Source organism: Massilia sp. 01N410, assembly GCF_056399665.1.
On record NZ_JBFTRV010000008.1, the window covers coordinates 168,481 to 222,803 of the forward strand.

Sequence of the window (54,323 nt, forward strand, 5' to 3'; positions counted from 1 at the left end):
GATCAGCAGGCCCTTGCCGCGCGGCTTGCCGAACAGTTGCGGGAAGTCGGCCGACAGTTTTTCCAGCTGGGCGAACAGCTTGGCGCTGGCTTCGTTCACGCGGGCCAGGAAGGCCGGCTGGTTGATCTGCTCGAGCACGTTCAGGGCGACGGTCGCGGCCAGCGGGTTGCCGCCGTAGGTGGTGCCGTGCGAGCCGACGTTGAAGTGCTGGGCGATCTCCTCCAGGGTCAGCATGGCGCCGATCGGGTAGCCGTTGCCCAGGGCCTTGGCCGAGGTCAGGATGTCCGGGGTCACGCCCACGTTCATGTAGTCGTACAGGGCGCCGGTGCGGCCCACGCCCGACTGCACTTCGTCGAACACCAGCAGGGCGCCGGTCTTGTCGCACAGCTCGCGCAGGACTTTCAGGAATTCGATATCGCCCGGGATCACGCCGCCCTCGCCCTGGATCGGCTCGACGATCACGGCGGCGACGTCGTCAAGGATCGCGGCGCGCGCGGACTCGATGTCGTTGTAGGCGATGTGGTTGATTTCCTGCGGCAGCGGCTCGAAGCCTTCGGTGTACTTCGGTTGGCCGCCGACCGAGACGGTGAACAGGGTGCGGCCGTGGAAGGACGACAGGCAGGACACGATGCGCGACTTGTGCGGACCGAACTTGGTGTGCGCGTACTTGCGGGCCAGCTTCAGCGCGGCTTCATTGGCTTCGGCGCCGGAGTTGCAGAAGAAGGCGCGGTCGGCGAAGGTTGCTTCGGTCAGGGCCGAGGCCAGGCGCAGCACCGGCTCGTTGGTGTAGCCGTTACCGAGGTGCCACAGGGTATTGATCTGGCGCGTCACGGCGTCGACCAGCAGCGGGTTGCAGTGGCCGAGGCTGGAGACGGCGATGCCGGAGGTGAAGTCGAGGTAATGCTTGCCCTCCTGGTCCCAGACATCCAGGCCGGAAGCGCGCACCGGGACCATCGCAGCCGGAGCGTAGGTCGGGACGAGGACCTCGTCGAAAGTCTGGCGTGTAACTGGCCGCGTGGTGACACCCGATTCGAGCTTAGCATTCATGACGTTCTTCCTCATCCAGATAAGAGTCGCGCGAACTCCAGCAGCCGCGCCGAGCGACCCATTATAGAAACACGACCCTTGCAGTTCTTTCCAAACTGCGACAGGCATTTTCATTTTTGGACGAGCAACTTTTGCGCTATCTCAAGCAAAATTCGGGGTCAGAGCACTTTATTTTGTCAAATTCTTCAATTTTGCAGGCATGCTCCGGCAATATCTGCCATCCTCGCCCATCTCGCCTAGGAAAATGGACCTGACCCCGAAGTTGGGAAATTACTCGGCGAGTTTGCGCTGGCGTTCTTCGCGCGGGGTGTTGCCGAACAGGGCGCCGAAGGCGGTGGAGAAGTGGGAGCCGGAGGAGAAGCCGCACATCAGGCCCACCTGCACGATCGAGTGGTTGGTGTCGCGCAGCAGCTGGCGGGCGCGTTTCAGGCGCAGTTCGAGGTAGTAGCGCGACGGCAGGCTGCCCAGGTATTGCTTGAACAGGCGCTCCAGCTGGCGCCGCGAGATGCCGGCCAGCTGGGCGATCTCGTCGGTCGAGAGCGGCTCTTCGATGTTGGCTTCCATCAGGGTCACGGCCTCGGTCAGCTTGGGCTGCAGCACGCCGAAGCGGGCCTGCAGGGCGACCCGCTGGCGCTCTTCCTGGCCGCGCACGCGGTCCACGCACAGAATTTCCTTGACCTGGGCCTGGACCGTGGCGCCAAACAGGATGTCGACCAGGGTCAGGGCGAAGTCGATGCTGGCGCCGCCGCCGCAGCAAGTCAGGCGCGCGCCGTCGATCTCGAACAGGTGAGGGCTGAACAGGGCCTGGTCGGCAAAGGTCTCGGCATCCGGGTACAGCGACCACGGCAGCGCGGTGCGCACGCCGTTGAAGGCGCCCGCCTCGGCCAGCCACAGCACGCCGGCGCCCACGCCTCCCCAGCAGGGCGCGGCGCGGCAGCGCTGGGCCAGCAGACGCATATTGGCGGGGCGCAGGCCGGCCTCGGCCTCGTCGGCGACCAGCAGCACCAGGTGCCACTGGCGCTGGCCGTCGCCGCCGAATTTATCGGGGGTGCGCACGTCGACGATCAGGCGCTGCGGCCCCACCATCTTGGCCGCCAGGCGCAAGGGCTGCACGATCCCGGCCCAGGTCAGGGAATCCGGCTCGCCGGCATTTACCAGCAGCACGCGCAAGGGCGCTTCCTGCGCGAGGCTGGACAGTTCAGCGTGCGACATCGAAACGATGCGGAACAGGGGTCGGGATCATCACTCGGGGGCGAGCGCGCCCGCCGGGCGGCTCTCGGTATTCCATTGACTGACAATCATACCGGATATCAACAGGGCGGCGCCGAGCCAGCCGCGGGCCGTCATCGCCTCGCCTAGCCAGAAATAGCCGAAGAAGGCCGCCGCTCCCGGCTCGAAGGCATAGATCACGGCCGCCTCGTTGGCGCTGGTGCGCGACTGGCCCCAGGTCTGCAGCGAGATGATGGCGGCGGTGCAGACCACGCCCAGGTAGGCGAAGTTCGGCCAGTAGGCCAGCAGGCTGGCGCCGATGTAGCGCCAGTAATTGTTCGCGTCCTCCAGCACGCCGACGCCGCGTGGCACTTCGCGCAGCAGCAGCCACACGGCCGCGCACACGGCCACGGTGCCGATCTGGGCCGCCGTCACGCTCAGCAGTTGTTTCGCGGTGCGGGTGCGGATCTCCATGATCTTGACGTAGGCACCGAAGCAGAAGGCGCCCAGCAGCGCCAGCGTGTCGCCCGTACCCCAGGCGCCGCCGTCCCAGCACAGGGCCGCCAGGCCGGCAACCGCCAGCACCAGCGCGAACACGATGCGGCGCTCCGGCAGGCGTCCGCCGAGGATGCCCAGCAGCGGCACCACCAGCACGTTCAGGCCGGTGATGAAAGCGTTGCGGTTCGAACTGGTCAGCGCCAGGCCCTCGACCTGGAACAGGTAGCAGAAGAACAGGACCAGGCCCAGCAGCACGCCCGCGCGCAGGTCGCTCCAATGCGCGCGCCACAGGAAGGGCGACAGGATGACGAGCGCCAGCGCAAAGCGCGTCAAAATGATCCACACCGGAGAAAAGGTCACGGTGAGGTCTTTCATGGCCGGGAAGGTCGTGCCCCACACGAGGACGACGAGGATGAGGGCGGCAATGCCGCGCAGCTGCTGGGTCATGGCGATATGGTAACTGTCGCGGCCGCAAAACGCGAATCCCGGGCGGCGACCCTCCGGGCGCGCCGACCGCTATAATCCGATCCAGCACACAAGAAAGGAAGACCCACCCGTGAAAACCGCCCTGCTCGAAGGTAAAAAGCCCGCCCATTTCGACAAGCACATCATCGGCAACCTGCTGCTCGACGTCGCCCCGCCCGACGAGGTGAAGCAGGAAAAGATGCTGATCGGCGTGCGCAACGAAGCCGGCGAAATCTATCGCCTGATCGGCGCCACCAAAATCAACAGCTTCATGAACGCGGTCGAGGAATTGTTCGACCTGGGCCTGGTCGACGAACTGCAAGACACGGAAGAGCCGAAAGATGGCTGCGACGCCATTTTCAGCGAGCCCTAAGCCGTATAATATTTCCCCATGGACAGACTCGACGCCCTCAAGAGCATCGCCGCGCAAGCCGGGCGCGGCGAGCTGGCCTTTCCGACCCACGTCAACGCGACGCTGAAATTGCAGCGCGCGCTGAGCGATCCCGACTGCCACGTCGAGGAAGCCGCACGCCTGGTGCAGACCGAGCCGCTGCTGGCCGCGCGCACCGTCGCCATCGCCAACTCGGCCGCCTATAACCGCGCCGGCAACGACGTCACCAACGTCCGCGCGGCCGTGCAGCGGGTCGGTTTTCGCACGCTGGGGGCGCTGGCCGCCTCCGTCATCGTGCGCCAGCTGGCCAGCGGCGTCAGCGACCCGCTGCTGCGCGCCAAGGCCGACCAGCTGTGGCAGCACTCGGCCAACGTCGCCGCGCTGGCGCTGGTGATCGCGCGGCGCGTTTCCTTCGTCGATCCGGACACGGCGATGTTCGCCGGCATCGTGCACGAGGTCGGCGGCTTCTATCTGCTGTCGAGAGCAGGCGAGTTCCCCGGCCTGCTGGACGGCGGCGCCGACGAATGGATCGAGCACGGCCAGATCGAGATCGGCCGCGGCGTCCTGCTCAAGCTGGGCGTCCCGGGCCCGGTGATGGATGCGATCGAAGCCCTGTGGAACGGCATGCGCGCCCTGCCGCCGGAAACCCTGGGCGACACCCTGATGCTGGCCAAGGACCTGGCGCCGGTTCCCTCCCCCCTGCTCGAACGCCCGGGCTTCAGCCCGACCCAGGCCAGCGCCACCATCGACTTCGCGGTCGGCGACGGCACCCTGGCGCTGGTCCTGCAGGAATCGGAAGACGAAGTGCGCAGCCTGGTGGCGGCGCTGGACTGAGGCCGGCCCTCAGCCGAAGCCCGGCAGCGCCTTGTCCGCGCCAGGCCGGCATGCGCGAGCGCGCTGCGTTTGCCGGCAAGCCGATTGATGCAGGCGCCGGCGGCGACGGTATCGGCGATGCTGTGGAGATTTTCGGCGGGCGGACCGAATACCGTATAGATGAGAAAAGTATGACGCCCCCATCCATCCTGCAGGCAAACGAGCAGGCAAAAAAAAACCCGCTCCAGGGAGCGGGTAAAGTCCAAAACTAGGGATGTCCTGAAAGAGACGAGTCCATCTTAGTTCCCTGAACCTGAGCACTCTGTGCGCGAACTCACATTTTTTAACATTTCGCGCGAACTTTGTAAAAAAATGCGCCACCGCAAGATGGCGCAAAACGGGCAACGGTTAAACACCGGAGAGAACGTCGCCGCGAGTGAACGCTGAGCCTGCATCCTTGTATCGCTAGGGAGCGGGCAGGATCACTTTGTCGATCACGTGCACGACGCCATTCGACGCCAGGATGTCGGCGGCGGTGATGTTCGCCATGCGGCTACGGCGGTCGGTGACGACGAGCGTCGAACTCACCTGGAAGGTCTCGCCTTCCACGGTCGTGATCGGCGTATTGAGCGGCACTTGCGCCTTCAGTACCAGTCCCGGCACCACGTGGTAGGTCAGCACCTTGGTCAACAGCGCTTTATTGCCCAGCAGTTGTTCCTTGGTGAGGCCCAACTCTGCCAGCAAGGAGGCGAACGCCGCATTGGTCGGCGCAAAGACCGTGAATGGGCCGGGCGCGCTCAAGGTGTCGGCCAGTCCCGCGGCTGTGACTGCTTCAACCAGGATACTGAAATCCGGGTTGGCTGCCGCCACCTGCACCACTGTCTTATCAGCTGGCAAGAGCACCTTGTCGATGGCGTGGATGACGCCATTCGATGCGGGAATATCCGCCTGCACGATCTTGCTGGTCCGGTTGCGTCCGTCGGAGATGACCAGATCGGCTCCCACCTTGTCCGCTTTGAAGAAGCCACCCGCCGCCGGCATGATCGGCTTGCCGATCGGCACCTGGGTACTGGTTACGCTGCCGGAGACGACGTGATACTTCAATACCGCGGTCAACAAGGCCTTATTGCTCAGCAATTGATCCTTGCTCAGCCCTAGCTCGGTAAGGAGGGCCGCAAAGGCATCGTTGGTCGGGGCAAACACCGTCAGCGGCCCCGGTGCGGACAGCGTGTCGGCCAGGCCCGCAGCCTGGACTGCTTCCACCAGGGTGCTGAAACGGCTGTCCTTTTGGGCCACCTGCACGATGTTGCCGGGATGATTGCCACCGTCGCCGCCGCCCCCGCCGCACGCCGCCATCGAAGCGACCAGTAACAGGCCGGCGATTCCTTTTATCCAACGAAACATGATGGACCTCCCTTCAGAGTGACGCCGCGATGGGATTGGGGATCACTTCGGCATCAGCACCGTATCGATGGCGTGGATGACGCCGTTATCGGCGGCGACATCGGCAGCGACCACGGTCGCCTTGTCGACATGGACCTTGCCACCTTTCATGCTGAAGTGCAGGGGACTGCCCTCCACCGACTTCACCATTCCCGGCTTGACGTCGGCAGCCATCACCTTGCCAGGCACCACGTGGTAGGTCAGCACCTTGGTCAACGCAGCCTTATCCTTCAGCAAGGCATCCAGTTTCGCTTTGGGCACTTTCGCAAATGCCTCGTCCGTCGGTGCGAACACGGTGTAAGGCCCCGGCCCCTTCAAGGTATCGACCAGGCCGGCGGCTTCCACCGCCTTGACCAGCGTCGTGAAATTGCCTGCGGATTTCGCGGTGTCGACGATGTCGGCTGCCTGGGCCACGGCGCAGGACAACATGAGAGACGTAACGAGCCAGAACTTTTTCATTATCGATTCCTTCTTCAAGCGTTGAACTGGTAAGAGAAGCTGGACGAGCCAGCGATGCGTGTATGCCACGTTCTGAAATATAGGTTGGACAATTACACATGTCCAGACTTTGTATCTATATAATTCGAATATTACGGTTCAAATACGGTTCATCATGACAAAGCAAACTGAACATGCACAGGACGGCCGGTCGACCGCTCCCGGCGAGGTCACGTATCGCAGTGGCGTAGCGGCACGCCTGGCGGGCTTGCCGGTGGAGACCTTGCGCGTGTGGGAACGCCGTTACGACCTGTCCGAGACACGCCGCTCGGCCCATGGCCAACGGCTGTACACGGCGTCGCAGGTACAGCGCCTGGGCTTGCTCAAGCAACTGGTCGACCAGGGCCATCCGATCGGCCAGCTGGCCCATCTTTCGATCGATGAGTTGCGTACCCTCGGGGGCGCCGACCAGGCCGGCGACAGCGCGCCGCCAGGGCCGATCGATGTGGTGGTGATCGGCCCCGGCCTGGCGCGCCGGATCGGCGCCAGCCCGCGCGACACGGCGCTGCTGAACGTCCTGGACAGCTGTCCACGCCTCGACATGTCCGCGTTTCCACGCCCCGGCCTGCACGCGGACGTGCTGCTGGTCGAGTTGGCGGAGCTGGACGAAGGCGCCATCCCGATGATCGCTGCGACCAGCAAGGCCTTGCAGGCGGCGGCAACCGTGGTCCTGTACCGCTTCTGCTCGAATGCGACCATTCGCGCGTTGCGGTCGCAAGGATGGCTGGTGGCGCGCGTGCCGTCCGAGATGGGCGAGCTCATCCCTTTGTGCCGCCAGGCGCTGGAGGGCCAGCGCCTGCCCGCTCGGCACGCCGAGCAACTCCCGCCGGCGCAGCGCTTCGACGAAGAATCGCTGGCCAACCTGACCGCGGCAAGCAGCAAGCTGGCCTGCGAGTGCCCGCGGCATATGGCGGAGCTGTTGCTGATGATCGGCAGCTTCGAGCGCTATAGCCAGCAATGTGCTTCGCGCAACACCATGGACGCGCAGTTGCACCTGGATCTCGGCCATGCGGCGGGACGCGCGCGGGCGATCCTGGAAACGGCGCTGGAACGGCTGGCGCGCGCCGAAGGCCTGCCACTTCCATTAAAAGGCGCAAATGCATCATGAACCGATATTGCACCGATTAATGAACCATAATCGACCATGATATTGCGGACGAGCGCTATACTTGTCCCATACTCGAGGTATTCCTTCCGGCCATAGCTTATGCCCAACGATCTCTTGCCCCCGTTCGACGCCGGCGCCCTGCTGCCGGACACGCAATCCGTATCGCAGCGCATCCGCGCACGCCTGAAAGCGCGGGGAGTACGGTTTTTTTCTAACGACAACATCGCTGACTTCATCGCTCCGGGAGAACTCGACGAGCTGCTCGATGAGGTGAGCGCCAGGATGCATGACGTGCTCGACAGCCTCGTCATCGATACGGCGGCCGACCACAATAGCCGCGATACGGGACGACGTGTCGCCAAGATGTTCCTCAGGGAAGTCTTCAAGGGCCGATATGAAACCATGCCTTCGGTAACGGCATTTCCGAACGTGTCGCAGGCGGGCGAACTGATGGTGATCGGTCCGCTCACCGTCCGCAGCGCCTGCTCGCACCACTTGTGCCCGGTGATCGGCAAGATCTGGATCGGTGTCCTGCCCAGCCCGGACACGGAATTGATCGGCCTCTCGAAGTACGCACGCCTTGCCGACTGGATCATGAGCAGGCCGCAAATTCAGGAAGAAGCACTGATCCAGTTGGCCGATACGCTCGAAGCGGTGATGGCGCCGCGAGGCCTCGCCCTGGCGATGGAAGCCGACCATTTCTGCATGCAATGGCGAGGTGTCAAAGACATGGATGCGCGGATGACCAGCAGCGTCACGCGGGGCGCATTCCGCCAGGATGCGGCCATGCGCGCCGAATTCCTGGCCTTCCTGCAGCGCTCAAAAGCAGGCTGATCCGGAACTTCGTTCCCGGACCCGGCTACCAGGGCAGGCGGCTGCCATCGTATGCGAAAAAAGCCCCGCTATCGGAAGGAACGAGACGATCGAGGACGCGTAGCATATCGACGACCGCATCGTGCGCCGGGCGTGCCGAGGCAACACCGCGGAATGGACGGGAAAGCGGCGATTCGACTGTGCCCGGATGCAGGGAGACCAGCACGGTATTGGGCTGGGTACGCGCAAGCTCGATCGCAGCAGTCCTGACCAGCATGTTCAGCGCCGCCTTGGATGCCCGGTAGCTGTACCACCCTCCCAGCCGGTTATCGCCGATGCTGCCGACCTTGGCCGACAGCATCGCCATCAAGCCTCGCCCGGGGGCCAGCAAGGGCGCGACGTGGCGCAAAAGCAGGGCCGGGCCGAAGGTGTTCGCCTGGAAGGCCGCGAGCAGGTGCGCGTAGTCCAGATCGGCCAAGCGCTTTTCCGGCATCAGTTCCGGAGCATGCAACATACCTGTCGCGTTGACCACGAGGTTCAGACGCGGCCCGCGCGCCAATTCGCTGGAGGCCGCGGCAACACCAGCTTCATCGGCGAAGTCGAGGGGCGGATGGGAATGCCTGTGCAAACCCCGTACCGAACCGCAACGTGGGTCGGATCGCAACAGGGCGATCATCGCCGCGCCGATCGTTCCGCTACTCCCAACCACCAGCGCGTGATATTGATCAGGCAAACTCCCCATGCTGAATGGCGGCGTGTTGCTGTCGTCCTCGGTGGCTATCTTCAGCGTCATAGCAGGCTCTCCGACAGGATGGTACGTATCGGTATCACTATCCCATGCCGCAACGACGGCGCGCGGCATGGAACCGCAATTGTCCCGCCAGTCGGCAAAAAAAAAACCCGCTCCAGCGGAGCGGGTGAAGTCCAAAACTAGGGATGTCCTGAAAGAGACGAGTCCATCTTAAGGCCGCCTTAAGGGACACTCTGTGCGTTGTTTCACACACCTGAAGAAATCGTGCGCAATAAACAAAAAAGCCGCCAAGGCCAAGGCCCGGGCGGCTTTTCCGTATTGACGGCGATTACACGACGGCGCCGTCGGTCTCGTCGCGTTCCTTGATCGGCTTGATCAGGTCTTCGCGCTTGACGCCCAGCCACATGGCGATCGCGGCCGCCACGAACACGGACGAATAGATACCGAACAGGATACCGATCGTCAGCGCCACGGCGAAGTAATGCAGGGCCTGGCCGCCGAAGAACAGCATCGACAGCACCATCATCTCGGTACAACCGTGGGTGATGATGGTACGCGAGATGGTGCTGGTGATCGCGTGGTCGATGACCTCGGTCACGCTCATCTTGCGCTGCTTGCGGAAGGTCTCGCGGATCCGGTCGAAGATCACGACCGATTCGTTGACGGAGTAGCCCAGCACCGCCAGCACCGCGGCCAGCACGGTCAGCGAGAATTCCCACTGGAAGAAGGCGAAGAAGCCCAGGATGATCACGACGTCGTGCAGGTTGGCGACGATCGCCGCCACCGCGAATTTCCACTCGAAGCGCACGGCCAGGTAGATCACCACGCCGATCACCACCATGATCAGCGCGTTCAGGCCGTTCTGCGCCAGTTCGTCGCCGACCGAGGGGCCGACGAATTCGACGCGCTGCAGGTGCACGGCTTCCTTGCCCTCCGCGGTGAAGCAGCTGGTACGGGTAATGTTCTCGCCCTTCTCGGTGGTCTCCTGGACCTGCTTCGGCGTACCGTTCTCGGCCGCGCAAACGGCGTTGAACACGGTGGTCGAGGCGGTCGCACCCGGCAGGTCCTTGCGGATCGGCAGGCGCATCATGATGTCCTGGGCGGTGCCGAAGCTGGTCACCTCGGGCTGCTCATAACCGATCTTTTCCAGCGTGTGGCGGATCTTTTCCTGGTCCGCCGCGTGCGGGTAGCGCAGCTCCATGGTGGTGCCGCCGGTGAACTCGACCGAGTAGTGCAGCGGCCGGGTCACTAGGAAGAACACCGCGGCAACGAAGGTCAGCGCCGAAATCACGTTGAAGATCAACGCGTGGCGCATGAACGGGATGTCCCGTTTAATCTTGAAAAATTCCATGGCTTTCCTCGCTGCTTATTTCTTGGCCGCGGACTTGGCGCCCGCTGCCGTGATGCCCGGTTCCCAGACGGTACCGATGGCGATCTTGCCCAGCTTCTTCTTGCGTCCGTACCACAGGTTCACGACGCCGCGCGACAGGAACACGGCCGAGAACATCGAAGTCAGGATGCCCAGGCAGTGCACGACCGCGAAGCCGCGCACCGCGCCCGAACCGAACACCAGCAGGGCCACGCCGACGATCAGGGTGGTCACGTTCGAGTCCAGGATGGTGGCCCAGGCGTGGCTGAAGCCGGCCGAGATCGCCGCCTGCGGCGTGTTACCGGCACGCAGTTCCTCGCGGATACGCTCGTTGATCAGCACGTTGGCGTCGATTGCCATACCCAGCGCCAGCGCGATTGCGGCGATGCCCGGCAGGGTCAGCGTGACTTGCAGCATCGACAGGAGGCTCAGCAGGAACAGCAGGTTGCAGGCCAGCGCCACCACGCTGAAGAAGCCGAACAGCTGGTAGTAGATGATCATGAAGATCGCGATCGCCACGAAGCCCCACACGGTCGAGTGCAGGCCCTTGGTGATGTTTTCGGCGCCCAGCTGCGGGCCGACCACGCGTTCCTCGACGAATTCCATCGGTGCCGACAGCGCGCCGGAGCGCAGCAGCAGGGCCAGCTCGGCCGCCTTCTCCGCCGACGGCATGCCGGTGATCTGGAACGAGGCCCCGAATTCACCCTGGATGGTCGCGTTCGACAGCACGGTGTACTTGCCTTTTTCCAGCAGCAGCACGGCCATGCGCTTGCCGACGCGTTCGCGGGTCATCTGGCGCATCTTGCGGCCGCCTTCGGCGTTCAGGCTGATGCTGACGACCGGCTGCTGGTTCTGCTGGTCGAAGCTGGCCGTCGCGCTGGTGATCGATTCACCGCCCAGGAACACGTCCTTCGACACCACGGCCGGTGCGCCCGGACCGGTGGTGAACAGTTCCGAATTCAGCGGAACCGCGGCGCTCAGCTCGGTGCCCGGGGTGACGGTATCGTCGACGGTGCGGAATTCCAGGGTCGCGGTGCGGCCGATGATGTCCTTCGCATGGGCCACGTCCTGCACGCCCGGCAGCTGCACCACGATGCGGTCGCGGCCCTGCTGCTGGATCACCGGCTCGGTGGTGCCGAGTTCATTGATACGCTTGCCCAGGGTCGAGATGTTCTGCTTGACGCCCTCTTCCACGGCACGCTGCAGCGCTTCCGGCTTCAGGGTCACGACCAGCTTCAGGTCGGTACCGTCGGTGGTATCGGCGAAGGTCAGGTCCGGATCCTGGGCCAGCACGTTGCGCGCCTGGACACGGGTGTCGGCGTCGCGGAAGCGGACTTCGATGCGGTTGCCGATGCGGTCGATGCCGGCGTGGCGCACGTTCTTGTCGCGCAGCTGGCCGCGGATGGTCGTTTGCAGGTTCTTGATGCGGCTTTCCTGGACCGCCTTGGAATTCACCTGCAGCAGGAAGTGCACGCCGCCGCGCAGGTCCAGGCCCAGGTTCATCGCCTGCGCGCCCAGCTTCTGCATCCACATCGGGGTGTTCTTCGCCAGGTTGACGGTGACGATGTAGTCCGGATCGGTCGGGTCGCGGTTGAGGTCGCGCTCGAGGGCGGTCTTGGCCTTGAACTGGGCATCGGTGGACGCGAAGCGCGACCGCACGGCGGTCGTGTCACCCGAACCTTCGAGGCTCACGGCTTCCGGCGGAATGCCGTCGCGCTTGAGCGCCGCGGTCACCTGGGCCACGGTGTCGCTGTTGATCTTGACCGTCGCCTTCGAGGTGGTGACCTGCAGCGCCGGCGAATCGACGAAATAGTTCGGCGCCGTGTACAGGAGGCCCAGCAGCACCGCCACGAGGATCAGTATGTACTTCCAGAGGGGATAGCGATTCATGATGTTCCAGCGTTCAGAATTGAGCGCGTGCGGCCGAAGCCGCAAGGCTGGTTACAGGGCCTTCAGGGTGCCCTTCGGCAGCAGGGTGGTGACGGCGTTCTTCTGCACCACGATTTCGGTACCGGCAGCCACCTCGATGGTGACATAGCCTTCGGTGACCTTGGACACACGGCCCAGCACGCCACCGATGGTGATCACTTCGTCGCCCTTGGCCAGCGCCTCCATCATCGACTTCAGTTCTTTCTGGCGCTTCTGCTGCGGACGGATCATGATGAAGTACATGACCACGAACATGATGATGATCGGCGCGAACGTCGTGAGGCTGCCCATGATGCCAGGGTCGGCGGCGCCGGCGGCGGTTTGCGCATAAGCGTTGGAAATGAACACAAGGACTCCGATTTATAAGAATGTGAAAAAACAAGCGCTGTATTCTAGCACCCGCAAACTGTCAACAGCCAGTTTCCGGCCATGTGGGAGCGGTTGCGTAAATTACAAGTAGGGTGGGCACACCGTGCCCACGTGCAGCGATATTTACGCGTGGGCACGGTGTGCCCACCCTGGGGATTACACCCCGCGGGCGCGGTCGGCGTTGAACTGCAGGCGGAATTCGTGGAAGCGGTCGGCATCGATCGCATCGCGGATTTCCTGCATCAGGTTCAGGTAGTAGTGCAGGTTGTGGATGGTGTTCAGGCGCGCGCCCAGGATCTCTTTCGAGCGGTGCAGGTGGTGCAGGTAGGCGCGCGAAAAATTCTTGCAGCAGTAGCAGGTGCAGCTCTCGTCCAGCGGCGCCGTGTCATCCTTGTAACGCGCGTTCTTGATCTTGAGATCGCCGAAACGGGTGAACAGCCAGCCGTTGCGTGCGTTCCGGGTCGGCATCACGCAATCGAACATGTCGACGCCGTTGGCCACGCCGGCCACCAGGTCTTCCGGCGTACCGACGCCCATCAGGTAGTGGGGCTTGTTCTCGGGCAGGCGCGGGCCGACGTGCTCGAGGATGCGCATCATGTCTTCCTTCGGCTCGCCCACCGACAGGCCGCCGATCGCCAGGCCCGGGAAGTCGATGTCTTCCAGGGCGGCCAGCGATTCGTCGCGCAGGCGCTCGTACATACCGCCCTGGACGATGCCGAACAGCGCGTTCGGGTTCTCGCCACGCTTGAACTCGTTCATCGAGCGCTGGGCCCAGCGCAGCGACATGCGCATCGACTTGGCCGCTTCATCAAAGGTCGCCGGACGACCGTCGATCTCGTAAGGGGTGCATTCGTCGAACTGCATCACGATGTCCGAATTCAGCGAGCGCTGGATCTGCATCGAGATTTCCGGCGACAGGAACTGGCGCGAACCGTCGATCGGCGAGGCGAACTTCACGCCCTCTTCCGTGATCTTGCGCATCGCGCCCAGCGAGAACACCTGAAAGCCGCCGGAATCGGTCAGGATCGGCTTGTCCCAGCCCATGAAGCCGTGCAGGCCGCCGAACTTGTCCATGACCTCGGTGCCCGGGCGCAGCCACAGGTGGAAGGTGTTACCGAGGATGATCTGCGAGCCGACTTCCTTCAGCTCGGTCGGGTCCATCGCCTTGACCGAACCGTAGGTCCCGACCGGCATGAAGATCGGGGTCTCGATGGTGCCGTGGTTGAGTTTCAGGCGGCCGCGGCGCGCATGCGACAGACCGCTCGTATCTTTTTTGAGAAGGGTAAATTCCAGCATATTGGATTAATTTTTCCGGGTTAGCAGCATCGCATCGCCATAGCTGAAGAAGCGGTATTCGCTGGCGATCGCGTGTGCATAGGCCTTGCGGATTTCGTCGTAGCCGGCAAAGGCCGAGACCAGCATCATCAGGGTCGACTTGGGCAGGTGGAAGTTCGTGATCAGGCGGGTCACCGTCTTGAACTGGTAACCCGGGGTGATGAACAGGCGGGTGTCGCCGCTGCCGGCCTGCAGGCTGCCGGACTGGGAGGCCGACTCCAGCGCGCGCAGCGAGGTCGTGCCGACCGCCACCACGTCGCGGCCGGCGGCCTGCGCGGCGCGTACCGCATCGACGGTCGCCGAGGAGATCGTGTACCACTCGCTGTGCATATTGTGCTCGGCCAGGTTCTCGACCCGCACCGGCTGGAAGGTGCCGGCGCCCACGTGCAGGGTGACGTAGGCGATGTTCACGCCCTTGGCGGCCAGCTTGTCCAGCAGCGGCTGGTCGAAGTGCAGGCCGGCGGTCGGCGCGGCGACGGCGCCCGGCGCCGATGAATAGACGGTCTGGTAACGCTGCTCGTCGAATTCGTCGGCGTCGTGGGCGATATAGGGCGGCAGCGGCAGGCGGCCGTGGGCCTCGATCAGCTCGAACACGTCGCCTTCGAAGTGGAGCGTGAAGAACTCGCCGGCCCGTTCGCCGGTGGTGACGTCGAAGGCATCGGCCAGGCGGATGCGGTTGCCCGGCTTGGGCGACTTGGACGCGCGGACCTGCGCCAGCACGGTGCGGTTGTCGAGCACGCGCTCGACCAGCACCTCGATCTGGCCGCCGGATTCCTTCTGGCCGAAGAAGCGCGCCTTCAGCACGCGGGTATTGTTCATCACCAGCACGTCGCCGGCGGCAAGCTGGTCGACGATATCTGAAAATGTGCGATCCGTGATGCGGTCGCCGTCGAGCTGCAGCAGGCGCGAAGCGCTGCGATCCGGCAGCGGCACCTGGGCGATGCGCTCGTCGGGCAGGTCGAAATCGAAATCGGAGAGGGAGTAGATTCTGCTCATGATGGGAAAACAGTGCCAGGAGCCTTACAATATAAGCTCAAGCGTATGCGGCGAACCCTCTATTTTACACCAGCCTTTATGCCCGCAACCAAAGACAAAGCCGCAGCCAAGCCCGCAACAACCCCGGTTCAGAAGACCATCGAGAGCAAACTCGCCAAGCTCGGCCTGCGCACCGACATGGACCTGGTGCTGCATCTGCCGATGCGCTACGAGGACGAAACCGAGATCGTGCCGATCCGCGAGGCCTGCCTGCGCGGCGGCCACGTCTCGCAAGTCGAAGGCATCGTTAGCAAAAACGAAATCACGTACAAGCCGCGCAAGCAGCTGCTGGTCTCGATCGCCGACGAGACCTCGGACATCCAGCTGCGCTTCATGAATTTCTACGGCAGCCAGGTCAAGCAGCTGGCCGAAGGCACCCGCGTGCGGGCGCGTGGCGAGGTGCGCCACGGCTTCTTCGGCGCCGAGATGGTCCATCCCGTTTATAAAGTCGTCAACGAGGGCGCGCCCCTGCCGACTTCCCTGACGCCGGTCTACCCGTCCGGCGAAGGCCTGTCGCAGACCGTGCTGAGGCGCGCGATTTCCGATGCCATGAAGCGGGTCGACTGGACCGACACCGTGCCGCGCGCGGTGCGCGAAAAACTGTCGCTGGCCGAGTTCCAGCCGGCGGTGCGCCTGCTGCACTATCCGCCGCCGGACGTCGACGAGAACGCACTGATCGAAAAGACCCACCCGGCCTGGACCCGGGTGAAGTTCGACGAACTGCTGGCCCAGCAGCTGTCACTGAAACGCGCCCAGCAGGCACGCCGCGAAAAGGGCGCGCCCCAGCTCACCAGCGTCGGCGCGCTGTCCGAGGCCTTCCTGAATGCCCTGCCCTTCCAGCTGACCAATGCCCAGCAGCGCGTGGTGCAGGAAATCAGCAAGGACCTGCGCGAGGGTTATCCGATGCAGCGCCTGCTGCAGGGCGACGTCGGCAGCGGCAAGACCGTGGTCGCCGCGCTGGCGGCCGCCCAGGCCATCGACAGCGGCTACCAGGCGGCCCTGATGGCGCCGACCGAGATCCTGGCCGAGCAGCACTTCCGCAAGATCGCGGCCTGGATGGAACCGCTGGGCGTGAAGGTGGCCTGGCTGACCGGCAGCCTGAAAAAGAAGGAAAAGCAGGCCGCCAGCGAGATGGCGGAATCGGGCGAAGCCAACCTGGTGATCGGCACGCACGCCTTGATTCAGGACTCGGTGCAGTTCGCGAAGCTGGGCCTGGTGCTGGTCGACGAACAGCACCGCTTCGGCGTCGGCCAGCGCCTCACCCTGCGCAACAAGGGCAGCGACGGCCTGGTGCCGCACCAGTTGATGATGTCGGCCACGCCGATCCCGCGCACCCTGGCGATGACCTATTACGCCGACCTGGAAGTGTCCGTGATCGACGAGCTGCCGCCGGGCCGCACGCCGATCGTCACCCGCGCGATCGACCAGAACCGCCGCGACGAGGTGATCGAGCGCGTGCACGCCGCCGCGCTGGAGGGCCGCCAGGTCTACTGGGTCTGTCCGCTGATCGAAGAGTCGGAAGCGCTGCAGTTGCAGACCGCCACCGACACCTTCGAGACCCTGGCCGCTTCCCTGCCCGACCTGGTGGTGGGCCTGGTCCACGGCCGCATGAAGCCGGCGGAAAAGCAGGTCATCATGGATGCCTTTTCAAGAGGCGAGGTGCACGTACTGGTGGCCACCACCGTGATCGAGGTCGGGGTCGACGTGCCGAACGCCTCGCTGATGGTGATCGAGCACGCCGAGCGCTTCGGCCTCTCGCAGCTGCACCAGCTGCGCGGGCGCGTGGGCCGCGGTTCGGCGGCCAGCGTGTGCCTGCTGCTGTATCAGAGCCCGCTCGGCCAGGTGGCCAAGCAGCGCCTGATGACGATGCGCGAGACGACCGACGGCTTCGAGATCGCCCGCCGCGACCTCGAGATCCGCGGCCCCGGCGAATTCCTCGGCGCGCGCCAATCCGGCGAAGCCATGCTGCGCTTCGCCAACCTGGAGACCGACCAGTGGATCGTCGAACAGGCGCGCGACGTCGCCGCCTGGCTGCTGGGCTCCGACCGGCCGGAGCTTGATGCCGTCGTCGACGCCCACCTGCTGCGCTGGCTGGGCGGACGGGAAGAGTTCCTCAAGGTCTAAGAACCGGGATAGGTTCTAAGCTGTCGGGTCTTCCTTGCTCGTATGGCCGTTGTCGGGCGGGACCTTGATCTTGGCCCGGGTCGGCTTGCTCTTGCCTTTTCCCTTGCCGGTGGCGGGCTTCGCAGCGTCCTTCTTTTGCCGGGCATCGGACTTGGCATCCTTGGTGGCGTCCTTCTCGTGGGCGGCGGCGGCCTTGGCGACTTCCGGCGAGGTGCTCGAATCCGGCGTGGTGGTCTGGCCCGGCACCGGGGCAGGCGCGGTCTGGGCGAATGCGGCGCCGGCGAACAGGCCGGCGATCAGGATGGCGGTCATGTTTTTCATTTCGAGGCTCCTCCGCGTTGTCGTAGGCCCTAATGTACACCTGTTGTAAAGACGGCCTGTTCCGCGATTTCTGCCGTCTGTCGCAAACGGACCGCCCGGCACAGCGCCTTTCATTACAGTGCGCACGTCAATACAAAAACAACGAGACGCGCCATGCAAACCACTTATCACAACGAGACCCCGGTTCCCTTCGCCATCGCCTGCGCCGTCGGCCAGTTCCTGCTGACGATCCTGATCCTCAAGTTCGGCTTCAGCCTGGCCCCGCCCGAAGCCTACGGCAAGGTCAAGCTGCTCGCCTTCGCCTCGACCATCGTCTATCCGCTGGTGCTGGCCCATGCCTTCGGCTTGTGGAAGCGGCTGGCGCTCGGCCTGGGCCGCATCCGCCCGGAACCGGTGTTCCTGGCCAGCCTGTCGACCGCCGCGCTGTTCCTGCCCTGGGGCCTGCGCAGCGCCGACGGCGGCAAGATCCTCTCCGACTTCACGATCCAGCTCTTCAACGCCTTCGGCGAGGAGCTGCTGTTTCGCGGCGTGATCTTCGCGCTGCTGCTGTCGCTGCCGGTATGGCGCGCCATCGTGCTGAACGGCCTGCTGTTCGGCGCCATGCACCTGATCCACGGCTTCATGGACACCGACTGGAAGACCGCCTGCTGGAAGATGGTGGTGACCTCGATCGCCGGCATGATGTTCACCGCCGTGCGCTACCGCAGCGGCAGCCTGTGGCTCTGCGTGGTGCTGCACATGGTGCTGAACCTGTGCATGATGTATTCGAAGGTGCAGGACGCCGCCGCGTCGACGGTATTCCTGGTGGAGCGCGCCGCCAACGTGATCGAGCTGGCGCTGGCGGCCTGGGTGGTCTTCGGCGCACGCCGGGCGGCGTCGGCGCCGGCCGCGGCCTGATGGCGGCCCAGGCTCTCAGTTCACCTTGGTCAGGTCGACGCCGTCCACCGTCATCTTCCACTTGCCGCCCTCGCGGTGCGGCGGCTTGCTGACCACGAAGGTGGAGCGGACCAGGCTGACGCCGACGTCGAAATTGTCGCCGTTGAAGCCCTGCAGGTCGACGTGGAGATCCACGTTCTTGCCCGGCCGGTCGCGCTTGTATTCGACCTGGCCGTTCTGCTGTATCTTCAGCCGCATCTTCTCGCCGATCCATTCGCCCACGTAGGCTGATTTGTCGGCGGGGACCGGCACCGGGTCCGCGAAGCTGGGTTGGGCTGCGCACAGGCAAGCGGCGAGCAGGATGGCACGGCGGAGCATGGGGCTTCCTTTCGTTTGTCGGACACCGGGGGAACGGATAGCGAAAAGTATCGATTGCTTCCGTTCGCGATGTCAAACAAATCCGGATATGCATGTCACGCCGGCTGCCCGTAAACGTCATTCCCGCCTGCGCGGGAATGACGATCAAGGAGCGGGAAGTCGTTTCCGGCAATGCCGGGAACGACGTACAAAGTGCGGGCTTACTTGGCCGGCGTAGCGGCAGCGACCGTGGTGTCCTTGTGCGCTTCGGCCTTGACCGCAGCCTTGTGATGGGTCTTGGCGACCTTGTGCTCTGCCTTGGCGACCTTCACGTCCGCCTTGGCGGCTTCCTTGGTTTCCTTGGCGTCGGCCTTGGCTTCTTTTACTTCGGCCTTGGCATCGGCCTTGGCTTCCTTGACGTCTGCCTTGGCCGCAGCCTTGGTTTCTTTCACTTCAGCCTTCGCAGCCTGCTTTTCTTGCTTGGCTTCGGCCTTCGCCACTGCCGGCGTGGTAGCCGTCGGCGTCGTGGTGGCGGGAGTTTGTGCCGCGAATGCTGCGGTAGCGAACAGGCCGGCGATCAGGGTAGCGATGGTCTTTTTCATGGTGCGATCCTCAAGTTTTGTCTTGTCTGGTCAGGGAAGCCGCGCGGCAGCCGCCATCGGCCGCCGTGCGTAAAACAGCATCAGGGATTACTTGGTAGCCGGTGCCGGGGTGGCGACAGCTTCCGGGGTCGCTGCGGCGACGGTGGTGTCCTTGTGCGCAGCTTTCTTGGTCTTGTGGGCGGTTTTGTGGGCGGTCTTGTGGACAGCCTTGTGCTCGGCCTTGGCTTCCTTCACGTCGGCCTTGGCGGCGACCTCCTTGGCTTCCTTGGCATCGGCCTTGGCTTCCTTGGCGTCGGCCTTGGCTTCCTTGACTTCAGCCTTGACGTCGGCCTTGGTCGCAGCCTTGGTCTCTTTCACTTCAGCCTTCGCCACTGCCGGCGTGCTAGCCGCCGGCGTCGTGGTGGCAGGAGTCTGTGCTGCGAATGCTGCGGTAGCGAACAGGCCGGCGATCAGGGTAGCGATGGTCTTTTTCATGATGAAGGGTCCTCAGGGTTATCGGGTTCGGAGTGCACGTCGTTTGCGTGTCACTTGTCCCTAAAACGAGGAACCTTACTGTCCTGTTGACGCTCCTTACAAAGCCTTACCGCGCTGACAAATGCTTACAATCGGAGGCAATCAGAAGCCGTAGCCGTGCCAGGCATCCTTGAAGTCCTTGGCGCGGGCGTCGACGACTTCCGGACGGGCGCGCAGCCACTGCACCACCGCCTCGCGGTCTTCCTCGGCGGGCGAACCGCGCTCGATGTTGGCGATCACGCCTTCGGTCTCGCTGAATGGCTCCTTGCCGCCGAAGCCGCCGCCCAGCAGGCCGCGCTGTTCCAGGAAGCCGAAGAAATCGTTGATGAAGTCGTGGTAAGGCTCGCCGCGCATCGGGCTGTGGAACACGAGTTCGATGTCGAAGCAGTGCTCCTTGAATTCGCCGACGCGCGCCTTCTTGCGCTGGCGTGCGTTCAGGCGCCGCATGCGGCTGGTGGTACGGGGATCGCGTTTCATGGTTTTTCTCCTTGTTGGTTATTCCTTGGCGGTGCCGTCGTCGGCCGCGTAGTGCACGCCGATCTGGCGCCGCACTTCGTCCATCACGCCCATCAGGGCCAGCGTGTCTTCATGCGGCATGCCGGGGCTCTCGATCAGGCCGGCCTGCCAGCAACGCTGGGCCTCGATCGCCTCGTGCACATAGCCGTTGCCCAGGAAAGGCGTGGGCATGGTGCGGTTGATGCCGTCGGCACGCACCACCGTCACCGTCTGGGCGCGGTGGAACATGGTGTTCATGCGCACGTGGCCGCGTTCGCCGGCGATCGTCAGCTCGCTCGGCAGGCGCGCGCGCAGCGAGCAGCTGCACATCGACATTCCGCCGCCGCGGTGGCGCAGCACGAAGCCGGTCTGTTCGTCGACGCCGGTGGGGCCGAGTTCGGCCTGGGCCGCGACCGATTCCACCGGGCCCAGCAGCGCCACCGCGATCGACAGCGGATAGATGCCCAGGTCGAGCAGCGCGCCGCCGCCCAGCACCGGATTGAACACGCGGTGTTCATGGCCGAAGTCGGCCTTGAAGCCCAGGTCGGCGATCACCTGCGTCACCTTGCCGATCTCGCCGGAGTCGACCACGCGCCGCACTTCCGCCAGCGCCGGCATGAAGCGGGTCCACATCGCCTCCATCAGGAACAGGTTTTTCGCGCGCGCCAGCGCCACCAGTTCTTCGGCCTCGGCGCGGTTCATGGTGAAGGGCTTCTCGCACAACACGCCCTTGCCGGCGTTCAGGGCCATGCGCACGTTGTCGACGTGGGCGGGATGCGGCGTGCCCACGTAGATCAGGTCGACGTCAGGCGCCTGCGCCAGCTCCTCGTAGGAGCCGTAAGCAGTGCCGCCGAATTCGTCGGCGAAGCCTTGCGCGCCCGGCAAGCTGCGCGAGCCGACGCCGGCGAGCACCGCCCCCGGCGTATCCTTCAGCGCATTGGCGAAGGCCTTGGCGATCTTCCCGGTACCGAGAATGCCCCAGCGGACCACATCAGTCATGTTTCCTCCTAAGTCAGCTCTTTGGCCGGCCGCTTGGGCCGGAATACGGTCTGGTCGAGATAAAACGCCTCGTCCTGCTGCGGCCACCAGCCGGGTACGCCCAGCACCGGCAGCGGCGTGAAGCCGGACGTGGCAAGGCCCTCGGTGCACAGCTGGCCGGCCACCTGCATGTCGATCCAGGCGCGCCGGTCGTCCCAGGCCAGGCCGAACCAGGCATCGGGCGCGAACAGCACCCGCGTGTGCGCCGTGATCGCCTTGCGCGGCGCCACCAGCTTTTCCATCAGGGCGTGGCCGAACAGCCAGACCTCGGCATCGCGCTCGAACGCGGCGCGCCGCAGGTACAGCGTGTGGTGCCACTGGTGGCCGCGCAGACCGTCGACCAAGGCGCGGCCATCGCCGGTGTCACGCACCACCAGCAGGGCGGCGTTCTCGTCGAAGATGGTGGCGGCATCGCGCGCCGGTCCGCGCGACTGCTTGATGCCGGCGGCGGCGATCTGCGCCGCCTGTAGTGCGTTCAGCTCGCGCTTGATGAGCGGGAAGGTTTGCCACACCAGGCCGTTGAAGAAGTCGTGCAGGTTCTCGCGCGTCGGCACGCAGCCGGTGGCGCCGATGAATTCTTCGTAGGCGGTGTTGGGCGGCAGCGCGGCCTGGGGCACGAAGCGGACAGGCTGGCCGCGGTGGTTCTGCAGCTGGAGGCGGGCCGCATTCGCATTGAAGCGGTCGATGAAATGATCAGCTGAACCCGCGGCCGGCTCCAGGCTGTCGAAGGCCGGGCGCACCGCGTCATACCACGGCTGCGCCCACCCGATCTGCTCGAACTGCTCGAACATTCCTGCTTACAGCATCTTCCAGTGGAGCTGCTGGCCGGCGTCGAGCGGCACCAGCTGGTGTTCGCCCATCGGCACGCTCGGCGGGATGGTCCAGGTTTCGCGCTTGAGGGTGATGCTGCCCTCGTTGACCGGCAGGCCATAGAAGTTCGGGCCGTTCAGGCTGGCGAAAGCCTCCAGCTTGTCCAGTGCGCCGGCCTGTTCGAAGGCGGTGGCGTACAGCTCCATCGCGTGCAGGGCGGTGTAGCAGCCGGCGCAGCCGCAGGCGCTTTCCTTGGCGTGCACGGCGTGCGGGGCCGAGTCGGTGCCGAGGAAGAAGCGCTCGTCGCCGCTGGTGGCGGCGGTCACCAGCGCCAGGCGGTGTTCCTCGCGCTTGAGCACCGGCAGGCAGTAGTAGTGCGGGTTGATGCCGCCCTTGAAGATCTCGTTGCGGTTGTACAGCAGGTGGTGGGCCGTGATGGTGGCCGCGATCGGGCCTTCGGCCTCGGCCACGTACTGGGCGGCGTCGCGCGTGGTGATGTGCTCGAACACGATCTTCAGTTCCGGGAAATCGCGGCGCAGCGGGCGCATCACGCGCTCGATGAACACGGCTTCGCGGTCGAACAGGTCGATGTCATGGTTGGTCACTTCGCCATGCACCAGCAGCGGCATGTCGAGTTCCTGCATCACCTCGAGGGTCTTGTAGCACTTGCGCAGGTCGGTCACGCCGGCCGCCGAGTTGGTGGTGGCGCCGGCCGGGTACAGTTTCACCGCATGGATGAAGCCGGTGTCCTGGGCGCGGCGGATCTCGTCCGGGTCGGTGTTATCGGTCAGGTACAGGGTCATCAGCGGCTCGAACTGCATGCCTTCCGGCAGCGCGGCGAGGATGCGGTCGCGGTAGGCGGCTGCGTCGGCAGCGGTGGTGACCGGCGGCTTCAGGTTCGGCATGACGATCGCGCGGGCGAACTGGCGCGCGGTGTGCGGCAGCACGCTGGCCATCTGCGCGCCGTCGCGCAGGTGCAGGTGCCAGTCGTCGGGGCGGATGAGGGTGATGGTGTCGGGGGATTCGATGATGGACATGGCGGCTCTCGGATTGCGAACCCCGGCATTTTACCTGCAGGTATGGAAGACGGCACGCGCCCGCCACGGCTCGCGCACGATACGTTTCCTAAAAGAACTAAATCGATAGAAGAAGATAAAATTTAGCTATTCACTATTCGACTATCGGCATGGATCTCGATTTCGGCACGGTCGCGCCGCTGGCGCTCATCATCGTCTTCGCCTACACCGTGTTCGGCCTGACCGGCTTCGGCTCCTCGGTCACGGCGATGCCGCTGCTGGTGCAACTGATCCCGCTGCGCATGGCGGTGCCGCTGATGCTGGTATTCGACCTGAGCGCCGGCCTGCTGCTGGGCCTGAAGAACCTGAAGACGATCGAGCGCCGCGAAGTGCTGCGCCTGATTCCCTTCATGCTGGCCGGGATGGGCCTGGGCGTGTTCGCGCTGGTGCGGGCGCCGGAGCGCGTGCTGCTGGTGGTGCTGGGCGCCTTCATCCTCTGCTATTCGGCCTGGAGCCTGCTGCTGCGGCAGCCGCCGAAACCGCTCGGCGCCGGCTGGGTCCTCCCCTTCGGCGTGGTCGGCGGCATGTTCACCGCCATGTTCGGCACCGGCGGCCCCTTCTACACGATCTACCTGACGCGCCGCCTGCGCGACAAGCTGGTGCTGCGCGCCACCATCAGCGGCGTGATCTTCTTCAGCGGCCTGGCGCGCCTGGCCCTGTTCTCGAGCGCCGGTCTGTATCGCAACCATACGCTGCTGGTGCTGGCCGCGCTCCTGTTCCCGTTCGCGATGGGCGGCCTGTGGCTCGGCAATCACCTGCACAGCCGGCTGCCGGCGGCGCGGGTGGTGCAGGCGATCTGGGGCGTGCTGGTGATCGGCGGCATCAGCCTCATCATAAAAAATGTTTGATTGACCCCTTGACCTTCCAATGATGGGAAGCTCGAAAGTGAGGGTTCCGATCCACCTCACTTTTGAAAGCACATCATGGTTACCAAGAAAATCCTGCCGCTGCTGGCCTTCCTGTCGCTGTCCTTCCTGGCGGGCTGCATGTCCCCACCTAGCGACCTGGACCTGTCCACGCACCGGACCACCGCCAACCAGCGCTACGTGGTCGACATCCGTCCGGTCGACGGCCCTGCCGACCTGAACCGCATCCACGCCTGGGAAGTCGACGTCAGCTCGCCGTCCGGCCAGCCCGTCGACGGCCTGAAAATCGCGGTCGACGGCGGCATGCCCCAGCACGGCCACGGCCTGCCGACGCGGCCGCGCGTCACCCGCCAGCTCGGCGCCGGCCGCTACCTGATGGAAGGCATGAAGTTCAGCATGACCGGCTGGTGGGAGATCAAGCTGAAGATCGACGGCGCCGCGGGCAGCGACACCGTCACCTTCAACACCATCGTCGACGGCCGCGGCGGGCGGCTGGCGGCGCGCTGAGGCCGGCCGTGAAAGCGCCTTTCCGGAAGCTCCTGCTGGCGCTGGCCGCCCTGCTGGCCACGGGCGCCGCGCTCGCCGCATTCACCTCGGCCGGCCGGGATGGCTGGAGCGACGGCGAACTGCAGATCCTGTCCACGCTCAGGCTGAGCCAACTGGCGCCGCCGGCGCCAGACCCCTCGAATGCGGTCGAGGCCAGACCGGACGCCGTGCAGCTCGGGAAGCAGGTGTTCGCCGACACCCGCTTCAGCCGCAACGGCGCGGTGTCCTGCGCCAGCTGCCACCAGCCGGACAAGCAGTTCCAGGACGGCCGGCCGCTGGGCCAAGGCGTCGGCACCGGCCGGCGCCGCACGATGCCGCTGGCCGAAGCCGGCCATGCGCCCTTCACCTTCTGGGATGGCCGCAAGGACAGCCTGTGGTCGCAGGCCCTCGGTCCGCTCGAAGACCAGCTCGAGCACGGCGGCAGCCGCCTGGCCTATGCCCACCTGGTGCGCGCCCACTACCGCGCGCAGTACGAAGCGCTGTTCGGTCCCATGCCGGACCTGAGCCGGCTGCCGGCGGAAGGCGGTCCGCTGGGCACGCCGGCGCAGCGCGCCGCCTGGGCCGCGATGCGCGAGGACGACCGGCGTGCGGTGTCGCGCGTGTTCGCCAACCTCGGCAAGGCGATCGCCGCCTACGAGAAGACGCTGTACTACGGCGAGTCGCGGCTCGACGGCTATATCGAAGACCTGCTGCACGCCGACCCGGCGGCGCCGCAGCGCCTGAGCGCGCAGGAAAAGAACGGCCTGCGCCTGTTCATCGGCAAGGCGCAATGCGTGACCTGCCATAACGGCCCGCTGTTCAGCGACCAGCAGTTCCACAACACCGGCATCGCTCCGCGCACGCCGGGCAAGCCGGACTTCGGCCGCGGCGCGGCGCTGACGCAACTCCTGAGGGACGAATTCAACTGCCTCGGCCCCTACAGCGACGCCAAACCGGAACAGTGCGAGGAGTTGCGCTTCCTGTCGGCCGACGACCACACGCTGGACGGCGCCTTCAAGGTGCCCGGCCTGCGCAATGCGGCAGCGCGGGCACCGTATATGCACGCGGGCCAGCTGGCGTCGCTGGGCGAGGTGCTGGAGCATTACCGCCGCGCGCCGGCCGCCGCCGCCGGACACAGCGAACTGAAACCGCTGCGCCTGAGCGACAGCGAAGTGCGCGACCTGGCCGCATTCCTGGGAACGCTGTCCAGTCCCGTCGTCGAAGGACGCCGCTGAATCAGGCGATCATGGTGACCACGCGGTTGATCAGGTAGCCGCCGACCACCAGGAACAGGAACAGCACGCTGGCCAGCAGGATCGGCTTGATGCCCGCCTGGCGGATCGCGCCGACGTGGGTGCGCAGGCCGAGGGCCGCCATCGCCATCGCCAGCAGCACGGTGTCGAGCTGCAGGATGGCGTCGACCAGGCCGGCCGGCAGCAGCCGCAGCGAATTCAGGCCGCTGGCGCCGACGAACAACAGCGCGAACCAGGGAATGGTGATGCGGCGCCTGGCGGCAGCTTCGGTTCCCTCTTCGGCGCCGAGGCGGCTGCTCAGGACGACCAGGAAGGGCGCCAGCATCATCACCCGCAGCATCTTCTCGATCACGGCGCTCGAGGCCGCGGCTTCGCTGACGGCGCGTCCGGCCACCACCACCTGGGCCACCTCGTGGATGGTCGAACCGGCATACAGGCCGTAGGCGGTCTCGGACAGGTGCAGCCAGGGATACAGCAGCGGATACACGAACATCGACAAGGTGCCGAACACGACCACGGTCGCCACCGCCACCGACACCTTGTGCGCCTGGCCGCGCACCACCGGCTCGGCCGCCATCACGGCGGCGGCGCCGCAGATCGCGCTGCCGGCGCCGATCAGCATCGCGGTCTGGCGGTCCAGCCCGAACGCCCGGGTGCCCAATTGCACCGCCAGAGTGAAGGTGGCGACGATCACCAGCGCGTCGATCAGCACGCCGGCCCAGCCGATGTGGCCGATCTGCTGGAAGGTGATGCGAAAGCCGTACAGCACGATTCCCAGGCGCAGCAGGCGGTTGCGGGCGAAGTCGACGCCTTCCTGGCTGAAGGGCGCGATGCGCGGGAAGACCGTGTTGCCGAGCACGATGCCGGCGACGATGGCGAGGGTCAGCGCGCTGAGGCCGAGGCGCTGGAATACCGGCAGCGCGGCGCCCCACATCGCCAGCGCGGCGAGCAGCGCCGCCAGCGCGCAGCCGTGGACGTAGGGAAGACAAGGGCGGGATGGGTGAGGCATGGGTTTCTCCTGTTGTACCCATGCAGGTTAAACATTTCCCATTCATAAGAAAAACAAGTTATATTGATATGATTAATCAGCATAACTGATAAGCAATGCTCCACACGACCCTCAGGCAGTTCGAAGTCTTCGTCGCCACCGCCCGCAAAGGCAGCGTGACCCAGGCCGCCGCCGCGATCGGCCTGACCCAGTCGGCGGCCAGCATGGCCCTGGCCGATTTCGAGCGCCAGCTCGGCACCCGGCTATTCGACCGGGTCGGCAAGCGCCTCGTGCTGAACGGCGACGGCCGGGTGCTGTACCCGAAGGCGGTCGAGATGGTCGAGCGGGCGGTGGAGATGGAGCAGCTGTTCCATGAAGGCGGGCGCGCGGTGAACCTGCGCCTGGGCGCCAGCTCCACCATCGGCAACTACCTGCTGCCGCGCCTGATCGGACAGTTCCAGACGGCGCGGCCGGGCAGCCAGCTGCGGCTGGACGTCGGCAATACCCAGCAGGTGCTGGATGCACTGCTGCGCTTCGAGATCGACGTCGGCTTCGTCGAAGGGCCCTGCCTGCACGCGGACATCGAATCCATCGCCTGGCGCCAAGACCAGCTGGCGGTGTGCGTGCGGCCGGACGATCCGCTGGCCCGGCCGGGCGGCGCCAGCATCGACACCTTGCGGCGTGCGCGCTGGATCCTGCGCGAGCGAGGCTCGGGCACGCGCGAGGTGGTCGAGCAGCTCTTGACCGGCCAGCTGGGCGAAATCGCGCTGGCGATGGAGCTGGGCGGCACCGAGGCGATCAAGCGGGCGGTGGAAAGCGGGATCGGGATCTCCTGCCTGTCCTCGACCACCCTGGCCGGCGAAGTCGAACGCGGCAGCCTGGCGCTGGTGGAGACGCCCTTCCTGCGCCTGGTGCGGCCGCTGCACATCGTGCTGCACCGGCAGAAGTACCGCACCGAGGGCATCGAGGCGCTGCTGGCGCTGTGCCGGCGCGCTCTAGTCAGTGAATGATCCGCGCGAGGAATTCGCGCGCCCGCTCCGACTTCGGCGCGTCGAAGAAATCGTCCTTGGCGCTTTCCTCGACGATGCGGCCGTGGTCCATGAACAGGATGCGGTCGGCCACCCGGCGCGCGAATCCCATCTCGTGGGTCACCACCATCATGGTCATGCCGTCCTGGGCCAGGCCCGTCATCACGTCCAGCACCTCGCCCACCATCTCCGGATCGAGGGCGGAGGTCGGCTCGTCGAACAGCATCGCCACCGGGTCCATCGCCAGCGCGCGCGCGATCGCCACGCGCTGCTGCTGGCCGCCCGAGAGCTGGCTGGGGAACTTGTCCTGGTGCGCCAGCAGGCCGACCCGCTCCAGGTATTTCAGGCCGTTGGCGGTCGCCTCCTCGCGCGAGCGCTTCAGCACCTTCATCTGGGCCAGGTTCAGGTTGTCGCGCACCGACAGGTGGGGGAACAGCTCGAAGTTCTGGAACACCATGCCGATCCGCGCGCGCAGCGCCGGCAGCCGGGTGGCCGGGTCGCCGACCGAGGTGCCGTCGACGTGGATGCTGCCCTGCTGGAAGGGCTCGAGGCCGTTGACGGTCTTGATCAGGGTCGATTTGCCGGAACCGGAGGGGCCGCACACCACCACTACGTCGCCCCGCGCCACCCGCGTGCTGCAATCGCTGAGCACCTGGAAGCTGCCATACCACTTGCTGACATTGTCTATTTCAATCATATAGTTGTGTGCCTTGGGCGTGCTTGACAGCACCATCGGCCCCTAGGATACTGCGGAACTTGCCAAGATTGTCAGTACCGCGCCAGAAAAGTCAGCGGAACAGGTCGGACGATCGCCCCTGTTTTCCGTCGCACCGCCATCACCGGAAGGAACCCTATGAATAATCGTAATCGCCTGACCACTTACATCCTCGTGGGGCTGGTGCTTGGCATCGCCGTCGGCTACTTCGCACACAATTACCTGGAAAGCGCTGCCGGCTTCGCCGACACGCTGTCGCTGGTAACCACCCTCTTCCTCCGCCTGATCAAGATGATCATCGCGCCGCTGGTGTTCTCGACCCTGGTGGTCGGCATCGCCAAGATGGGCGACGCCTCCGAGGTGGGCCGCATCGGCGTCAAGGCGCTGGGCTGGTTCATCATCGCCTCGATCCTCTCGCTGACCCTGGGCCTGATCCTGGTGAACCTGTTCCGTCCGGGCGACGCGATGGCCGCCGCCGGCCACCTGCCGGCCGTGACCGAATCCTCGGGCATCGCCGTGACCGGCCTGACGCTCAAGGAATTCATCACCCACCTGGTGCCGACCTCGATCGCCGACGGCATGGCCAAGAACGAGATCCTGCAGATCGTGATCTTCTCGATCTTCTTCGGCACCGGCGCCGCCGCCGTGGGCGCGCGCGCCACCCCGCTGATCGACGCCATCGACGGCGCCGCCCACGTGATGCTGAAGGTAACCGGCTACGTCATGAACTTCGCGCCGGTCGCGGTGTTCGCGGCGGTCGCCAGCGTGATCGCCAAGAGCGGCGTCGGCGTGCTGTCGACCTACGGCGTGTTCATGGGCGAGTTCTACCTCGGCATCGCGCTGCTGTGGATCGTGCTGATCGCGATCGGCATCCTGTTCGTCGGCCCGCGCATCCTGCAGCTGCTGCGCGAACTGCGCGAACCGACCATCCTGGCCTTCACCTGCGCCTCGTCGGAAGCCGCCTTCCCGAAAACCCTGGAAGGCCTGGAGCGCTTCGGCGTGAAGAACCGCCTGGCCGCCTTCGTGCTGCCGATCGGCTACTCGTTCAATCTCGATGGTTCGATGATGTACTGCACCTTCGCCACCATCTTCATCGCCCAGGCCTACGGCATCGAAGTGCCGCTGTCGACCCAGCTGACCATGATGCTGGTGCTGATGCTGACCTCGAAGGGCATGGCCGGCGTGCCGCGCGCTTCGCTGGTGGTGATCGCCGCGACCCTGAACCAGTTCCACATTCCGGAAGCCGGCCTGCTGCTCCTGCTGGGCATCGACCACTTCCTGGACATGGCGCGCTCGGCCACCAACGTGATCGGCAACGGCATCGCCACCGCCGTGGTCGCGAAGTGGGAAGGCGAACTGAGCGACCCGAAGGCGGCCGGCACGGACATTGCGACGTCGCCGCTGCGCTGATTTTCATCCGTCGCCCCCGCGCAGGCGGGGGCCCAAGTTTGCATGCGTCTTGTTAGCTCACGCAGAACTTGGGCCCCCGCCTGCGCGGGGGCGACGCTTTTCTGGAGACCATATGACTTACCTGAAATCCTCGCGCACGCTGTTCGCGCTCTTCCTCTGCCTGTTCGCCCTCGCCGCCCAGGCCCAGACCGCCGCCCCGGCCAAACTGCCGAACGTGGTCATCCTCGCCACCGGCGGCACCATCGCCGGCACCGGCGCCACCAGCACCACCACAGTCGGCTATACCGCCGCCACGGTCGGCGTCGACGCCCTGATCAAGGCGGTGCCGGAACTGCAGAAGGTCGCCCACGTGAGCGGCGAGCAGGTGTTCCAGATCGCCAGCGAGAACATGGGCAACGAGCAGTGGCTGATCCTGGCCAAGCGCGTCAACGCCCTGCTGGCCCAGCCGAACGTGGACGGCATCGTGATCACCCACGGCACCGACACCATCGAGGAAACCGCCTACTTCCTGGACCTGGTGGTCAAGAGCCGCAAGCCGGTGGTGGTGGTCGGCGCGATGCGTCCCTCGACCGCGATCTCGGCCGACGGCCCGATCAACCTGTACAACGCCGTGCTGACCGCCGGCAGCCAGGAAGCGGTGGGCAAAGGCGTGCTGGTGGTGATGAACGACCAGATCAACGCCGCGCGCGAAGTCACCAAGACCAACACCGTCACCACCGACACCTTCAAGTCGCCGGAGCTGGGCATGCTGGGCTATGTGGTCGGCAACCAGCCGCACTTCTACCGCGCCTCGACCCGCAAGCACACCGTCGACACCGAGTTCGACGTGTCGAACCTGACGTCGCTGCCGGCCGTGGAAATCGCCTACAGCTACGCCAACGTCGGCCCGACCGCGGTCAACGCCTTCGTCGCCGCCGGCGCCAGGGGCCTGGTCCACGCCGGCGTGGGCGACGGCAGCCTGCCGAACAAGGTGCGCCCAGCCCTCTCCGCCGCGCGCGAAAAAGGCGTGGTCGTCGTGCGTTCGAGCCGCGTCGGCCAGGGCATCGTGGCGCGCAACGGCGAAGCCAACGACGACCAGCTCGACTTCGTGGTCTCGGACACGCTGAATCCGCAGAAGGCGCGCATCCTCTTGATGCTGGCGCTGACCAAAACGAACAGCACCAGGGAAATCCAGCGCATGTTCTACACCTATTGATCCTGGCGCCCGCCAGCGACGACAAGCCGCCTTCGGGCGGCTTTTTTGTCGTATCGGGGCCATATTTCGCAATATTGCCGTGCGGAGAAAGCAAGAATGCGTTCCGTATTTATCGTTCGCCGCGATAATGGAATCGTGCTTTCATCGTCCGCCGAATCCGCCATGGCCATGCGGTTTGAAGAAGTCGAATCCTTCGCGTCCAGCCCGCCGCCGGCGCCCGAGGCAGGCCACGGTCGCGCGGCGTGATCACCATCGGCACCGGGGTCGACGGCGACTGGGTGTGGGTGGCGATCAGCGACACCGCTTGCGGCATCCCGGCGCAGAACATGAACCGCATCTTCGAACCCTTCTTCACCACCAAGCCGGTCGGCAGCGGCACGGGACTGGGCTTGTCGCTGTCCTACAGCGTCATCAACAAGCACGGCGGACGCATCGAGGTCGCATCGACGCCCGAGGCCGGGACGACTTTCACCATCCGGCTGCCGATCACGCCGCCGGCCTCCCTAAGGCCTGCGGCCTGAAGCCTGGACGGTCTCTCCCTGACCTCAGAACATCTTCATCACGCCCAGCTGCACCGCGCGCTGGGAGGTCTGCTTGGTCGACGGGACCAGGGCGTCGTCATAGCGGTTGAAGTCGACCTCCGCATACAGGTTGGTCAGCTTCGAAAAGTGGTACGCAGCGCCCACCAGGGTCAGGTCGCGCCGGCCGCCGCCCGTGCGGCTGTCGTAGTCCGAGCGATAGAAGGCGGCGGTGACTTCCACCGGCTGGTTGACCTGGTAGTTGACGCCGCCGAAGCGCGTCTCCAGCTGGTAGCTGCCCGCGCTCGCGGTCTCCTGGCGTTCGCGCGACAGGCCGGCCTTGACGGTGAAGGCATGGACCTTGACGCCGCCGCCCACCACGAAGGCGTGATTGTCGAAGCCGGTGGTGGTCTGCTTGTCCGTCCAGGCACCCGCCGCCAGCAGCATTCCCTTGGCGTAGCTGAAGCCCACTGCCTTCGCCGTCCCCTTCCCGGCATCTCCCGCGACTTCGCCCGGCGCGTATTCGGCGCGCAGGGTCAGGCCGTCGAAGCTGCCGGTGTACTGGATGTCGTTGTTGAAGCGCGTGCCGGACGACGACGATGCGCTCAGGCCGGCCGTTTTCGCCGCCGCCGGCAAGCTGGTGCCGGCGCCCGAGGACAACGGCACGATGGGCGTGTAGTGGTGATCGAAGGGGTCGAGGAATTTCTCGGTCCGGAAGCCGATCGTGTACTGGCGGCCGATGTCGATCGAACCCCAGCTGCCGCCCAGCCCGACCGCTGCGGTACGGTTGAACAGGACGTTGTTGGTGTTGTCCAGGGCGCCGGTCTTGCTGTTGAAGCCGCTCTCCAGCTGGAAGTGCGCGTTCAGCCCATTGCCGAGCTGCTCCACGCCGCGAAAGCCCAGCCGGTTCGAGTAGTAATTGCCGGAGCTCGTGGTCCACATGCCGTGGCCTTCGGCGTCGACATTGGTCTGGTAGCGCAATCCGGCATCGACGGAGCCGTAGACGGTCACGCTGGCCTGGGCGAATGCGGCGGCCGGGAACAGGGCCGCGAGGGCCAGCATCAGGGTAGCTTGGGTTTTCATTGTCTCGTTATTGATGGATTTATGGTGGCCGAGGGCGTGCGCTGCCCTCGGCGGTTGCCGATGAAAAACTACAGGGGTGATGCGGGATTTAAGCGGTTGCCTTGGCCGCCGCCTTGCGCGCCGCCTGGCTGGCGTCACTGCTGAGCGACAGGAGGATGAGGACGCTGGCCACGGCCAGGCCGGCAATCGGCATCAGGGCCAGCGCATAGCTGCCGGTTTCTTCCTTGATCCAGCCGTAGACGTTGACCATGAGGCCGCCGCCGATCAGGTTGGAAGTGGCGTTGATGGCGGCCAGGCCGGCTGCCGCCGCCGAGGGCGCGATCCAGGTCGAGCTCAGCGCCCAGAACGGTCCCTTGAAGGAATAGGCGCCGACCAGCACGCAGGACAGCAGGACCACGGTCGGGATCAGCGCGCTGGTGGCCGAGGTGAACAGCATGCCGCCGGCGACCAGCAGCAGCGGAATGGCGGTGTGCCAGCGGCGTTCGCCCTTCTTGTCCGAATGGCGGCCCCACAGGATCATCAGCACCGAGGCGATCACGTAGGGTATCGAATTGACCAGGCCGGTCTGCATGACGGTCAGGCCGAAGGATTTCAACAGCTGCGGTTGCCACACGTTGAGGACGCTGCCTGCAGCCGAGGCGGCCGAGCAGACCAGCGCCATGCCCAGCACTTCCTTGGTACGGAACAGCTTCCAGACCGACACGCGGGCCGCGGTCTTCTTCTCGCTGCGTTCCTTCTCGATGCGCGTGGAGAGCCAGTTGCGCTGCTCGTCGCTGAGCCACTTCGCCTGCTCGGGGCGATCGGTCAGGAAGAACAGGCAGACGATGCCCAGCAGGACGGTGGGCAGGCCTTCGAAAATGAACAGCCAGTGCCAGCCGCGCATGCCGAACATCCCGTCGGTCTGGAGCAGCAGGGCCGAGATCGGCGAACCGATGAAGCTGCCCATCGGTACCGCCACCATGAAGGTGGCGACGATGCGCGCACGGTAGGCGGCCGGGAACCAGTAGGTCAGGTACAGCACGACGCCGGGGAAGAAGCCGGCTTCGGCCGCGCCGAGCAGGAAACGCATGAAGAACAGCGAGTTCTGGCCCTGCACGAAGGCGGTGCAGGCCGACACCAGGCCCCAGGTGATCATGATCCGCGCGATCCACTTGCGGGCGCCGTACTTCTGCAGCGCCAGGTTGCTCGGCACTTCGAAGAAGAAGTAGGCGATGAAGAACAGGCTGCCGGCAAAGCCGAAGACTTTCTTGGTGAGGCCGAGGTCGCCGTTCATCTGCAGGGCTGCCATGCCGATGTTGCCGCGGTCGATCAGGGCCATCAGGTAGCAAACGATCAGGAAGGGAATGATGCGCCAAGTTACCTTGCGCATCGTTTCCGCCTCGAGGCGGGGGTTGTTGTCGATGTCGTTCATGTCGTCTCCCATACTGTAAGGGTTAAAGCGCGTCTTGGGTGCGCGCCTGTGGTTTTTGTGTGACGTCAGGCTTGCTGTTCCAGAACCGCCAGCACGTTGGCCGCCGCCGCCGTGCCCATGCCGACGTAGGCATCGCCGGTCACGCCGCCGATGTGTGGCGACAGGATGGCGTTCGGAATCCCGGTGAACGGGTGGCCGGGGGTGAAGGGTTCGACCTGGAAGCTGTCCAGCCCAGCGGCACGCAGGGCGCCGCTGCGCAGGGCATCGGCCAGCGCCGCTTCGTCGATCAGGCCGCCGCGCGCGGTGTTGACGACGATGGCGCCGCGGCGCATGGTGGCCAGCGTTTGCGCGTTCAGCATGTTGGCGTTGTCCTTGGTGAGCGGGCAATGCAGGGACAGCACGTCCGACTGCGCGATCACGTCCGCCAGCGGCAACAGGCTGACGCCATCCGGCGCCGTTTGCGCGAACGGGTCGTGCGCGATCACCTGCATGCCCAGTGCGCTGCCGACGGTGGCCACGCGCGCGCCGATCGCGCCCAGGCCCACCAGGCCGAGCGTGCGGCCTTTCAGCTCCAGGCTCTTGTGGGTGGCCTTGTCCCAGTGGCCCTCATGCATGCGGCGATCGAGCGCCGGCACGTCCTTGGCGCAGGCGAAGATCAGCGCCCAGGCATGTTCGGCCACGGCGGCCGCGTTGGCGCCGACCGCCGCCTTGACGGCGATGCCTCGCTTTGCCGCCGCTTCCTTGTCGATGGTGTCGGTGCCGGAACCGTGCTTGGAAATCACGCGCAGGCGGGTGCAGGCCTCGATCACGCGCTCGGTGATGCGGCCGTAGCGCACGATGATCGCGACCGGCTGGTGCTGGCGGCACAGGGCGACCAGCTCGTCCTCGCTCGGCGTCTTGCCGGCGTAGACCAGGTCGTAGGTCGACAGCAGCGCGACCGCCTTGCCGGCCAGGTCGGCGCCGGTCACCAGGATCACGTCGCGCTTGGCTTGTTCCTCGAGGACGGCGCTCACAGCGTTTCTCCTTCGGCGAGCACGCCGGCCTTGCGCAGGGCGGCGTCGAGCCAGGCCGGACGCAGCTGGGCGCCGCTGCGGATGCCTTCGATGCGCGCGGTTTCATCGGCCAGCTTCTGCCTGGCCGCGTCCAGCACGGCCGGTACCTTGACCGGCTCGACGATGACGATGCCGTCGGCATCGCCCACCACCAGGTCGCCCGGGCGCACCGTCACGCCGCCCACGGAAATCGGCCAGTTGATCCGGCCCGGCACCTGCTTGGTCGGCCCGTTCGGGTTGGCGCCGGTGGCATACATCGGGAAGCCCAGCGCGCGGATCGCCTCGGTATCGCGCACGGCGCCGTAGACGACGATGCCGGCGATGCCGATCGCCATGCACTGGCTGACCATGATCTCGCCCATCAGGGCGCTGGTATCGTCGCCCTTGCCGTCGATGACCAGCACGTCGCCCGGCTTGGCGATCGCCATCGCCGCGTGGATCATCAGGTTGTCGCCGGGGCGCACTTCGACCGTCAGCGCCGGGCCGGCCAGGCGCATGCTCGGCGCCAGCGGCGCGATGCGGCTGCTCAGGGCGCCGCGGCGGCCGGCGACGTCGGCCAGGATGGAAGACGGGTACTGGGCGGCGCGCGCGACCAGTTCCGGGTCGATGCGCTCGATGTTGCGGATGACGTCGGGTGGGGTGGTATGGCTCATGGTGGGTCCTCGTCGTAGGTAGGAGGCAGCCACGAGGAGGGACGGGCGCAGGACGGCACGCGAGATGCGGGATGCCATGGATGTCTCCTCCGATGCGGCTGCTTTTTTGTCAGGCAGATTCTTGTATGAGCCGAGTATAGGAAGCACGATCTATAATGTATATTCACTTATTTTTCGAATTCTTAAACTTTCGGGAATATATCGATGGACTTCCGCGACCTGAAATACTTCGAAGTGATCGCCGAGGAAGGCAACCTGGGGCGGGCCGCCGAGCGCCTGCACCGGACCCAGCCTGCGCTGACCAAATGCATCGACCGCCTGGAAGAAGACCTGGGCGCGAAACTGTTCGAAAAGGATGGGCGCGGCATGCGGCTGACCGTCGCCGGCGAGGTCCTGGTGCGGCGCACGCGGCAGATGGCGATCATGGTGGAGGAGACGGCGCGCGAGATGCAGGATTACGCCAGTGGTTTGCAGGGGAATGTGCGCATCGGCTGCGTGCCGACGCTGGCCGAACATCTGATGCCTGCCGTGTTCCAGCAATTACTGGCCGAAGCACCCGGCATTACCGTGAACCTGGCCGTAGCGATGAATGCCAACCTGATGGCCAGCCTGCAGGAGGGTGAGCTGGATCTGGTGCTGAGCCCGATCACGGAGACCGAGCGGGATATCGTGTGGGAGCAGATTGCGGAAGACACGGTAGTCGTGATGGCGAACGAGCACCACCCGGTATTCGATTCGCCCTGCACGCTCGCGGGCCTGCTCGACTACAAATGGATGCTGCCGGCGGCAACGGTCGCCTCGCGCCAATGGCTGAACCAGACATTCGAGCGGCATGGTCTTCCGCGTCCGCAGGTACAGATCGAATCGAACGTGCTGAATGCGATCCTGCCTATCCTCGAGAAGACGCCGTTACTGGGTTTCGTCACCCGCTTCAATCTCGTCTCGGGCAAGGCCCGTGTGCGCGAGGTGATACTGGCCGACACCCAGATGCAGCGCCGCCTCGGCCTGGCCTACCGGCGGAACGGTTATCTGTCGCCGGCGGCGGCGCGCGTCGCGGAGATCCTCCGCGCGCAAGGGAACGCGTTGTTGTCGGTCTGAGGGCACACCGAGCCCACGCAAACGTCGAATCACACGAGGGCGTGCCCCTGCAGCCGCGTCAGAATGGCCAGCGGGCTCGATTCCTTGTCGTACTGCTGCATCGGCGACAGCAGCAAGGTGTGCTCCAGCATGTACTGGCCCGACATCACCGAGTGCGAGGCCTGGTCCGAGAAGCACACCCAGGCGCAGCCGGGCGGGAAGCCGAAGGTGACCTGCGGCGCGTTCTTCTGGTAGTCGAGGTCGGCCTTCATGGAGTCGTGCAGCTGCAGCATCAGGTGGTCGTATTCGCTGCGCAGCGACTTGGTCACGTGCAGCGCGGCCAAGGCCTTGGCCTGCCAGGGCACGTACTTCTTCACGCGCGGCAGGAAGCGTTTCGCCACATCCTCGAACGGTTCGCCCACGCGCCACACGCGCGGCACGCCTTCCAGGTTCACGTTGGTGAACACGCGCAGCAGGCGTTCGCCGCGATTCGGACGCGAGGGAAAGGCGTCGACGTGCAGGCGGCGGTCGTCGGCGCGCCAGGACTGGACCCGGGTCTCGACCTTCGACGGACGGAAGCTGACCGAGCCGCGGCGCAGGTGCTCGCCGTAGCGCGGCACCAGGTTGCCCAGCAGGCCCTCGGCCTGGGCGCGAAAGCGGCCGATCATGCCGGCGGCCAGCGCCTGCGTGGCGTCGTCGCCGATCACGCCTTTCAGCCGGCCAGCAGGGTCGAGGCTGATGTTGCGGATCTTGGGGTCGCGGATGTCTTCGCGAAACAGCGCCAGCTCTTCCTTCTGGGGCGCGAAACCGTGCTCGCCGAAGTTCGGGAAGTACAGCACCTTCCCCGCTTCCAGCGCGGCGATCCAGGCCGGATTGCCGTGGCCGACCTCCTTCATGTCGATCTCGACGATCTGGTTTTCCATGTTTGTCTTTCTTAATCCTGTTCGAGGGCCAAAGGAGGCGAGGCCAGGTCTTCGTCCTGCCTTGCCAGCTGCCGGTCCCACATCTGTTTATACAAGCCGCTCTGCGCGATCAGCTGTCCGTGCGTGCCGCGTTCGACGATGCGGCCATGGTCGAGCACCAGGATCTGGTGCGCGTCGGCGATGGTCGACAGGCGGTGCGCGATCACCAGCGTGGTGCGCTGCTTCGCGATTTCCTTCAGCTGCGCCTGGATCGCCTGCTCCGCGCGGGAGTCCAGCGCCGACGTCGCTTCGTCGAAGATCAGGATCGCCGGATTCTTCAGCAGCGTACGCGCGATCGCGACCCGCTGCTTCTCGCCGCCGGACAGCTTCAGGCCGCGCTCACCCACCATTGTCGCATAGCCGTCGGGCAGGCTTTCGATGAAGTCGTGGATGGAGGCTGCGCGCGCCGCCGCCACGATGTCCTCGCGGCTGGCGCCGGGACGGCCGTAGGCGATGTTGTATTCAATGGTGTCGTTGAACAGCACCGTATCCTGGGGCACGATGCCGATCGCGTGACGCAGCGAATCCTGGGTCACCTTGCGGATGTCCTGGCCGTCGATGCTGATCGCGCCCTGCTGCACGTCGTAGAAGCGGAACAGCAGGCGCGACAGGGTCGACTTGCCCGAGCCGCTGTGGCCAACCACGGCGGTGGTGGTGCCGGCCGGGATCGTGAAGTCGACGTCGAACAGGATCTGGCGCTTGGGGTCGTAGCTGAATTCGACGTGCGAGAACGCGACCTGGGCGCCGCGCGTGGCCAGCGGTTTCGCATCCGGCGAATCGGCCACTTCGCGGTTCTGCTCCAGCAGGCCGAACAGGCGCTCCATGTCGGCCAGGCTCTGCTTGATCTCGCGGTAGATCACGCCCAGGAAGTTGAGCGGAATGTAGAGCTGCAGCATGAAGGAATTCACCAGCACCAGGTCGCCCAGGGTCATGGTCTTGTCGATCACGCCGGCGGTAGCGCGCCACAGGATGGCGGTGACGGCGGCGGCGATGATCAGCGACTGGCCCGAGTTCAGGAAGGACAGCGAGGTCTGCGAACGCACGGCGGCGCGCTCGTAGTCCTGCAGTCCTGCGTCGTAGCGCTTGGCTTCGTAGTCCTCGTTGCCGAAGTACTTGACGGTCTCGTAGTTGATCAGCGAGTCGATGGCCTTGGTGTTGGCCTTCGAATCGAGCTCGTTCATCGTGCGCCTGAAGTGGGTGCGCCATTCAGTGACGACGATGGTGAAGGTGATGTAGGTGACCAGCGCCGCCCCGGTGATGATCGAGAACCACTTGTCGTAGCGCGCCCCCAGGTAGCCCAGCACCAGCGTGATCTCGACCAGGGTCGGCAAAATCGAAAACAAGGAATACGACACGAGCGAGCTGACGCCGCGCGTGCCGCGTTCGATATCGCGCGTCATGCCGCCGGTCTGGCGGTTCAGGTGGAAGCGCAGCGACAGCGCGTGCAGGTGGCGGAACACCTTCAGTGCGATGGTGCGCACCGCGCGCTGGGTCACGCGCGCGAACAGGAATTCGCGCAGCTCGGTGAACAGCGTGGTCGAGAAGCGCAGCGCGCCATACGCGAACAGGGCGCCGAGCGGCAGCACCAGCAGCGCGTAAGGATGGGTGGGCGAGATGCTGAGGCTGTCGACGATATTCTTGAGCACCAGCGGCACGCCGATATTCGCCACCTTGGCGCCGATCAGGCAGACCAGCGCGGCCATCACGCGCCATTTGTAGACCCACAGATAGGGCATCAAGGTGCCGATCACGGCCCAGTCGTTGCGGCGGGCAGCCGGGTCGGCGGGCGATGGAAGGGAGGAGCTTGCGGGAGTGCGTCGCATGACAGAGATTCTTTATTTATGGTTCAATCTGGGACGATTGTAGCGTTTGGGAGCTCGAAAACCTGCTACACGTTGCATTTTCGGTCTGCGATGCTCGCTGTACTCAAGTACAGCTGCGCTTCTCAACCGAAACTGCGGCCGCTCGCGACGGTTTTCGAGTCCCAACTTTTTACCGAGATTTCAAGATGACCCAGCCAGAAAACCAGACCCTTTCCACCACCCGCCTGCCTGAAGGAAAGATGCCAGTGCTGCGGATGATGCCGGCGCCGTCCGACGCCAATGTATATGGAGACGTGTTCGGCGGCTGGATCATGGCACAGGTCGACGTCGCCGGCTCGCTGCCGGCCGTGCGCCGCGCGAACGGCCGCGTGGCCACCATCGCCGTCAACTCCTTCCTGTTCAAGAATCCGGTCTTCGTCGGCGACCTGCTGTCCTTCTACGCCGACATCGTCAAGGTCGGCAATACCTCGATCACAGTCTACGTCGAAGTCTACGCCGAACGTAACCGCCTGCAGACCAATGTCGTGAAAGTCACCGAGGCCACCCTCACCTATGTCGCCACCGGCCCGGACCGCAAGCCGCGCCAGCTGCCGCCGCTCGAATCCCTGATCGCAGAATAAGAGACTGATGCCGTCGCGCCGCCTGTTCCTGCTGGATGCGGCGCGCCTGGCCGCGGCCTTCACCGCCGCTGGTCCTTCGGTACTGCACGCGGCGCCATCGAACGCAGCCGGCTATCCGTTCAGCTTGGGCGTCGCTTCCGGTTCGCCGCTGCCCGATTCCGTGATCCTCTGGACCCGCATCCTGCCCGATCCGCTGGATGCGAATTCGGCGCCCAGGCTGGCGGTGCCGCTGCGCTGGGAAGTCGCGCAGGACGAAGGCTTCCGCAGGATCGCGGCCAAGGGCAGCGTCATCGCCACGCCGGAGCTGGCGCACAGCGTGCGCGTGAACGTGACGGCCCTGGAGCCTGGCCGCTGGTACTGGTACCGCTTCCTGTTCGGCGACGCCGTCAGCCCGGTCGGCCGCACCCGCACCGCCCCAAGCGCCGGCAGCATGCCCGACATGCTGAAGCTGGCGGTGGCCTCCTGCCAGCACTGGGAATTCGGCAGTTATGCGGCGCACCGCTACATCGCCGAGGCCCAGCCCGACCTGGTCGCCTTCCTTGGCGACTACATCTACGAATGGGGCCCTTTCCAGCTCCAGCATCCGCAACGCGCGGTGCGCCAGAACGAATCCTTCGACCTGGCGAGCTACCGCCAGCGCTACGCCCAGTACAAGAGCGACCCGGACCTGCAGGCGGCCCACCTGGCGGCGCCCTGGATCGTGACCTGGGACGACCACGAAGTCGCCAACGACTACGCCGCCGACCGCGACGAACGGCTCTCGAGCGATTTCGCGGCGCGCCGCGCGGCGGCCTACCAGGCCTTCTACGAGCACATGCCGCTGCGCCTGCCGCCGCCTCGCAGCTTTGCGAATGTACGCATGGTTCAGCGCTACGACTGGGGGCGCCTGGCGCGCTTCCACGTGCTGGACGACCGCCAGTACCGCGCCTACGAAGCCTGCCCGAAGCCGGGCCGGGGCGGCTCGAATTCCGTGGGCCCGCGCGCCTGCCCTGCCCTGCTGGATCCGTCGCGCAGCATGCTGGGCAGGGAACAGGAAGCCTGGCTGCAGGACGGCCTGCAAAGCTCGAGGGCGCGCTGGAACATCCTGGCCCAGCAGACCCTGATGGCGCAGTCGACCCAGGTGCCGATCGCAGGCAGCGACGGCGGGCGCTTCTGGACCGATGGCTGGGACGGTTATCCGGTCGCGCGCCGGCGGCTGCTGGACACCCTGGCGGGTTCACGGGCCGCCAATCCGCTGGTGCTGGGCGGCGACGTCCACACCTTCTACGCCACCGAACTGCGTGCGGATTTCAAGCGCCCGGCATCGAAGGACAATCCGGTGATCGCCACCGAGTTCGTCGGCACCTCGGTCACCTCGAGCTCGCGCCCGCAGCAGCGCACCGCGCAATACGTCGAAATGAACCCCCACATCAAGTTCGGGCGCAGCGACAGGCGCGGCTACATGCTGCTGGAGGTAACGCCCAGCGAGACGCGGTCGCGCTTCATGGGGCTGGATGAGGTGCGGGATCCGAAGACCGCGCAGCGGGAGCTGGCGGCTTTCAGGGTGGTGGATGGGAAGGCTGGGGTGGAGGTGGTGAACGGCTAGCCGTCATTCCCGCTTTCGCGGGAATGACGGGGTTTGTTACGCCGGCTGCTTCTCATCCCGCAACTCACGCCGCAGGATCTTGCCCACATTGGTCTTCGGCAGCGTCTCGCGGAACTCGATGTACTTCGGACGCTTGTAGCCGGTCAGCTGCTCCTTGCAGAAGGCCATCAGCTCTTCCTTGGTGAGCGCCTTGTCCTTCCTGACCACGTAGAGCTTGACCGCCTCGCCCGAATGCTGGTCCGGCACGCCCACGCAGGCCACTTCCAGCACGCCCGGGTGGCTTGCCACGACTTCCTCGACCTCGTTCGGGTACACATTGAAACCCGAGACCAGGATCATGTCCTTCTTGCGGTCGACGATCTTGATGTAGCCTTGCTCGTTCATGATGCCGATGTCGCCGGTCTTGAAGAAGCCGTCCGCGGTCATGACCTTGGCGGTTTCGTCCGGTCGGTTCCAGTAGCCGGCCATCACCTGCGGGCCGCGCACGGCGATTTCGCCGGCGGTGCCGAACGGGACTTCCTGGCTGGCTTCGTCGAGGATGCGAATCTCGGTCGACGGGATCGGCAGGCCGATGGTGCCGGTAAAGCCCGTGATGTCGCAGCGGTTGGCGGCGACCACCGGCGAGGTCTCGGACAGGCCATAGCCCTCGACGATCGGGGTGCCGGTGACCTGCAGCCACTTGTCCGCCACCGGCTTCTGCACCGCCATGCCGCCGCCCGGGCAGACCAGCAGGCCGGAGAAGTCGAGGCTGGCGAAGTCCGGGTGGTTCAGCAGGCCGTTGTACAGGGTGTTCACGGCCGGGAAGACGTTGATGCGGTAGTTGCGCAGTTCCTTGATGAAGCCGCCAATGTCGCGCGGGTTCGGGATCAGGAGGTTCATGCCGCCCACGCGCAGGCCCAGCAGGGCGCAGACGGTCAGCGCATAGATGTGGTACAGCGGCAGCGCGCACACGAACTGCAGGTCGGCGCCGGCCTTGGCCAGGGTCGGGGCGAACCAGGCTTCGTTCTGCAGCACGTTGGCGATCACGTGCTTGTGCAGCAGCACCGCGCCCTTCGACACGCCGGTGGTGCCGCCGGTGTACTGCAGGAAGGCGACGTCGTCATGGCCGACCTGGACCGGCTTGAGGGTCTGGCGCGCGCCTTCCGCCAGCACGCGCTTGAACGGCACCGCGTTCGGAATCGACCATGCCGGCACCAGCTTCTTGACGGTGCGGACCACGAAGTTGACGATCAGTCCCTTCGCGCCGAGCAGGTCGCCCATGGTGCCGACGATGACGTGCTTGACCTTGGTTTGGCCGACGACTTCCGCCACCGTGTGGGCGAAGTTTTCCAGCACCACGATGGCTTCCGCGCCCGAGTCGTTCAGCTGGTGCTGCAGCTCGCGCGCGGTGTACAGCGGGTTGACGTTGACGATGGTGTAGCCGGCGCGCAGGATGGCCGCCATCGCCACCGGATACTGCAGCACGTTCGGCAGCATGATGGCCACGCGCGCGCCCGGCTGCAGGCCGCGGCTCTGCAGCCACGCCGCCATCTGGGCGGACAGCTTGTCGAGTTCGGCGAAAGTCATGGACTTGCCCATGCAGGCATAGGCCTTGCGGTCCGCGTACTTGCGGAAGGCTTCCTCCAGCAGGTGCGTGAGGGAACGGTATTGCGTCCAGTCGATCTCCGCCGGTACGCCCGTCTCGTACGACTCCAGCCAGAATTTGTCCATGTTGTTGCCTATCTTTCTAATCAATTTAACTCTCCGCTTTTGTCATTTTTAGCACTGCCAAAAATGACTCCCCGCGAAGGCGGGGACCCAAGTTCTGCCTTGGGTCCCCGCCTGCGCGGGGACGACGGGTTCATGCCTATCTTTATGCTGCCTGCTTTTCCTCGCGCAATGCGCGCCGCAGGATCTTGCCGACGTTGGTCTTCGGCAGCTCGCTGCGGAATTCGATGTACTTCGGTTTCTTGTAGCCGGTGAACTCGCGCTTGCAGTAGTCCATCAGCTGCTCGGCCGTCAGGTTCGGGTCCTTCTTGACCACGAAGACCTTGACCGCTTCGCCGGAATGCTCGTCCGGCACGCCGATCACCGCGCACTCCAGCACGCCGGGGTGGGCGGCGATCACGCCTTCCAGTTCGTTCGGATAGACGTTGAAGCCCGAGACCAGGATCATGTCCTTCTTGCGGTCGACGATCTTCACGTATCCGTTCTCGTCCATCACGCCGACGTCGCCCGACTTGAAGAAGCCGTCAGGCGTCATGACCTTGGCCGTTTCGTCCGGACGGTTCCAGTAGCCGGCCATCACCTGCGGACCGCGGATCGCGATCTCGCCCACGCTGCCGATCGGCAGTTCCTTGCCGTCGTCGTCCAGAATCGCCACCTCGGTCGACGGGATCGGCAGGCCGATCGTGCCGGTGAAGGACGAGATGTCGCAGCGGTTCGCGGTGGCCACCGGCGAGGTCTCCGACAGGCCGTAACCCTCGATGATGTGGGTGCCGGTGATGGCCTTCCACTGGTCGTTGACCGCCTGCTGCACCGCCATGCCGCCGCCGTTCGCCAGCTTCAGACCCGAGAAGTCCAGGTGCCTGAAGTCCGGATGGTTCACCAGCGCGTTGTACAGCGTATTCACCGCCGGCAGCGCATTGAACTTGTACTTGGCCAGCTCCTTGATGAAGCCCGGGATGTCGCGCGGATTCGGGATCAGGATGTTCAGCGCCCCCACCCGCATGCCCCACAGCGCGCACACCGTCAGCGCGAAGATGTGGTACAGCGGCAGCGCGCACACGATGACAGGATGCTCGACCGCCGGCGGCCGGCTCATCGCCACCGAGGACCATGCCTCCGATTGCAGCAGGTTGGCGATCACGTTCCGGTGCGTCAGGGTCGCGCCCTTCGACACGCCGGTGGTGCCGCCGGTGTACTGCAGGAAGGCGACGTCCGTGTTCTTCAGCTGGGCCGGCTGGAAGGGCATCTTCGCGCCCTGCGCCAGCGCATCCTTGAAGCGCACGCTACTCGGCAGCGAGTAGTCCGGCACCATCTTCTTGACGTTGCGGACCACGAAGTTCACCAGCATGCCCTTGGCCCCGCCCAGCATCTCGCCCATGCTCGCCACCACCACGTGACGCACCGGGGTCTTGCCCATCACCTGCTGCAGCGTGTGCGCGAAGTTCTCGAGCACGATGATGGCTTCGCTGCCCGAGTCCTTCAGCTGGTGCTCCAGCTCGCGCGGCGTGTACAGCGGATTCACGTTCACGACCGTATAGCCGGCGCGCAGGATGGCGGCCAGCGCCACCGGATACTGCAGCACGTTCGGCATCATCACCGCCACGCGCGCACCCTTGGCCATGCCGCGGCTCTGCAGCCAGGCCGCGAGGCGCTTCGACATCGCGTCCAGTTCCGCATAGGTGAGGAACTTGTCCATGCAGACGAAGGCGTTGTTCGCGGCGTACTTCTGGAACGACTCTTCCAGCAGCTGCACGAGGGAGCCGTACTGGTCGGGATCGATTTCAGCGGGGACGCCGGGTGGGTACGACTTGAGCCAAATCTTGTCCATCGGGTGCCTGTCTCCAGTGTATTTTTTCTGTGTGGGCCGCCCAACCGAAAAAAACGCACGGTCGTGCTGTGTTTGCTTTCATGATGCTATCGGGCAGCGCGCCCGATAGCAAGCACTTTTAAAGCAATTCGAACACGAATTCTAGTGCCCGACCATAGGTGGCGCCTCGCTGCGCTGCACCATCAGCGGCGCCGTGGACACCGGCGGCGCCAGGGTCTTCAGGATGCGGTGGCGATCCGAGCGGTCCAGCTCGGCCAGGCGCTTGACCGACTTGTAGAAGGCCGGGAAGTTGCCGTCGCGCTTGAGCATGGCGCGGAAGGCCGGCACGAAGTCCTCGTAGGTCGCGATCGAGGCCAGGTGGGCGTTCGACAACGGCTGTTCGAAGAAGCGGTCGTAGCCGGCATAGCCGCCCCAGTTGCCCTTCAGGACCTGGTACTCGTCCTTCAGTTCCTGGAACAGGCGCGCCTTGACCGCGCGCTTCTCGTCGTCGCTGCGGTCGACCACGGCGTAGTTCTGTTCGAGCGCCTTGCGGTACTTGAGCAGCAGGGTCAGGAAGTCGTGCTTGCGGCTCTTGTAGCGGGCATAGCTGTCGCGCATGGCCTGGTTGCCGAAGCGCTCCATCCAGTGTTCCACGCCCACCTCTTCCACGGTGCTGGCGAAGGATTCGTTGAACTGCGAATCCCCCTGCGCGTACACGATCTGGTGCGCCAGTTCGTGGAAGATCATGCGCGCCAGTTCGGCATCCGGGTAGTTGATGAAGGTGGAGATCAGGGGATCGCTGAACCAGCCCAGGGTCGAGTAGGCCGGCACGCCGCCGACTTCGACGTCGTTGCCGTCCGCCTTCAGCTCCTTGGCGTAGGTCATGGCGGCATCCTTGTTGTAGTAGCCGCGGTAGTTCACGCAGCCGGCCACCGGGAAGCACCATTGCAGGGGCCGCAGCGACAGCTCGGGCGTGGCGACCACGTTCCACAGCACGTAAGGGCGTTTCAGGGAGGCGTATTTTTTATAACTGTCATTATCTGGCAATGACATTTCGCTAACAGCGTAGCGGCGGATCTGGCGCGCCGTCTCCAGGCGGAGGCGCAGTTTGGAGCTGGTGCCGGGGTCGGCGATCCAGTCGTCGATCGGACGGGCGTCCGACAGGAGTTCAAGCTGGCCCTGGGCCGCCTGCGAGTAGTAGTTCAGCGTGGAGCAGCTGGCCAGCAGCCCCGCCGCCGTGCCCGCCAGGAGCACGGCGCGGAGCCGCGGGGTGATTCGCGAAAGTTTCATGTGTCAAAAGGTTCATGGTGCGGCTGGTGGTCATGCTTTCTCCACCTGCACCAGCGTGTCGTAGAAAGTCGGCGCCCGGCCCATGTCGGTCAGGCGCTGGCTGGTTACTTCGTTGGCGTTCTTGCCGTCGCTGGCGAGCTTTTTCCACCAGATCGACAGGCCGACCACGAGGCCGGCCCGCGCCTTGGGCGTGACACGGGCTCGCGCAACGAACGAGCCCCGGTCATTAAAGATGCGCACCATCTCGCCGTGCTCGATGCCGCGGCTTGCGGCGTCGACGGGATGGATGTCCAGGTGAGGTTCACCTTCCGTGGCGCGGAGGCTCTGGACATTGACAAAGCTTGAGTTGAGGAAGTTCCTGGCCGGCGGAGAAATCATCGCCAATGGATATTTCTCTGCCAGTTCGGGATTGGATGCCACGGATTCGTAATTCGGAATATAGGTCGGCAGCGGATCGAGACCGTCCGCCAGCATCGACTCGCTATAAAACTCGCACTTGCCGGAAGGGGTCGGGAAGCCGCCTTCCGCGAAGGGCGCGGCCGGCATGTTCAGCTTGCTCCAGCCGGTGCGCTTCAGCGATTCCCAGTCGAAGTGCACGGCGCGCGCGTTCTTCTTATCGAAGGCCTGGGCCGCGAGTTCGTCGTCGGTCTCGCTGAAGGCCGGGTCGTCGAAGCCCATGCGCCTGGCGATCAGGCGGAAGATCTCGGTGTTCGGCTTGGCCTCGCCCAGGGGCGCGATCGCCGCGTTGTTCGCCATCATGTACAGGTGGCCGTAAGCCAGGTGGGCGTCGACGTGCTCGAGCTGGGTGGTGGCCGGCAGCAGGATGTCCGCGTAGTCGGCGGTATCGGTCTGGAAGTGTTCCAGCACCACGGTGAACAGGTCTTCGCGCTCGAAGCCGCGCTGCACCTTCGAAGAGTCCGGCGCGATCGCCACCGGGTTCGCGTTGTAGACGATCACGGCCTCGATCTTCGGACCGAAGCTTGGGGACGCCTCCTTCAGCAGGTCGTCGCCGATGGTGTTCATGTTGATGGTGCGCGGGATACGGCCGCGCAGCAGGTCCGGGCGCTGCAGCGCCAGCTTGTTCGACGGGAAGGAGCCCGAGGTCGACAGCTGCACGCCGCCGGCCGGATGGCGCCAGGCGCCCACCAGGGCCGGCAGGCAGGCGATGTTGCGTACCGCCATGCCGCCGCCGCGTACGCGCTGCAGGCCATAGTTCATGCGGATCGCCACCGGCTCGCCGCGCATCGCGGTGTCGCCGTACTCGCGCGCCAGGTTCACCACTTCCTCGGCGCTGATGCCGCAGGTTTCGGCGGTGCGTTCCGGCGTCCATTCGGCCACGCGGTCCTTCAGCTGGCCGAAGCCCAGGGTGTGGCGGGCGATGTAGTCGTGGTCCAGCAGGTTTTCCTTGACCAGCACGTGCATCATGCCCAGCGCCAGCGCGCTGTCCGTGCCCGGCAGGACGGCAATGTGCTGATGGCACTTCTCGGCCGTCAGGGAGCGATACGGGTCGATCGCGATCAGCTTCGCGCCGCGGCGCTTGGCTTCCTGCACGCGCATCCAGAAGTGCAGGTTCGAGGCGATCGGATTGCCGCCCCAGATCAGGATCAGTTTCGCGTCCTGGAACTGTTCAATGTCGGTGCCGATCGAACCACCGATGGTGTATTTGTAGCCGGTCGTGCCGGCGGTCGCGCACACGGTGCGATCGAGGAAGGAGGCGCCGACCTTGTTGAAGAAGCGCATCGCCATCGCCTCGCCCTGCACCAGGCCCATGGTGCCGCAATAGCTGTAGGGCAGGATGGCCTGCGGGTCGCGTTCCGCGATCGGCGCCAGGCGCGCCGCGATCTCGTCGAGGGCCTGCTCCCAGCTGATGCGCTCGAATTTCCCTTCGCCCTTCCGGCCGATGCGGCGCATCGGGTACAGCAGGCGGTCCGCATGATAGGTGCGGTCGATGTAGCGCGAAACCTTGGTGCACAGCACCCCGGCCGTGGTCGGGTGATCCGGATCGCCCTTGACCTCCGTTGCGACGCCGTCCTCCACGGTGACGAGGATGGCGCAGGTATCGGGGCAGTCGTGCGGGCAGGTGGCCTTGACAAGGGTCTTGGTCATGGAATCGGATCCGGGGAAAAACGTCGAGAAACCAATAGTTTAGACGATTCCTGCGGCCCCTGTGACGGCACTGGCCGCGGCGGCCTCGGAAGGGCTACAATAGTTGAAAACATGTATAGGGAGAACAGAATGAGACTTGTCGAACCTATCCTCGCGCACCAGGCGGAACTCGAGACCATCCGCCGCGACATTCACGCACATCCCGAACTCTGCTACGAAGAACAGCGCACCGCCGATGTCGTGGCAGCCCGCCTGACCGAATGGGGCATCCCTGTGGTCCGTGGCCTTGGCGTCACCGGCGTGGTCGGCATCATCAAGAACGGCACGTCCGAACGCGCAATCGGCCTGCGCGCCGACATGGATGCCCTGCCGATGCAGGAGCTCAACACATTTGAGCACGCGTCGCGCCATGCCGGCAAGATGCATGCGTGCGGCCATGACGGCCATACCACGATGCTGTTGGGCGCAGCCCACTATCTGTCGCAGAACCGCAACTTCGACGGCACCGTGTACCTGATTTTCCAGCCGGCCGAAGAAGGCGGTGCCGGCGCCCGCCGCATGATGGACGACGGCCTGTTCGAACGCTTCCCGATGGATGCCGTGTATGGCCTGCACAACTGGCCGGGTATGGCGGCCGGCAAGTTCGGCGTGGTCGCCGGCCCGATGATGGCATCCAGTAACGAGTTCCGCGCGGTCGTGAAGGGCAAGGGCGCCCACGCCGCGCAGCCGCACCGCGGCATCGATCCGGTGATGGTGGCGGTGCAGATCGCGCAAAGCTGGCAGACCATCATCTCGCGCGAAAAGAACCCGCTGGATACCGCCGTGCTGTCGATCACCCAGATCCACGCCGGCAGCGCCACCAATGTGATCCCCGACGAAGCGGTACTGGTCGGCACCGTGCGCACCTTCACCACCGGGGTGCTCGACCTGGTGGAGCGCCGCATGGGCGAGATTGCGCAGGGCGTCTGCGCGGCCTTCAATGCGAGCGTCGATTTCTCGTTCAAGCGCAATTATCCGCCGCTGGTGAACCATCCGGAACAGACGGCCTTCGCGGTCGAGGCGATGAAGGCGGTGGTCGGCGAAGACAATGTCGACGCCAACGTGGAGCCGACCATGGGCGCCGAGGACTTCGCCTTCATGCTGCAGGCCAAGCCAGGCTGCTACGTCTTCCTCGGCAACGGCGACGGCGCCCACCGCGCCGGCGGCCATGGCCTCGGCCCTTGCCAGCTGCACAATGGCAGCTATGACTTCAACGATCAGCTGTTGCCGATCGGGGCCAGTTACTGGGTGAGGTTGGCCGAGATGAGCTTGCCTCCGGCCTAAGTTCGTCGCCCCGCGAAGGCGGGATAGTGCCCCGGCACTATCCCCCAGGTTTGCTCGCTACTCCGGCAGCGTGTCCGCCCCGGCGCCAACACGCTTCCCCGGATTCAACCTCTCCAACGCAATCAAGGCCGCCGCATGATCGGCGGTCGGCAAATCCGCCTCGATCGTCTCGTACTGCCGCGTCACCAACTCGGTCACCGGCAGCTTCACGCCCGCCTCCCCCGCTGCGGCCAGGATATTGCGCTGATCCTTGAGCTGGGTTTTCACCTGCCCGCCCGGCACGAAGTTCCGCTCCAGCATGCGCTGTCCATGCACTTCCAGCACACGGCTGCCGGCAAAGCCGCCGCGGATCGCCTCGCGCACGGCGGCCGGATCGGCGCCCGCGGCCTGGGCCAGCAACAGGGCCTCGGCGACCACATTGATGGTCGCGCCGACGATCAGCTGGTTGCACAGCTTGGCGACCTGGCCGCTGCCGGCCGGGCCGACCAGGGTGGCCGAGCCCATCTTTTCGAGCACGGGCGCGGCTTCCGCGAAATCGGCCGCATCGCCGCCGGCCATGATGGCCAGCTTGCCCGCCTCCGCGCCCACCACGCCGCCGGACACCGGCGCATCGACGAAACGGCAGCCGGCTTTCTGCAACTGTGCATGGAAGGCCAGGGCTTCGTCCTGCCGGGTGGAACTCATGTCGATCCACAGCGCGCCGGGTTTCAGCGCGGGCAGCGCGGCGGCCAGCACCTGGCCGACCACCGGTCCCGCTTCCAGGATGGTGATCACGATGTCGGCATCGCGCACCGCGTCGTGCAGGTCTTGCCTGGGGATGGCGCCGACGCCGCGCAAGGCCTCGGCCTTGGCCGGCGAACGGTTCCAGACGTGAAGAGGATAGCCGGCTTGCGCCAGCCGGGTCGCCATCGGCTTGCCCATCAGGCCGATGCCGAGGAATGCCAGGGTCGGAAGTGTCATGGTGGTCTCGTTGTGCAGATCGTTCGATTCTAACAATTGATGGACAGGCCACGCCAAAACCCACATCTCGCTAAAATAGCGGGATTCGTCAATCGAAAGGAAATAAAAAAGATGTTCTCCGCTAAGAAAATCGCGACCTCGATGGCCGCAGCCGCCGCCCTGTTCGCCGCACAGGCAGGCCACGCCCAGAACGGCCTAGTCGACTCCTACGCCGTGGAAGCCGGCGGCGGCGAGCACGTGCAGGTGCTGCGCCTGTCGGCCCAGAAAGACTGGAACAAGAACTGGTTCGCTACCAGCGGCCACCACCTGTCGGGCTACTGGGATGCCAACATCGCCTACTGGCGCGCCAACCAGTGGCTGGACGTGCCGGGCAAGCGCCACAACCTGGCCGTGATCGGCATCACCCCGGTGTTCCGCTGGGAAGCCGATGACAAACTCGGCTTCTACGCCGACGCCGGCATCGGCGCCGCCCTGTTTTCGGATGTGTACCGCAACACCCACCGCCAGCTGTCGACCGCCTATGAATTCGCGGACCACGTCGGCGTCGGCTACGTGTTCGCCAACAAGTGGGAACTGGGCGCGCGCCTGCAGCACTACTCGAACGGCGGCATCAAGCATCCGAACGGTGGCGTGAACCTGCTGATGGTGAAAGCTGCTTACCATTACTAATGGTGTATCGGCTGAACACCGGGGTCAGAGCCCACCCGCGAAAACCGGGCTCTGACCCCTGCGTCGGCCCAGGGCGATTTATGTGACAATCGCCCAATGACCGATACCAGCAACGTCAAAAGTTACCTTCCCTGGCTGGTGGCGACTGCCCTGTTCATGGAGCAGCTCGACGCCACCATCGTCAACACCGCCGTTCCCAGCATCGCGGCCAGCCTTCAGGTCACACCACTGAGCCTGAAGTCCGTCGTTACCTGCTATATCCTCAGCCTCGCCGTCGGCATCCCCGTGAGCGGCTGGATGGCCGACCGTTTCGGCACCCGGCGCGTGTTCGGCATCGCAATCGCCATCTTCACGTTCGCCTCGGTGCTGTGCGGACTGTCGGTCAACCTCGAGATGATGGTGGTGGCGCGCCTGCTGCAGGGCCTTGGCGGCGCAATGATGATGCCGGTCGGGCGCCTGGCCATCATCCGCACCTTCCCCAAGAGCGAGTTGCTGGGGGCAATGAACTTCGTGATCCTGCCCGCGCTGATCGGCCCCCTGCTCGGACCGACCGTCGGCGGCCTGATCGTGCACTGGACCTCGTGGCGGGCGATTTTCTTCGTCAACGTGCCGGTCGGGCTGCTGGCCCTGTTCCTCGTGCACCGCTACATGCCGGATTACAAGGGCGCCGAGCCGCGCCCGCTCGACACCATCGGCCTGATCCTGTTCAGCTCGGGTACGGCCCTGCTGTCCTGGCTGCTGGAGATCTTCGGCGAGCACACGCTCGACACCGTGACCATCGTCCTGATGCTGGGCCTGTCGGTGGCCCTGCTGGCGGCCTATGCCTGGCATGCGAGCGAGCACAAGCACCCGCTGCTGCGCCTGGCGCTGCTGAAGGTGCGCACCTTCCGCATCGCGGTGCTGGGCGGTTTCATCACCCGCCTGGGTATCGGCGGCCTGCCCTTCCTGCTGCCGCTGCTGTATCAGCTGGGTCTGAAACTGCCTGCCTGGCAGTCCGGCCTCCTGATGATGCCGACCGCAGCCGCGGCGATGGGCATGAAACTGATCGCACCCAGGGTCCTGGCCCGCTTCGGCTACCGCCAGGTGCTGATCGTGAACACCATCTGCATCGGCCTGACGATCGCGCTGTTCGCGCTGGTGGGACCGGGCACGCCCTGGTATGCGATCGCCGGCATCGGCCTGCTGCAGGGCTTCTTCAATTCGCTGCAATTCTCGAGCATGAATACGCTAGCCTATGCGGACGTTCCGCAACAGGATTCCAGCATGGCCAGCACGATCGCCAGCTCCCTCCAGCAGCTGTCGATGAGTTTCGGACTGGCGAGCGGTTCGCTGGTGACGGCCTGGTTCCTCGGCCGCGTGCCGCAGACCAACCAGTTGATGGTGACCTCGGCCCTGCACCACGCTTTCCTGACGCTGGCAGTCACGACGATGCTGTCGTCCTTCGTGTTCTGGCGCCTGCGCCGCAGCGACGGCGAGAGCATCAGCCGCGGCAAGCAACGCCCCGAGGAAGCCGCCACCCAGGATTCGGCGCCGCTGTCGCAAGCCTGATCCCTCGCGCCGGCAAGCGCCGGAGCGGTATAGAGTCGAAGCGAGGGAGAGATCCAGTCCTGTCAGGAGAAAAGCATGAGCCTGTCACTCGTTTCGGCCGACTTCGATGCCGGCGGCAACATTCCGGCAATTCACACCTGCGACGGAACCGATACCGCGCCCGCCCTGTCGTGGACGGGCGCGCCACCGGGAACGAAAAGCTTCGCTCTGATCGTCGACGATCCCGACGCACCGGACCCGGCGGCGCCCAAGATGACCTGGGTGCACTGGGTCCTGTATAACATCCCGCTCTCGGCGGCCAGCCTGCCCTCGAGCGTGCGCGGCACGGACCTGCCGCCGGGCACACGCACCGGCCTCAACGACTGGAAGAAGAGCGCCTATGGCGGCCCTTGCCCGCCGGTGGGGACGCACCGCTATGTGCACAAGCTCTACGCCCTGGATGTGGAATTGCCGGACCTCGGCCATCCAACCAAGGCCGAGCTGGAAAAGGCGATGAAAGGGCATGTGCTCGCGCAGGGGCAGCTGATCGGCACTTACCACAAGCGCTAGCCTCAGCGCTCGGGGTTTGCCGGCCTGCGTGGTGAGGAAGGTCGGCAGGTAATGGTCGATCACAAAGCGCGGATTCGGCTGGTGGTCTTCGTAAAATCCGGTCAGGACAAAACCTGCTTTTATCTGCCCGCCGATTTGCTCGGACAGAATGCCCGGATCTTGGCTGGAAAAGCAAAAAGCCCGCTCAAGGAATTGAGCGGGCTTCTGCGAATAATTAGCCTGACGATAACCTACTTTCACACTGGTTGCAGCACTATCATCGGCGCAAAGTCGTTTCACGGTCCTGTTCGGGATGGGAAGGGGTGGTACCGACTT

52 protein-coding genes, 1 rRNA gene and 1 pseudogene (1 of these 54 running past the window's edge) are annotated in these 54,323 nt (G+C 65.2%); 21 read left to right on the plus strand and 33 right to left on the minus strand.

Annotated features, from left to right (window positions below; all coding sequences use genetic code 11):
• The 3 genes from AC1DOP_RS13480 to AC1DOP_RS13490 form a co-directional block, all read right to left on the minus strand.
• Window positions 1-1,047, minus strand: the 5' portion of a protein-coding gene (locus tag AC1DOP_RS13480; protein ID WP_442123944.1) for an acetylornithine/succinyldiaminopimelate transaminase. It extends 195 nt beyond the left edge of the window; the window shows 1,047 of its 1,242 coding nt (coding positions 1-1,047); it begins with the start codon at window positions 1,045-1,047; its stop codon lies beyond the left edge, outside the window.
• A 270-nt stretch (window positions 1,048-1,317) separates the two neighbouring features.
• Window positions 1,318-2,259 carry a GlxA family transcriptional regulator gene (locus AC1DOP_RS13485; RefSeq protein ID WP_442123945.1) on the minus strand — a complete coding sequence of 314 codons (942 nt, stop codon included), beginning with the start codon at window positions 2,257-2,259 and terminating at the stop codon, window positions 1,318-1,320.
• 30 nt (window positions 2,260-2,289) lie between these two features.
• Window positions 2,290-3,201 carry a DMT family transporter gene (locus tag AC1DOP_RS13490; protein ID WP_442123946.1) on the minus strand — a complete coding sequence of 304 codons (912 nt, stop codon included), beginning with the start codon at window positions 3,199-3,201 and terminating at the stop codon, window positions 2,290-2,292.
• A gap of 109 nt (window positions 3,202-3,310) precedes the next feature.
• On the opposite strand from AC1DOP_RS13490, the gene AC1DOP_RS13495 reads away from it, so the two are divergent.
• From AC1DOP_RS13495 to AC1DOP_RS13505, 3 genes are read left to right on the plus strand one after another with little or no spacing between them, the layout of a single operon-like run.
• Entirely contained in the window at window positions 3,311-3,592 is a 282-nt protein-coding gene (locus tag AC1DOP_RS13495; RefSeq protein WP_442123947.1) for a hypothetical protein, read from the plus strand.
• An 18-nt stretch (window positions 3,593-3,610) separates the two neighbouring features.
• The gene (locus AC1DOP_RS13500) at window positions 3,611-4,444 is read left to right on the plus strand and encodes an HDOD domain-containing protein (protein WP_442123948.1); all 834 of its coding nucleotides are present in this window, start codon (window positions 3,611-3,613) and stop codon (window positions 4,442-4,444) included.
• Between the two features lie 50 nt (window positions 4,445-4,494).
• A complete protein-coding gene (locus AC1DOP_RS13505; protein WP_477251688.1) occupies window positions 4,495-4,695 on the plus strand; it encodes a hypothetical protein in 201 nt (66 codons plus the stop codon).
• Window positions 4,696-4,888: 193 nt separating this feature from the next.
• On the opposite strand, the gene AC1DOP_RS13510 is transcribed toward AC1DOP_RS13505, so the two are convergent.
• Complete coding sequence (locus AC1DOP_RS13510; protein ID WP_477251690.1) at window positions 4,889-5,827, minus strand: fasciclin domain-containing protein; 939 nt, start codon at window positions 5,825-5,827, stop codon at window positions 4,889-4,891.
• A gap of 42 nt (window positions 5,828-5,869) precedes the next feature.
• Window positions 5,870-6,325 (minus strand): fasciclin domain-containing protein, encoded by a 456-nt coding sequence (locus tag AC1DOP_RS13515; RefSeq protein WP_442123950.1) that lies wholly within the window; start codon window positions 6,323-6,325, stop codon window positions 5,870-5,872.
• 154 nt (window positions 6,326-6,479) lie between these two features.
• Between AC1DOP_RS13515 and AC1DOP_RS13520 the strand changes: the two genes are divergently transcribed.
• Both AC1DOP_RS13520 and folE read left to right on the plus strand, forming a co-directional pair.
• On the plus strand, window positions 6,480-7,472 hold the full coding sequence (locus AC1DOP_RS13520; protein WP_477251692.1) for a MerR family transcriptional regulator: 993 nt from the start codon (window positions 6,480-6,482) through the stop codon (window positions 7,470-7,472).
• 99 nt (window positions 7,473-7,571) lie between these two features.
• Window positions 7,572-8,306, plus strand: a complete 735-nt coding sequence (gene folE / locus AC1DOP_RS13525; protein ID WP_442123952.1) for a GTP cyclohydrolase I — start codon at window positions 7,572-7,574, stop codon at window positions 8,304-8,306.
• A 25-nt stretch (window positions 8,307-8,331) separates the two neighbouring features.
• Here folE and AC1DOP_RS13530 read toward each other — a convergent pair whose 3' ends face one another.
• The 6 genes from AC1DOP_RS13530 to queA all read right to left on the minus strand — a co-directional run bounded on the left by AC1DOP_RS13530 (window position 8,332) and on the right by queA (window position 15,025).
• Window positions 8,332-9,078: an SDR family oxidoreductase gene (locus tag AC1DOP_RS13530; protein ID WP_477251694.1), complete on the minus strand. Its 747-nt coding sequence runs from the start codon at window positions 9,076-9,078 to the stop codon at window positions 8,332-8,334.
• A 286-nt stretch (window positions 9,079-9,364) separates the two neighbouring features.
• Window positions 9,365-10,387, minus strand: a complete 1,023-nt coding sequence (secF, locus tag AC1DOP_RS13535; RefSeq protein WP_442123954.1) for a protein translocase subunit SecF — start codon at window positions 10,385-10,387, stop codon at window positions 9,365-9,367.
• 15 nt (window positions 10,388-10,402) lie between these two features.
• Window positions 10,403-12,295 (minus strand): protein translocase subunit SecD, encoded by a 1,893-nt coding sequence (secD, locus tag AC1DOP_RS13540; RefSeq protein ID WP_477251696.1) that lies wholly within the window; start codon window positions 12,293-12,295, stop codon window positions 10,403-10,405.
• 51 nt (window positions 12,296-12,346) lie between these two features.
• Complete coding sequence (gene yajC, locus AC1DOP_RS13545; protein WP_477251698.1) at window positions 12,347-12,682, minus strand: preprotein translocase subunit YajC; 336 nt, start codon at window positions 12,680-12,682, stop codon at window positions 12,347-12,349.
• 177 nt (window positions 12,683-12,859) lie between these two features.
• On the minus strand, window positions 12,860-13,999 hold the full coding sequence (gene tgt / locus AC1DOP_RS13550; protein ID WP_442123957.1) for a tRNA guanosine(34) transglycosylase Tgt: 1,140 nt from the start codon (window positions 13,997-13,999) through the stop codon (window positions 12,860-12,862).
• A 6-nt stretch (window positions 14,000-14,005) separates the two neighbouring features.
• Entirely contained in the window at window positions 14,006-15,025 is a 1,020-nt protein-coding gene (gene queA, locus AC1DOP_RS13555; protein WP_477251732.1) for a tRNA preQ1(34) S-adenosylmethionine ribosyltransferase-isomerase QueA, read from the minus strand.
• An 87-nt stretch (window positions 15,026-15,112) separates the two neighbouring features.
• Between queA and recG the strand changes: the two genes are divergently transcribed.
• Entirely contained in the window at window positions 15,113-17,197 is a 2,085-nt protein-coding gene (recG, locus tag AC1DOP_RS13560; protein WP_442123958.1) for an ATP-dependent DNA helicase RecG, read from the plus strand.
• Between the two features lie 15 nt (window positions 17,198-17,212).
• On the opposite strand, the gene AC1DOP_RS13565 is transcribed toward recG, so the two are convergent.
• Entirely contained in the window at window positions 17,213-17,518 is a 306-nt protein-coding gene (locus AC1DOP_RS13565) for a hypothetical protein (RefSeq protein ID WP_442123959.1), read from the minus strand.
• Between the two features lie 153 nt (window positions 17,519-17,671).
• Between AC1DOP_RS13565 and AC1DOP_RS13570 the strand changes: the two genes are divergently transcribed.
• Window positions 17,672-18,415: a CPBP family intramembrane glutamic endopeptidase gene (locus AC1DOP_RS13570; protein ID WP_442123960.1), complete on the plus strand. Its 744-nt coding sequence runs from the start codon at window positions 17,672-17,674 to the stop codon at window positions 18,413-18,415.
• Window positions 18,416-18,430: 15 nt separating this feature from the next.
• Here AC1DOP_RS13570 and AC1DOP_RS13575 read toward each other — a convergent pair whose 3' ends face one another.
• The 7 genes from AC1DOP_RS13575 to pyrC all read right to left on the minus strand — a co-directional run bounded on the left by AC1DOP_RS13575 (window position 18,431) and on the right by pyrC (window position 23,246).
• Complete coding sequence (locus AC1DOP_RS13575) at window positions 18,431-18,772, minus strand: hypothetical protein (RefSeq protein ID WP_442123961.1); 342 nt, start codon at window positions 18,770-18,772, stop codon at window positions 18,431-18,433.
• A 200-nt stretch (window positions 18,773-18,972) separates the two neighbouring features.
• The gene (locus AC1DOP_RS13580) at window positions 18,973-19,353 is read right to left on the minus strand and encodes a hypothetical protein (RefSeq protein WP_442123962.1); all 381 of its coding nucleotides are present in this window, start codon (window positions 19,351-19,353) and stop codon (window positions 18,973-18,975) included.
• Between the two features lie 87 nt (window positions 19,354-19,440).
• Window positions 19,441-19,827: a hypothetical protein gene (locus tag AC1DOP_RS13585; protein WP_442123963.1), complete on the minus strand. Its 387-nt coding sequence runs from the start codon at window positions 19,825-19,827 to the stop codon at window positions 19,441-19,443.
• Window positions 19,828-19,968: 141 nt separating this feature from the next.
• Window positions 19,969-20,343, minus strand: a complete 375-nt coding sequence (locus AC1DOP_RS13590) for a 50S ribosome-binding protein YggL (protein WP_442123964.1) — start codon at window positions 20,341-20,343, stop codon at window positions 19,969-19,971.
• 18 nt (window positions 20,344-20,361) lie between these two features.
• Window positions 20,362-21,360 (minus strand): Gfo/Idh/MocA family protein, encoded by a 999-nt coding sequence (locus AC1DOP_RS13595; protein WP_442123965.1) that lies wholly within the window; start codon window positions 21,358-21,360, stop codon window positions 20,362-20,364.
• 8 nt (window positions 21,361-21,368) lie between these two features.
• Complete coding sequence (locus tag AC1DOP_RS13600; protein ID WP_442123966.1) at window positions 21,369-22,190, minus strand: DUF3025 domain-containing protein; 822 nt, start codon at window positions 22,188-22,190, stop codon at window positions 21,369-21,371.
• Window positions 22,191-22,196: 6 nt separating this feature from the next.
• On the minus strand, window positions 22,197-23,246 hold the full coding sequence (gene pyrC, locus AC1DOP_RS13605; protein WP_442123967.1) for a dihydroorotase: 1,050 nt from the start codon (window positions 23,244-23,246) through the stop codon (window positions 22,197-22,199).
• Between the two features lie 149 nt (window positions 23,247-23,395).
• Between pyrC and AC1DOP_RS13610 the strand changes: the two genes are divergently transcribed.
• From AC1DOP_RS13610 to AC1DOP_RS13620, 3 genes are all read left to right on the plus strand, one after another.
• Window positions 23,396-24,133, plus strand: coding sequence for a sulfite exporter TauE/SafE family protein (locus tag AC1DOP_RS13610; protein WP_442123968.1), 738 nt, complete (start codon window positions 23,396-23,398; stop codon window positions 24,131-24,133).
• Between the two features lie 75 nt (window positions 24,134-24,208).
• Window positions 24,209-24,658 carry a FixH family protein gene (locus AC1DOP_RS13615; protein WP_442123969.1) on the plus strand — a complete coding sequence of 150 codons (450 nt, stop codon included), beginning with the start codon at window positions 24,209-24,211 and terminating at the stop codon, window positions 24,656-24,658.
• Between the two features lie 8 nt (window positions 24,659-24,666).
• A complete protein-coding gene (locus AC1DOP_RS13620) occupies window positions 24,667-25,911 on the plus strand; it encodes a cytochrome-c peroxidase (RefSeq protein ID WP_477251704.1) in 1,245 nt (414 codons plus the stop codon).
• 1 nt (window position 25,912) lies between these two features.
• Here the strand turns inward: AC1DOP_RS13620 and AC1DOP_RS13625 are convergent, their stop codons facing one another.
• The gene (locus AC1DOP_RS13625; protein ID WP_442123971.1) at window positions 25,913-26,938 is read right to left on the minus strand and encodes a YeiH family protein; all 1,026 of its coding nucleotides are present in this window, start codon (window positions 26,936-26,938) and stop codon (window positions 25,913-25,915) included.
• A gap of 95 nt (window positions 26,939-27,033) precedes the next feature.
• Here AC1DOP_RS13625 and AC1DOP_RS13630 point away from each other — a divergent pair, with 95 nt between their 5' ends.
• Window positions 27,034-27,927 carry a LysR family transcriptional regulator gene (locus AC1DOP_RS13630; protein ID WP_442123972.1) on the plus strand — a complete coding sequence of 298 codons (894 nt, stop codon included), beginning with the start codon at window positions 27,034-27,036 and terminating at the stop codon, window positions 27,925-27,927.
• Here the strand turns inward: AC1DOP_RS13630 and AC1DOP_RS13635 are convergent.
• On the minus strand, window positions 27,917-28,642 hold the full coding sequence (locus AC1DOP_RS13635; RefSeq protein ID WP_442123973.1) for an amino acid ABC transporter ATP-binding protein: 726 nt from the start codon (window positions 28,640-28,642) through the stop codon (window positions 27,917-27,919). The two genes, AC1DOP_RS13630 and AC1DOP_RS13635, sit on opposite strands and share 11 nt — an antisense overlap.
• Window positions 28,643-28,798: 156 nt before the next feature.
• Between AC1DOP_RS13635 and AC1DOP_RS13640 the strand changes: the two genes are divergently transcribed.
• The 3 genes and pseudogenes from AC1DOP_RS13640 to AC1DOP_RS13650 form a co-directional block, all read left to right on the plus strand.
• Window positions 28,799-30,070, plus strand: coding sequence for a dicarboxylate/amino acid:cation symporter (locus tag AC1DOP_RS13640; protein ID WP_442123974.1), 1,272 nt, complete (start codon window positions 28,799-28,801; stop codon window positions 30,068-30,070).
• A 112-nt stretch (window positions 30,071-30,182) separates the two neighbouring features.
• Window positions 30,183-31,265, plus strand: a complete 1,083-nt coding sequence (locus AC1DOP_RS13645; protein ID WP_477251707.1) for a type II asparaginase — start codon at window positions 30,183-30,185, stop codon at window positions 31,263-31,265.
• Window positions 31,266-31,501: 236 nt separating this feature from the next.
• Window positions 31,502-31,786 (plus strand): annotated as a pseudogene (locus tag AC1DOP_RS13650) (sensor histidine kinase); the annotation flags it as partial.
• Window positions 31,787-31,810: 24 nt separating this feature from the next.
• Here the strand turns inward: AC1DOP_RS13650 and AC1DOP_RS13655 are convergent.
• The 4 genes from AC1DOP_RS13655 to AC1DOP_RS13670 all read right to left on the minus strand — a co-directional run bounded on the left by AC1DOP_RS13655 (window position 31,811) and on the right by AC1DOP_RS13670 (window position 35,982).
• Window positions 31,811-32,866 (minus strand): porin, encoded by a 1,056-nt coding sequence (locus AC1DOP_RS13655; RefSeq protein ID WP_442123976.1) that lies wholly within the window; start codon window positions 32,864-32,866, stop codon window positions 31,811-31,813.
• Between the two features lie 88 nt (window positions 32,867-32,954).
• Window positions 32,955-34,277, minus strand: a complete 1,323-nt coding sequence (locus tag AC1DOP_RS13660; RefSeq protein ID WP_477251709.1) for an MFS transporter — start codon at window positions 34,275-34,277, stop codon at window positions 32,955-32,957.
• A 65-nt stretch (window positions 34,278-34,342) separates the two neighbouring features.
• On the minus strand, window positions 34,343-35,290 hold the full coding sequence (locus AC1DOP_RS13665; protein WP_477251711.1) for an NAD(P)-dependent oxidoreductase: 948 nt from the start codon (window positions 35,288-35,290) through the stop codon (window positions 34,343-34,345).
• Window positions 35,287-35,982, minus strand: coding sequence for an RraA family protein (locus AC1DOP_RS13670; protein WP_442123979.1), 696 nt, complete (start codon window positions 35,980-35,982; stop codon window positions 35,287-35,289). The genes AC1DOP_RS13665 and AC1DOP_RS13670 overlap by 4 nt, the downstream gene beginning before the upstream one ends.
• 204 nt (window positions 35,983-36,186) lie before the next feature.
• Here AC1DOP_RS13670 and AC1DOP_RS13675 point away from each other — a divergent pair, with 204 nt between their 5' ends.
• Window positions 36,187-37,080: a LysR family transcriptional regulator gene (locus AC1DOP_RS13675; RefSeq protein WP_442123980.1), complete on the plus strand. Its 894-nt coding sequence runs from the start codon at window positions 36,187-36,189 to the stop codon at window positions 37,078-37,080.
• A 29-nt stretch (window positions 37,081-37,109) separates the two neighbouring features.
• Here the strand turns inward: AC1DOP_RS13675 and AC1DOP_RS13680 are convergent, their stop codons facing one another.
• Window positions 37,110-37,982 (minus strand): Kdo hydroxylase KdoO, encoded by an 873-nt coding sequence (locus AC1DOP_RS13680; protein WP_442123981.1) that lies wholly within the window; start codon window positions 37,980-37,982, stop codon window positions 37,110-37,112.
• Window positions 37,983-37,993: 11 nt separating this feature from the next.
• Window positions 37,994-39,844, minus strand: coding sequence for an ABCB family ABC transporter ATP-binding protein/permease (locus tag AC1DOP_RS13685; RefSeq protein WP_477251714.1), 1,851 nt, complete (start codon window positions 39,842-39,844; stop codon window positions 37,994-37,996).
• A gap of 185 nt (window positions 39,845-40,029) precedes the next feature.
• On the opposite strand from AC1DOP_RS13685, the gene AC1DOP_RS13690 reads away from it, so the two are divergent.
• Entirely contained in the window at window positions 40,030-40,464 is a 435-nt protein-coding gene (locus AC1DOP_RS13690) for an acyl-CoA thioesterase (protein ID WP_442123983.1), read from the plus strand.
• 7 nt (window positions 40,465-40,471) lie between these two features.
• Window positions 40,472-42,049, plus strand: a complete 1,578-nt coding sequence (locus AC1DOP_RS13695; protein WP_442123984.1) for an alkaline phosphatase D family protein — start codon at window positions 40,472-40,474, stop codon at window positions 42,047-42,049.
• A 36-nt stretch (window positions 42,050-42,085) separates the two neighbouring features.
• On the opposite strand, the gene AC1DOP_RS13700 is transcribed toward AC1DOP_RS13695, so the two are convergent.
• The 4 genes from AC1DOP_RS13700 to AC1DOP_RS13715 all read right to left on the minus strand — a co-directional run bounded on the left by AC1DOP_RS13700 (window position 42,086) and on the right by AC1DOP_RS13715 (window position 48,959).
• Complete coding sequence (locus tag AC1DOP_RS13700; RefSeq protein ID WP_442123985.1) at window positions 42,086-43,759, minus strand: long-chain-fatty-acid--CoA ligase; 1,674 nt, start codon at window positions 43,757-43,759, stop codon at window positions 42,086-42,088.
• 142 nt (window positions 43,760-43,901) lie between these two features.
• Window positions 43,902-45,584: a long-chain fatty acid--CoA ligase gene (locus tag AC1DOP_RS13705; RefSeq protein WP_442123986.1), complete on the minus strand. Its 1,683-nt coding sequence runs from the start codon at window positions 45,582-45,584 to the stop codon at window positions 43,902-43,904.
• 141 nt (window positions 45,585-45,725) lie between these two features.
• On the minus strand, window positions 45,726-46,853 hold the full coding sequence (locus tag AC1DOP_RS13710; protein ID WP_477251717.1) for an aminopeptidase: 1,128 nt from the start codon (window positions 46,851-46,853) through the stop codon (window positions 45,726-45,728).
• 30 nt (window positions 46,854-46,883) lie between these two features.
• On the minus strand, window positions 46,884-48,959 hold the full coding sequence (locus tag AC1DOP_RS13715) for a molybdopterin-containing oxidoreductase family protein (protein ID WP_477251719.1): 2,076 nt from the start codon (window positions 48,957-48,959) through the stop codon (window positions 46,884-46,886).
• Between the two features lie 129 nt (window positions 48,960-49,088).
• Here AC1DOP_RS13715 and AC1DOP_RS13720 point away from each other — a divergent pair, with 129 nt between their 5' ends.
• The gene (locus AC1DOP_RS13720) at window positions 49,089-50,282 is read left to right on the plus strand and encodes a M20 aminoacylase family protein (protein ID WP_477251721.1); all 1,194 of its coding nucleotides are present in this window, start codon (window positions 49,089-49,091) and stop codon (window positions 50,280-50,282) included.
• 57 nt (window positions 50,283-50,339) lie between these two features.
• On the opposite strand, the gene AC1DOP_RS13725 is transcribed toward AC1DOP_RS13720, so the two are convergent.
• Entirely contained in the window at window positions 50,340-51,242 is a 903-nt protein-coding gene (locus AC1DOP_RS13725; RefSeq protein WP_477251723.1) for an NAD(P)-dependent oxidoreductase, read from the minus strand.
• A 111-nt stretch (window positions 51,243-51,353) separates the two neighbouring features.
• On the opposite strand from AC1DOP_RS13725, the gene AC1DOP_RS13730 reads away from it, so the two are divergent.
• The 3 genes from AC1DOP_RS13730 to AC1DOP_RS13740 all read left to right on the plus strand — a co-directional run bounded on the left by AC1DOP_RS13730 (window position 51,354) and on the right by AC1DOP_RS13740 (window position 54,008).
• Window positions 51,354-51,911: an acyloxyacyl hydrolase gene (locus tag AC1DOP_RS13730; RefSeq protein WP_442123991.1), complete on the plus strand. Its 558-nt coding sequence runs from the start codon at window positions 51,354-51,356 to the stop codon at window positions 51,909-51,911.
• Window positions 51,912-52,007: 96 nt separating this feature from the next.
• Window positions 52,008-53,459 (plus strand): DHA2 family efflux MFS transporter permease subunit, encoded by a 1,452-nt coding sequence (locus AC1DOP_RS13735; protein ID WP_442123992.1) that lies wholly within the window; start codon window positions 52,008-52,010, stop codon window positions 53,457-53,459.
• A gap of 75 nt (window positions 53,460-53,534) precedes the next feature.
• Window positions 53,535-54,008, plus strand: coding sequence for a YbhB/YbcL family Raf kinase inhibitor-like protein (locus AC1DOP_RS13740; RefSeq protein ID WP_442123993.1), 474 nt, complete (start codon window positions 53,535-53,537; stop codon window positions 54,006-54,008).
• Between the two features lie 217 nt (window positions 54,009-54,225).
• On the opposite strand, the gene rrf is transcribed toward AC1DOP_RS13740, so the two are convergent.
• A 5S ribosomal RNA gene (rrf, locus tag AC1DOP_RS13745) occupies window positions 54,226-54,323 on the minus strand; the annotation flags it as partial.

Excerpts from the sequence above, each read along its gene's own strand:
- AC1DOP_RS13590 (WP_442123964.1), bottom strand. The coding sequence starts at position 20,343 with ATGAAACGCGATCCCCGTACCACCAGCCGCATGCGGCGCCTGAACGCA.
- AC1DOP_RS13580 (WP_442123962.1), bottom strand. The coding sequence starts at position 19,353 with ATGAAAAAGACCATCGCTACCCTGATCGCCGGCCTGTTCGCTACCGCA.
- AC1DOP_RS13625 (WP_442123971.1), bottom strand. The coding sequence starts at position 26,938 with ATGCCTCACCCATCCCGCCCTTGTCTTCCCTACGTCCACGGCTGCGCG.
- AC1DOP_RS13505 (WP_477251688.1), top strand. The coding sequence starts at position 4,495 with ATGCGCGAGCGCGCTGCGTTTGCCGGCAAGCCGATTGATGCAGGCGCC.
- AC1DOP_RS13510 (WP_477251690.1), bottom strand. The coding sequence starts at position 5,827 with ATGTTTCGTTGGATAAAAGGAATCGCCGGCCTGTTACTGGTCGCTTCG.
- recG (WP_442123958.1), top strand. The coding sequence starts at position 15,113 with ATGCCCGCAACCAAAGACAAAGCCGCAGCCAAGCCCGCAACAACCCCG.
- AC1DOP_RS13615 (WP_442123969.1), top strand. The coding sequence starts at position 24,209 with ATGGTTACCAAGAAAATCCTGCCGCTGCTGGCCTTCCTGTCGCTGTCC.
- AC1DOP_RS13500 (WP_442123948.1), top strand. The coding sequence starts at position 3,611 with ATGGACAGACTCGACGCCCTCAAGAGCATCGCCGCGCAAGCCGGGCGC.
- AC1DOP_RS13720 (WP_477251721.1), top strand. The coding sequence starts at position 49,089 with ATGAGACTTGTCGAACCTATCCTCGCGCACCAGGCGGAACTCGAGACC.
- AC1DOP_RS13670 (WP_442123979.1), bottom strand. The coding sequence starts at position 35,982 with ATGAGCCATACCACCCCACCCGACGTCATCCGCAACATCGAGCGCATC.
- AC1DOP_RS13490 (WP_442123946.1), bottom strand. The coding sequence starts at position 3,201 with ATGACCCAGCAGCTGCGCGGCATTGCCGCCCTCATCCTCGTCGTCCTC.
- AC1DOP_RS13730 (WP_442123991.1), top strand. The coding sequence starts at position 51,354 with ATGTTCTCCGCTAAGAAAATCGCGACCTCGATGGCCGCAGCCGCCGCC.
- AC1DOP_RS13700 (WP_442123985.1), bottom strand. The coding sequence starts at position 43,759 with ATGGACAAATTCTGGCTGGAGTCGTACGAGACGGGCGTACCGGCGGAG.
- AC1DOP_RS13695 (WP_442123984.1), top strand. The coding sequence starts at position 40,472 with ATGCCGTCGCGCCGCCTGTTCCTGCTGGATGCGGCGCGCCTGGCCGCG.
- AC1DOP_RS13660 (WP_477251709.1), bottom strand. The coding sequence starts at position 34,277 with ATGAACGACATCGACAACAACCCCCGCCTCGAGGCGGAAACGATGCGC.
- AC1DOP_RS13655 (WP_442123976.1), bottom strand. The coding sequence starts at position 32,866 with ATGAAAACCCAAGCTACCCTGATGCTGGCCCTCGCGGCCCTGTTCCCG.
- AC1DOP_RS13735 (WP_442123992.1), top strand. The coding sequence starts at position 52,008 with ATGACCGATACCAGCAACGTCAAAAGTTACCTTCCCTGGCTGGTGGCG.
- folE (WP_442123952.1), top strand. The coding sequence starts at position 7,572 with ATGCCCAACGATCTCTTGCCCCCGTTCGACGCCGGCGCCCTGCTGCCG.
- AC1DOP_RS13645 (WP_477251707.1), top strand. The coding sequence starts at position 30,183 with ATGACTTACCTGAAATCCTCGCGCACGCTGTTCGCGCTCTTCCTCTGC.
- tgt (WP_442123957.1), bottom strand. The coding sequence starts at position 13,999 with ATGCTGGAATTTACCCTTCTCAAAAAAGATACGAGCGGTCTGTCGCAT.
- AC1DOP_RS13520 (WP_477251692.1), top strand. The coding sequence starts at position 6,480 with ATGACAAAGCAAACTGAACATGCACAGGACGGCCGGTCGACCGCTCCC.
- AC1DOP_RS13725 (WP_477251723.1), bottom strand. The coding sequence starts at position 51,242 with ATGACACTTCCGACCCTGGCATTCCTCGGCATCGGCCTGATGGGCAAG.
- AC1DOP_RS13710 (WP_477251717.1), bottom strand. The coding sequence starts at position 46,853 with ATGAAACTTTCGCGAATCACCCCGCGGCTCCGCGCCGTGCTCCTGGCG.
- AC1DOP_RS13715 (WP_477251719.1), bottom strand. The coding sequence starts at position 48,959 with ATGACCAAGACCCTTGTCAAGGCCACCTGCCCGCACGACTGCCCCGAT.
- AC1DOP_RS13485 (WP_442123945.1), bottom strand. The coding sequence starts at position 2,259 with ATGTCGCACGCTGAACTGTCCAGCCTCGCGCAGGAAGCGCCCTTGCGC.
- secF (WP_442123954.1), bottom strand. The coding sequence starts at position 10,387 with ATGGAATTTTTCAAGATTAAACGGGACATCCCGTTCATGCGCCACGCG.
- AC1DOP_RS13680 (WP_442123981.1), bottom strand. The coding sequence starts at position 37,982 with ATGGAAAACCAGATCGTCGAGATCGACATGAAGGAGGTCGGCCACGGC.
- AC1DOP_RS13575 (WP_442123961.1), bottom strand. The coding sequence starts at position 18,772 with ATGCTCCGCCGTGCCATCCTGCTCGCCGCTTGCCTGTGCGCAGCCCAA.
- AC1DOP_RS13740 (WP_442123993.1), top strand. The coding sequence starts at position 53,535 with ATGAGCCTGTCACTCGTTTCGGCCGACTTCGATGCCGGCGGCAACATT.
- AC1DOP_RS13515 (WP_442123950.1), bottom strand. The coding sequence starts at position 6,325 with ATGAAAAAGTTCTGGCTCGTTACGTCTCTCATGTTGTCCTGCGCCGTG.
- AC1DOP_RS13675 (WP_442123980.1), top strand. The coding sequence starts at position 36,187 with ATGGACTTCCGCGACCTGAAATACTTCGAAGTGATCGCCGAGGAAGGC.
- AC1DOP_RS13690 (WP_442123983.1), top strand. The coding sequence starts at position 40,030 with ATGACCCAGCCAGAAAACCAGACCCTTTCCACCACCCGCCTGCCTGAA.
- AC1DOP_RS13635 (WP_442123973.1), bottom strand. The coding sequence starts at position 28,642 with ATGATTGAAATAGACAATGTCAGCAAGTGGTATGGCAGCTTCCAGGTG.
- AC1DOP_RS13530 (WP_477251694.1), bottom strand. The coding sequence starts at position 9,078 with ATGACGCTGAAGATAGCCACCGAGGACGACAGCAACACGCCGCCATTC.
- AC1DOP_RS13585 (WP_442123963.1), bottom strand. The coding sequence starts at position 19,827 with ATGAAAAAGACCATCGCTACCCTGATCGCCGGCCTGTTCGCTACCGCA.
- AC1DOP_RS13640 (WP_442123974.1), top strand. The coding sequence starts at position 28,799 with ATGAATAATCGTAATCGCCTGACCACTTACATCCTCGTGGGGCTGGTG.
- AC1DOP_RS13610 (WP_442123968.1), top strand. The coding sequence starts at position 23,396 with ATGGATCTCGATTTCGGCACGGTCGCGCCGCTGGCGCTCATCATCGTC.
- AC1DOP_RS13630 (WP_442123972.1), top strand. The coding sequence starts at position 27,034 with ATGCTCCACACGACCCTCAGGCAGTTCGAAGTCTTCGTCGCCACCGCC.
- AC1DOP_RS13570 (WP_442123960.1), top strand. The coding sequence starts at position 17,672 with ATGCAAACCACTTATCACAACGAGACCCCGGTTCCCTTCGCCATCGCC.
- AC1DOP_RS13565 (WP_442123959.1), bottom strand. The coding sequence starts at position 17,518 with ATGAAAAACATGACCGCCATCCTGATCGCCGGCCTGTTCGCCGGCGCC.
- pyrC (WP_442123967.1), bottom strand. The coding sequence starts at position 23,246 with ATGTCCATCATCGAATCCCCCGACACCATCACCCTCATCCGCCCCGAC.
- AC1DOP_RS13705 (WP_442123986.1), bottom strand. The coding sequence starts at position 45,584 with ATGGACAAGATTTGGCTCAAGTCGTACCCACCCGGCGTCCCCGCTGAA.
- AC1DOP_RS13595 (WP_442123965.1), bottom strand. The coding sequence starts at position 21,360 with ATGACTGATGTGGTCCGCTGGGGCATTCTCGGTACCGGGAAGATCGCC.
- AC1DOP_RS13685 (WP_477251714.1), bottom strand. The coding sequence starts at position 39,844 with ATGCGACGCACTCCCGCAAGCTCCTCCCTTCCATCGCCCGCCGACCCG.
- AC1DOP_RS13600 (WP_442123966.1), bottom strand. The coding sequence starts at position 22,190 with ATGTTCGAGCAGTTCGAGCAGATCGGGTGGGCGCAGCCGTGGTATGAC.
- secD (WP_477251696.1), bottom strand. The coding sequence starts at position 12,295 with ATGAATCGCTATCCCCTCTGGAAGTACATACTGATCCTCGTGGCGGTG.